The sequence below is a fragment of the Cocleimonas sp. KMM 6892 genome, assembly GCF_035798195.1.
GTDB lineage: Bacteria > Pseudomonadota > Gammaproteobacteria > Thiotrichales > Thiotrichaceae > Cocleimonas > Cocleimonas flava.
On the sequence record NZ_JAPFBV010000001.1, the window covers coordinates 1,038,086 to 1,095,322 of the forward strand.

At 40.6% G+C, this 57,237-nt stretch carries 60 protein-coding genes and 1 riboswitch (2 of these 61 only partly in view); of the genes, 24 read left to right on the forward strand and 36 right to left on the reverse strand.

Annotated elements, in window-relative coordinates:
* Together OO007_RS04670 and OO007_RS04675 are read right to left on the reverse strand one after the other, a co-directional pair.
* Positions 1-336, reverse strand: the 5' portion of a protein-coding gene (locus OO007_RS04670) for a DUF294 nucleotidyltransferase-like domain-containing protein (protein ID WP_131904837.1). 1,515 nt of this gene lie to the left of the window's left edge; 336 of the gene's 1,851 nt are visible here — the first part of the coding sequence; it begins with the start codon at positions 334-336; its stop codon lies beyond the left edge, outside the window.
* A gap of 22 nt (positions 337-358) precedes the next feature.
* Positions 359-811 (reverse strand): hypothetical protein, encoded by a 453-nt coding sequence (locus tag OO007_RS04675; RefSeq protein ID WP_131904838.1) that lies wholly within the window; start codon positions 809-811, stop codon positions 359-361.
* Positions 812-1,403: 592 nt separating this feature from the next.
* Between OO007_RS04675 and rnd the strand changes: the two genes are divergently transcribed.
* The 4 genes from rnd to OO007_RS04695 all read left to right on the forward strand — a co-directional run bounded on the left by rnd (position 1,404) and on the right by OO007_RS04695 (position 6,491).
* Complete coding sequence (gene rnd, locus OO007_RS04680; RefSeq protein ID WP_325807915.1) at positions 1,404-2,543, forward strand: ribonuclease D; 1,140 nt, start codon at positions 1,404-1,406, stop codon at positions 2,541-2,543.
* A gap of 105 nt (positions 2,544-2,648) precedes the next feature.
* Positions 2,649-4,685, forward strand: a complete 2,037-nt coding sequence (locus tag OO007_RS04685) for a M3 family metallopeptidase (RefSeq protein WP_325807916.1) — start codon at positions 2,649-2,651, stop codon at positions 4,683-4,685.
* A complete protein-coding gene (gene xth / locus OO007_RS04690) occupies positions 4,682-5,515 on the forward strand; it encodes an exodeoxyribonuclease III (protein ID WP_325807917.1) in 834 nt (277 codons plus the stop codon). The genes OO007_RS04685 and xth overlap by 4 nt, the downstream gene beginning before the upstream one ends.
* An 88-nt stretch (positions 5,516-5,603) precedes the next feature.
* On the forward strand, positions 5,604-6,491 hold the full coding sequence (locus OO007_RS04695; protein ID WP_325807918.1) for a DMT family transporter: 888 nt from the start codon (positions 5,604-5,606) through the stop codon (positions 6,489-6,491).
* Positions 6,492-6,568: 77 nt separating this feature from the next.
* Here the strand turns inward: OO007_RS04695 and OO007_RS04700 are convergent, their stop codons facing one another.
* The 3 genes from OO007_RS04700 to OO007_RS04710 all read right to left on the reverse strand — a co-directional run bounded on the left by OO007_RS04700 (position 6,569) and on the right by OO007_RS04710 (position 9,984).
* Positions 6,569-7,783: an N-acetylmuramoyl-L-alanine amidase gene (locus OO007_RS04700; protein ID WP_131904843.1), complete on the reverse strand. Its 1,215-nt coding sequence runs from the start codon at positions 7,781-7,783 to the stop codon at positions 6,569-6,571.
* Positions 7,784-7,950: 167 nt separating this feature from the next.
* Entirely contained in the window at positions 7,951-8,394 is a 444-nt protein-coding gene (gene tsaE, locus OO007_RS04705; RefSeq protein ID WP_325807919.1) for a tRNA (adenosine(37)-N6)-threonylcarbamoyltransferase complex ATPase subunit type 1 TsaE, read from the reverse strand.
* A 75-nt stretch (positions 8,395-8,469) separates the two neighbouring features.
* Complete coding sequence (locus OO007_RS04710) at positions 8,470-9,984, reverse strand: NAD(P)H-hydrate dehydratase (RefSeq protein WP_325807920.1); 1,515 nt, start codon at positions 9,982-9,984, stop codon at positions 8,470-8,472.
* 30 nt (positions 9,985-10,014) lie between these two features.
* On the opposite strand from OO007_RS04710, the gene queG reads away from it, so the two are divergent.
* The 3 genes from queG (at position 10,015) to OO007_RS04725 (ending at position 13,524) form a co-directional block, all read left to right on the forward strand.
* Positions 10,015-11,070, forward strand: coding sequence for a tRNA epoxyqueuosine(34) reductase QueG (gene queG / locus OO007_RS04715; protein ID WP_325807921.1), 1,056 nt, complete (start codon positions 10,015-10,017; stop codon positions 11,068-11,070).
* 256 nt (positions 11,071-11,326) lie between these two features.
* Positions 11,327-12,550 (forward strand): S1 family peptidase, encoded by a 1,224-nt coding sequence (locus OO007_RS04720; RefSeq protein WP_325807922.1) that lies wholly within the window; start codon positions 11,327-11,329, stop codon positions 12,548-12,550.
* Positions 12,538-13,524, forward strand: coding sequence for an FHA domain-containing protein (locus OO007_RS04725; protein ID WP_131904848.1), 987 nt, complete (start codon positions 12,538-12,540; stop codon positions 13,522-13,524). Before OO007_RS04720 ends, OO007_RS04725 begins: the two co-directional genes overlap by 13 nt.
* Before the next feature lie 43 nt (positions 13,525-13,567).
* Here the strand turns inward: OO007_RS04725 and rarD are convergent, their stop codons facing one another.
* Together rarD and OO007_RS04735 are read right to left on the reverse strand one after the other, a co-directional pair.
* Positions 13,568-14,461 (reverse strand): EamA family transporter RarD, encoded by an 894-nt coding sequence (gene rarD / locus OO007_RS04730; RefSeq protein ID WP_325807923.1) that lies wholly within the window; start codon positions 14,459-14,461, stop codon positions 13,568-13,570.
* Positions 14,462-14,939: 478 nt separating this feature from the next.
* Positions 14,940-16,145 carry an ankyrin repeat domain-containing protein gene (locus OO007_RS04735; protein ID WP_325807924.1) on the reverse strand — a complete coding sequence of 402 codons (1,206 nt, stop codon included), beginning with the start codon at positions 16,143-16,145 and terminating at the stop codon, positions 14,940-14,942.
* Between the two features lie 253 nt (positions 16,146-16,398).
* Between OO007_RS04735 and OO007_RS04740 the strand changes: the two genes are divergently transcribed.
* Positions 16,399-16,911, forward strand: a complete 513-nt coding sequence (locus OO007_RS04740; protein ID WP_325807925.1) for a rhodanese-like domain-containing protein — start codon at positions 16,399-16,401, stop codon at positions 16,909-16,911.
* Positions 16,912-17,027: 116 nt separating this feature from the next.
* Here the strand turns inward: OO007_RS04740 and OO007_RS04745 are convergent, their stop codons facing one another.
* From OO007_RS04745 to pip, 11 genes are all read right to left on the reverse strand, one after another.
* The gene (locus OO007_RS04745) at positions 17,028-18,212 is read right to left on the reverse strand and encodes a hypothetical protein (protein WP_325807926.1); all 1,185 of its coding nucleotides are present in this window, start codon (positions 18,210-18,212) and stop codon (positions 17,028-17,030) included.
* A gap of 67 nt (positions 18,213-18,279) precedes the next feature.
* Entirely contained in the window at positions 18,280-19,422 is a 1,143-nt protein-coding gene (locus OO007_RS04750) for a cation diffusion facilitator family transporter (RefSeq protein ID WP_325807927.1), read from the reverse strand.
* A 9-nt stretch (positions 19,423-19,431) separates the two neighbouring features.
* Positions 19,432-19,695: a sulfurtransferase TusA family protein gene (locus OO007_RS04755; protein ID WP_131904853.1), complete on the reverse strand. Its 264-nt coding sequence runs from the start codon at positions 19,693-19,695 to the stop codon at positions 19,432-19,434.
* Between the two features lie 9 nt (positions 19,696-19,704).
* Positions 19,705-19,938, reverse strand: a complete 234-nt coding sequence (locus OO007_RS04760; RefSeq protein ID WP_131904854.1) for a BolA family protein — start codon at positions 19,936-19,938, stop codon at positions 19,705-19,707.
* A gap of 239 nt (positions 19,939-20,177) precedes the next feature.
* Positions 20,178-20,669, reverse strand: a complete 492-nt coding sequence (locus OO007_RS04765) for a hypothetical protein (protein ID WP_325807928.1) — start codon at positions 20,667-20,669, stop codon at positions 20,178-20,180.
* Positions 20,666-21,325 carry a hypothetical protein gene (locus OO007_RS04770; RefSeq protein ID WP_325807929.1) on the reverse strand — a complete coding sequence of 220 codons (660 nt, stop codon included), beginning with the start codon at positions 21,323-21,325 and terminating at the stop codon, positions 20,666-20,668. Before OO007_RS04770 ends, OO007_RS04765 begins: the two co-directional genes overlap by 4 nt.
* Before the next feature lie 3 nt (positions 21,326-21,328).
* A complete protein-coding gene (locus OO007_RS04775; RefSeq protein WP_131904857.1) occupies positions 21,329-21,976 on the reverse strand; it encodes a MotA/TolQ/ExbB proton channel family protein in 648 nt (215 codons plus the stop codon).
* 195 nt (positions 21,977-22,171) lie between these two features.
* On the reverse strand, positions 22,172-22,885 hold the full coding sequence (locus tag OO007_RS04780; protein ID WP_325807930.1) for a rhodanese-like domain-containing protein: 714 nt from the start codon (positions 22,883-22,885) through the stop codon (positions 22,172-22,174).
* 111 nt (positions 22,886-22,996) lie between these two features.
* A complete protein-coding gene (locus OO007_RS04785) occupies positions 22,997-23,209 on the reverse strand; it encodes a hypothetical protein (protein WP_325807931.1) in 213 nt (70 codons plus the stop codon).
* A gap of 290 nt (positions 23,210-23,499) precedes the next feature.
* The gene (gene dtd, locus OO007_RS04790) at positions 23,500-23,937 is read right to left on the reverse strand and encodes a D-aminoacyl-tRNA deacylase (protein ID WP_325807932.1); all 438 of its coding nucleotides are present in this window, start codon (positions 23,935-23,937) and stop codon (positions 23,500-23,502) included.
* The gene (gene pip, locus OO007_RS04795; RefSeq protein ID WP_325807933.1) at positions 23,934-24,887 is read right to left on the reverse strand and encodes a prolyl aminopeptidase; all 954 of its coding nucleotides are present in this window, start codon (positions 24,885-24,887) and stop codon (positions 23,934-23,936) included. Before pip ends, dtd begins: the two co-directional genes overlap by 4 nt.
* A 36-nt stretch (positions 24,888-24,923) precedes the next feature.
* Between pip and OO007_RS04800 the strand changes: the two genes are divergently transcribed.
* Complete coding sequence (locus OO007_RS04800) at positions 24,924-25,697, forward strand: ATP-binding protein (protein ID WP_325807934.1); 774 nt, start codon at positions 24,924-24,926, stop codon at positions 25,695-25,697.
* Between the two features lie 40 nt (positions 25,698-25,737).
* Here the strand turns inward: OO007_RS04800 and OO007_RS04805 are convergent, their stop codons facing one another.
* Positions 25,738-26,346, reverse strand: a complete 609-nt coding sequence (locus OO007_RS04805) for a hypothetical protein (RefSeq protein WP_131904862.1) — start codon at positions 26,344-26,346, stop codon at positions 25,738-25,740.
* Between the two features lie 194 nt (positions 26,347-26,540).
* Here OO007_RS04805 and OO007_RS04810 point away from each other — a divergent pair, with 194 nt between their 5' ends.
* The 3 genes from OO007_RS04810 (at position 26,541) to OO007_RS04820 (ending at position 28,539) form a co-directional block, all read left to right on the forward strand.
* Complete coding sequence (locus OO007_RS04810; protein ID WP_325807935.1) at positions 26,541-27,446, forward strand: 5'-3' exonuclease; 906 nt, start codon at positions 26,541-26,543, stop codon at positions 27,444-27,446.
* 155 nt (positions 27,447-27,601) lie between these two features.
* Positions 27,602-27,925 (forward strand): BON domain-containing protein, encoded by a 324-nt coding sequence (locus OO007_RS04815; protein ID WP_131904863.1) that lies wholly within the window; start codon positions 27,602-27,604, stop codon positions 27,923-27,925.
* A gap of 293 nt (positions 27,926-28,218) precedes the next feature.
* On the forward strand, positions 28,219-28,539 hold the full coding sequence (locus OO007_RS04820) for a hypothetical protein (protein WP_131904864.1): 321 nt from the start codon (positions 28,219-28,221) through the stop codon (positions 28,537-28,539).
* An 88-nt stretch (positions 28,540-28,627) separates the two neighbouring features.
* Here the strand turns inward: OO007_RS04820 and OO007_RS04825 are convergent, their stop codons facing one another.
* Entirely contained in the window at positions 28,628-29,890 is a 1,263-nt protein-coding gene (locus tag OO007_RS04825) for a 6-phosphofructokinase (RefSeq protein ID WP_325807936.1), read from the reverse strand.
* 365 nt (positions 29,891-30,255) lie between these two features.
* A complete protein-coding gene (locus OO007_RS04830; RefSeq protein ID WP_325807937.1) occupies positions 30,256-30,666 on the reverse strand; it encodes a rhodanese-like domain-containing protein in 411 nt (136 codons plus the stop codon).
* Positions 30,667-30,787: 121 nt separating this feature from the next.
* On the opposite strand from OO007_RS04830, the gene OO007_RS04835 reads away from it, so the two are divergent.
* Together OO007_RS04835 and OO007_RS04840 are read left to right on the forward strand one after the other, a co-directional pair.
* The gene (locus tag OO007_RS04835; RefSeq protein ID WP_325807938.1) at positions 30,788-32,215 is read left to right on the forward strand and encodes a M48 family metalloprotease; all 1,428 of its coding nucleotides are present in this window, start codon (positions 30,788-30,790) and stop codon (positions 32,213-32,215) included.
* A 171-nt stretch (positions 32,216-32,386) separates the two neighbouring features.
* Positions 32,387-33,037: a protein-L-isoaspartate O-methyltransferase family protein gene (locus tag OO007_RS04840; RefSeq protein ID WP_325807939.1), complete on the forward strand. Its 651-nt coding sequence runs from the start codon at positions 32,387-32,389 to the stop codon at positions 33,035-33,037.
* A 23-nt stretch (positions 33,038-33,060) separates the two neighbouring features.
* Here OO007_RS04840 and OO007_RS04845 read toward each other — a convergent pair whose 3' ends face one another.
* The 4 genes from OO007_RS04845 to hemC are packed head-to-tail and all read right to left on the reverse strand — an operon-like array spanning position 33,061 to position 37,267.
* On the reverse strand, positions 33,061-34,374 hold the full coding sequence (locus OO007_RS04845; RefSeq protein WP_131904868.1) for a heme biosynthesis HemY N-terminal domain-containing protein: 1,314 nt from the start codon (positions 34,372-34,374) through the stop codon (positions 33,061-33,063).
* On the reverse strand, positions 34,374-35,522 hold the full coding sequence (locus OO007_RS04850; RefSeq protein ID WP_325807940.1) for a uroporphyrinogen-III C-methyltransferase: 1,149 nt from the start codon (positions 35,520-35,522) through the stop codon (positions 34,374-34,376). The genes OO007_RS04845 and OO007_RS04850 overlap by 1 nt, the downstream gene beginning before the upstream one ends.
* Positions 35,519-36,331 carry a uroporphyrinogen-III synthase gene (locus OO007_RS04855; RefSeq protein WP_325807941.1) on the reverse strand — a complete coding sequence of 271 codons (813 nt, stop codon included), beginning with the start codon at positions 36,329-36,331 and terminating at the stop codon, positions 35,519-35,521. Before OO007_RS04855 ends, OO007_RS04850 begins: the two co-directional genes overlap by 4 nt.
* Positions 36,332-36,337: 6 nt before the next feature.
* A complete protein-coding gene (gene hemC, locus OO007_RS04860) occupies positions 36,338-37,267 on the reverse strand; it encodes a hydroxymethylbilane synthase (protein ID WP_325807942.1) in 930 nt (309 codons plus the stop codon).
* A 189-nt stretch (positions 37,268-37,456) separates the two neighbouring features.
* On the opposite strand from hemC, the gene OO007_RS04865 reads away from it, so the two are divergent.
* Positions 37,457-37,927, forward strand: a complete 471-nt coding sequence (locus tag OO007_RS04865) for a thioredoxin family protein (protein ID WP_325807943.1) — start codon at positions 37,457-37,459, stop codon at positions 37,925-37,927.
* 144 nt (positions 37,928-38,071) lie between these two features.
* Here OO007_RS04865 and OO007_RS04870 read toward each other — a convergent pair whose 3' ends face one another.
* Positions 38,072-38,815, reverse strand: coding sequence for a LytR/AlgR family response regulator transcription factor (locus OO007_RS04870; protein ID WP_207906952.1), 744 nt, complete (start codon positions 38,813-38,815; stop codon positions 38,072-38,074).
* A 2-nt stretch (positions 38,816-38,817) separates the two neighbouring features.
* Positions 38,818-39,870 carry a sensor histidine kinase gene (locus OO007_RS04875; protein ID WP_131904873.1) on the reverse strand — a complete coding sequence of 351 codons (1,053 nt, stop codon included), beginning with the start codon at positions 39,868-39,870 and terminating at the stop codon, positions 38,818-38,820.
* A gap of 201 nt (positions 39,871-40,071) precedes the next feature.
* On the opposite strand from OO007_RS04875, the gene argH reads away from it, so the two are divergent.
* Positions 40,072-41,508 carry an argininosuccinate lyase gene (argH, locus tag OO007_RS04880; protein ID WP_325807944.1) on the forward strand — a complete coding sequence of 479 codons (1,437 nt, stop codon included), beginning with the start codon at positions 40,072-40,074 and terminating at the stop codon, positions 41,506-41,508.
* A gap of 204 nt (positions 41,509-41,712) precedes the next feature.
* On the opposite strand, the gene OO007_RS04885 is transcribed toward argH, so the two are convergent.
* The gene (locus tag OO007_RS04885) at positions 41,713-42,783 is read right to left on the reverse strand and encodes a DMT family transporter (protein ID WP_325807945.1); all 1,071 of its coding nucleotides are present in this window, start codon (positions 42,781-42,783) and stop codon (positions 41,713-41,715) included.
* A gap of 148 nt (positions 42,784-42,931) precedes the next feature.
* A riboswitch (FMN riboswitch) is annotated at positions 42,932-43,090 on the forward strand.
* 112 nt (positions 43,091-43,202) lie between these two features.
* On the opposite strand from OO007_RS04885, the gene OO007_RS04890 reads away from it, so the two are divergent.
* The 6 genes from OO007_RS04890 (at position 43,203) to OO007_RS04915 (ending at position 48,109) form a co-directional block, all read left to right on the forward strand.
* Entirely contained in the window at positions 43,203-43,688 is a 486-nt protein-coding gene (locus OO007_RS04890) for a 6,7-dimethyl-8-ribityllumazine synthase (RefSeq protein WP_325807946.1), read from the forward strand.
* 200 nt (positions 43,689-43,888) lie between these two features.
* Positions 43,889-44,620, forward strand: a complete 732-nt coding sequence (locus tag OO007_RS04895; RefSeq protein ID WP_325807947.1) for an SDR family NAD(P)-dependent oxidoreductase — start codon at positions 43,889-43,891, stop codon at positions 44,618-44,620.
* A 756-nt stretch (positions 44,621-45,376) separates the two neighbouring features.
* Positions 45,377-45,730: a BufA1 family periplasmic bufferin-type metallophore gene (locus OO007_RS04900; protein WP_131904877.1), complete on the forward strand. Its 354-nt coding sequence runs from the start codon at positions 45,377-45,379 to the stop codon at positions 45,728-45,730.
* Positions 45,731-45,819: 89 nt separating this feature from the next.
* A complete protein-coding gene (locus OO007_RS04905; protein WP_325807948.1) occupies positions 45,820-46,710 on the forward strand; it encodes a DUF692 domain-containing protein in 891 nt (296 codons plus the stop codon).
* Positions 46,700-47,554, forward strand: a complete 855-nt coding sequence (locus OO007_RS04910; RefSeq protein ID WP_325807949.1) for a DNA-binding domain-containing protein — start codon at positions 46,700-46,702, stop codon at positions 47,552-47,554. Before OO007_RS04905 ends, OO007_RS04910 begins: the two co-directional genes overlap by 11 nt.
* A 21-nt stretch (positions 47,555-47,575) precedes the next feature.
* Positions 47,576-48,109: a DoxX family protein gene (locus OO007_RS04915; RefSeq protein WP_131904880.1), complete on the forward strand. Its 534-nt coding sequence runs from the start codon at positions 47,576-47,578 to the stop codon at positions 48,107-48,109.
* A gap of 82 nt (positions 48,110-48,191) precedes the next feature.
* On the opposite strand, the gene znuB is transcribed toward OO007_RS04915, so the two are convergent.
* The gene (gene znuB / locus OO007_RS04920) at positions 48,192-48,977 is read right to left on the reverse strand and encodes a zinc ABC transporter permease subunit ZnuB (protein WP_131904881.1); all 786 of its coding nucleotides are present in this window, start codon (positions 48,975-48,977) and stop codon (positions 48,192-48,194) included.
* Complete coding sequence (gene znuC, locus OO007_RS04925; RefSeq protein ID WP_325807950.1) at positions 48,970-49,839, reverse strand: zinc ABC transporter ATP-binding protein ZnuC; 870 nt, start codon at positions 49,837-49,839, stop codon at positions 48,970-48,972. Before znuC ends, znuB begins: the two co-directional genes overlap by 8 nt.
* Here znuC and OO007_RS04930 point away from each other — a divergent pair.
* Positions 49,838-51,058: a zinc ABC transporter substrate-binding protein gene (locus OO007_RS04930; protein WP_325807951.1), complete on the forward strand. Its 1,221-nt coding sequence runs from the start codon at positions 49,838-49,840 to the stop codon at positions 51,056-51,058. The two genes, znuC and OO007_RS04930, sit on opposite strands and share 2 nt — an antisense overlap.
* 60 nt (positions 51,059-51,118) lie before the next feature.
* On the opposite strand, the gene OO007_RS04935 is transcribed toward OO007_RS04930, so the two are convergent.
* Positions 51,119-52,087 (reverse strand): YbgA family protein, encoded by a 969-nt coding sequence (locus OO007_RS04935; protein ID WP_131904884.1) that lies wholly within the window; start codon positions 52,085-52,087, stop codon positions 51,119-51,121.
* A 149-nt stretch (positions 52,088-52,236) separates the two neighbouring features.
* Between OO007_RS04935 and OO007_RS04940 the strand changes: the two genes are divergently transcribed.
* Positions 52,237-53,658: a cryptochrome/photolyase family protein gene (locus OO007_RS04940; protein WP_325807952.1), complete on the forward strand. Its 1,422-nt coding sequence runs from the start codon at positions 52,237-52,239 to the stop codon at positions 53,656-53,658.
* A 137-nt stretch (positions 53,659-53,795) separates the two neighbouring features.
* Here OO007_RS04940 and OO007_RS04945 read toward each other — a convergent pair whose 3' ends face one another.
* From OO007_RS04945 to OO007_RS04965, 5 genes are all read right to left on the reverse strand, one after another.
* A complete protein-coding gene (locus OO007_RS04945) occupies positions 53,796-54,827 on the reverse strand; it encodes a MerR family transcriptional regulator (protein WP_325807953.1) in 1,032 nt (343 codons plus the stop codon).
* 89 nt (positions 54,828-54,916) lie between these two features.
* Positions 54,917-55,546, reverse strand: coding sequence for a glutathione peroxidase (locus tag OO007_RS04950; protein ID WP_325807954.1), 630 nt, complete (start codon positions 55,544-55,546; stop codon positions 54,917-54,919).
* A gap of 24 nt (positions 55,547-55,570) precedes the next feature.
* Positions 55,571-56,062 carry a nuclear transport factor 2 family protein gene (locus OO007_RS04955; protein ID WP_131904888.1) on the reverse strand — a complete coding sequence of 164 codons (492 nt, stop codon included), beginning with the start codon at positions 56,060-56,062 and terminating at the stop codon, positions 55,571-55,573.
* A 1-nt stretch (position 56,063) separates the two neighbouring features.
* Positions 56,064-56,831, reverse strand: coding sequence for an SDR family NAD(P)-dependent oxidoreductase (locus OO007_RS04960; protein ID WP_325807955.1), 768 nt, complete (start codon positions 56,829-56,831; stop codon positions 56,064-56,066).
* Between the two features lie 45 nt (positions 56,832-56,876).
* On the reverse strand, positions 56,877-57,237 hold the 3' portion of the coding sequence (locus tag OO007_RS04965; protein WP_325807956.1) for a PAS domain S-box protein. 107 nt of this gene lie beyond the right edge of the window; only the last 361 of its 468 coding nucleotides appear in the window; the start codon falls outside the window, past its right edge — the gene reads right to left on this strand; it ends in the stop codon at positions 56,877-56,879.

Below are 57,237 nucleotides of genomic sequence, written 5' to 3' on the forward strand. Positions count from 1 at the left end.
GAAAACAGGAGCGGCAATGATATATAGCAACGAGTCTTCAATTGCCATCACTTTGCGAGTAACAATACCACTGAGCATGGTGGAGCGATGTCCGGCCCAATCCCCTTCAGAAAGTTGAGCCGCTATATTCCCTTCCGTATCGTAAAGTTCTAATGCACCCGTACGTATCAGGTACAACGATTGATTTTCATCACCAGGAGTCAATAAAGGTTTCCCCCTGCGTAAATAAGTAACTTCGAGTGTTTTGACTATTTCATCAAGGGTCTTAGCTGAAAGTTTATCTAATGGAGAACAGGTCTCCAGATATTCGCGAATTTCTAGTTGCTCTATTTCCATGATTATTTTTGTACAGTTAAAGTTAGTATTTGATAGGGAACTCAGCTAAATGAAGTGCGGCTTTATAGGATACGGCAAGTCGTATTTTCATGTTGTCGGGAGTTACCGTACCTGTAGGCATTAATTCTATGGTCCAGCGTTTTTTATCACCTGAGTCTACCATTTTTACGGGTTGGGCTTCCTCCCCATCAATGATTATTGACATCGCGACATCATCGAGTGATGTTTTTGAGAGTAATTCAATAGGCAATAAGCGTTGATAACTTGGTGGTGCTTGAAACTTGAGGTGCATTTCCATGCCTACACCAAGAATTTCACAACGGTCTTCGACAGGAAGGCAACTATCATCGGTGACCACTAGCATTTTATCTAGATCTTCTGCTTTTTCTTCATCGGAATAGATGCCCGCAAGGAAATAACCTCCTAGCGCTAGAAAAGGTGACATTAGGATGGCGATTAACAAGTGTTTATTCATAAAGTATTCTTTTCTCGGAAGTTTATCAGTTGGCCATTCATCAGAAAGTGGTGAAGTTGGTCGTTTTCACGATGAAGATAATAGTTAATTATGCGATATTACCGTTACACATCAGGAGTTACTATATTTTTAATTCAATGTTTTGCTTAGCTAATAACAATAACAAAGCCCCCGATTTTATCTATGTTGTTAGCCCGGAGTCCTTTGGACTCTCCACTCTTAAATAAGCCACCCCTTGCTTATTTAAGAGTTTTTACCAGACTTCGGTCTGGTTTTTATTCAACTGTGAAATCGATAACTATATTTATGAATATTAGAATTCACAGATAAAAAAAAGCCTATTCATTGAATAGGCTTTTTAGTGTGTCGGTAAGGGGGAGCATCCTCCGTTTCCGACGTTACCCCTCCTAGCGGTTGGAGGAATTCTTCTACACCTCAAGAATGCGCTTTGTTAGCAATACTGTCAATAAACAGAAAAATATTCCAATATTATTAATTACTTATAAAGATTCTACAATCTTGGATAAATAAGTATCAAATTTAAAAACAGTGCTTTATGCTCAAGTATTGATTTTAATACTTTGGTGCAACAGTGTTTGACCTGATTGAGACAACAGAACAACTAGAAAACTTTGTAAATAAAATTAGTAACGCAAGCTGGGTTGCAATTGATACCGAATTCCTCCGCGAAAAAACTTACTACGCAAAACTCTGTCTGGTGCAGGTGGAAGCAGAGGGTTTAAGAGCGTGTATCGACCCATTATCTATTGACGATATTTCGTCATTTTCCTCAATCTTGCACAACCCTAATATCGTCAAAGTACTACATGCTGCGCATCAGGATTTAGAAATATTACTCCAATTAACAGGGAAAGTACCCGCGCCAATCTTTGATACACAGGTTGCGGCATCTGTTTTAGGTATCGGCGATCAAATGGGTTATGCCAGATTGGTAGAGGATATGCTGGGTGTTAGTCTGGCAAAAACCCAATCGAGAACCGACTGGTCTAAGCGCCCACTTAAGCCAGCGCAATTAGAATATGCGATTGATGATGTGCGTTATCTTGCGCAAATTTATCCAAAGATGATTGATAAATTAAAAGAGCAGGATCGATTAAGCTGGCTTGATAAGGATTTTACGCGAGCGACAGACCCAGAAGTCTATGCCAGTAACGCACGTGAACGATGGAAAAAAGTCCGAGGCAACCAAGTATTAAAACGACCTCAACTGGCTATTTTAAGAGAGCTGGCAGCATGGCGAGAAGACAAAGCAGAAAAATCTGACAGACCCAGAAAGTGGATAGTGAGTGATGATATTTTGCTGGATTTGTCCAGACAACAGCCGTCAAATCTAACTGAGATTGGAGAAATCAGAGGTATTAATGCGGATAGAAGCAGTAATACTCACCAAATCTGGTTAGATTTGATTAAAAAAGGTCAAAATACGCCAGAAGAAGAATGGCCCGAACTACCGAGAAGCAAAAAGCCATCACCCAATCAAAATGCGCTTATAGATTTATTGATGATAGTGGTACAAATTCAGGCTAAAAAGCACAATATTACAGCAGCTGTGATTGCGACAAGAAAGCAATTGGCGACGTTGGTTCAATCTGGTGAATCAAGACTTTCTGATGATTGGCGTGGTGAATTAGTGAATGAACAAATTCACAAAGTAATGTCTGGTGAAATGACGATAGGCGTAGAAAATTCCATCGTGAGTTTAATAGAATAATTTAACTGGCTAATCGACTCTTGATAAACGTTTCAAAATCGCCATCTTTAAACAATATCCATATTCAAAAGTCATCATAAAAACTAAATGAGCATAGAAAAACAAATGAATTCTCCATTATTAGATATTAAAGATCTTCCAGAATTTTCAAAAATACAAGCAGAACAAATTGAGCCAGCGCTTGATGAGTTAATAAAAGAAGCGCGAGAGCTTACCCAAACGTTGCTAGATGAAAACACAGAATACACCTGGGCGAACTTAATTGAGCCGCTAGAAACAGTTGATAACAAATTAAGTCGCATGTGGTCACCAATTAGCCATATGAACGGGGTTGTGAATTCTCCTGAACTTCGTGATGCATACAACGCCTGTTTGCCAAAACTAAGCGAATACAGCACCGAAATGGGACAGAACAAAGCGCTATTTAAAGCAATCGAACAGATTCAAACGAATGCTGATGCATTAGGTCTTGATGATGCACAACGCAAGTCACTGGAAGATTCAATTAAAGGTTTCCGCTTGTCTGGCGTCGATCTCGAAAGCGATAAGAAAAAGCGTTATGGTGAAATCAGCAAAGAGCTTTCAACACTGACTTCTAAGTACTCAGATAATGTTTTAGACGCGAGCAATGCCTGGACGAAATTGCTGACTGATAAATCAGCTTTGAGAGGTTTGCCAGATACTGCAATAGAGCAAGCAGCAGAAGCCGCTAAGCAAAGAGATGCCGAAGGCTGGATGTTGACGCTGGAATTTCCATCTTACTATGCAGTAATGACCTATGCGGATGATCGCGAATTACGCGCTGAAATGTATCGTGCCTATAGTACTCGCGCTTCAGATCAAGGTGACAATGAAGCCTTTGATAATAGCCAGAACATGGAAAAGATCTTGCAGCTTCGTCAGGAAAAAGCGCAGTTATTAGGTTTTGATAGCTATGCAAATTTGTCGCTAGATACGAAGATGGCAGAATCACCGGAACAAGTTCTGAAGTTTCTCTCTGAATTAGCTGAAAAATCTTTGCCGTTTGCGAAAAAAGAATACGAAGAGCTAAAGCAATTTGCCGAAGAAGAAGTGGGTATTGCCGATCTTCAGGCTTGGGACGTGGGCTATGTTAGCGAAAAACTAAAACAGCAACGTTACAGCATTAGTGATGAAGATTTAAAGCCATACTTCCCTGTTGATAATGTATTGGATGGTTTGTTCGAGTTAGTTGAGAAGCTTTATAACGTTAAGATTACACAAAATAAAGAGCAGGAAAGCTGGTACCCTGATGTACGTTTCTTCCATATCAATGATGCACAAGGTAACTTGAAAGCTCGTTTCTATTTGGATTTATATGCACGCCAGAACAAACGTGGCGGCGCATGGATGGCTGATTTCTGTAGCCGTTTTAAAATGGTGGATAAGCTGCAAACCCCCGTCGCATTTATGACGTGTAATTCAGCACCACCTGCTGGCGGTAAACCGGCGTTATTCACGCATGATGAAGTGATCACTTTATTCCACGAGTTTGGTCATGGTCTGCACCACATGATGACTCAGGTAGATTATCTGGATATTTCTGGTATTAGCGGTGTTGAGTGGGATGCAGTAGAACTTCCTAGTCAGTTTATGGAAAACTGGTGTTGGCAGCGTGAAGCGCTGGATATGTTTGCAGCACATTACGAAACGGGTGAAAAAATACCTGATGAGTTATTCGATAAAATGCAGGCGGCAAGACATTTCCAGAGTGCCATGGGTATGGTGCGTCAATTAGAATTTTCGATGTTCGATATGCGTCTCCACATGGATACTTCAATTAAAACATCGCAGCAAGTTCAGGATGTGTTAAATAAAACACGTGATGAAGTTGCGGTTATACACCCCCCCACTTTCAACCGTTTTCAGCATGGTTTCTCACACATCTTTGCGGGTGGTTATGCAGCGGGTTACTACAGCTATAAATGGGCTGAAGTACTTTCTGCTGATGCTTTTGCGAGGTTCGAAGAAGAAGGTTTATTCAATGAAAATGTGGGTAAAGCCTTTCTTACAGAAATTCTTGAAGTGGGTGGTTCGCGTCCGGCAATCGATTCTTTCAAAGCGTTTAGAGGCAGAGAGCCAAAAGTCGACGCCTTACTCAAGCATTCTGGATTGGCAGCATGAGTGACAGTAGTCCCAGCATCTCTAAAGAAACCAGTATCTATGGCGATAAGTTCAAAATTGCGAGTTGGAATGTAAACTCGCTGAAGGTTCGTTTGCCTCATGTGGAACAGTGGTTGAAAAAAGCAGAGCCAGATATTTTGGTACTGCAAGAAACGAAAACGATCGATGAAAATTTCCCTGCTGAAGACATTCAGAATATGGGCTATCAGGTCGTATTCTCAGGGCAAAAAACCTATAACGGTGTGGCAATACTCTGCAAAGATGAGTATTTGATTGAAGATGTGGTGATGGATCTTCCTGATCTGGATGATCCACAGCGTCGCATTTTAGCGGCAACTATCAATGGTATTCGCGTTCTTGATTTGTATGTGGTGAATGGTTCGGAAGTGGGCTCGGAGAAATTTGAATACAAACTCCATTGGCTTGAAAAAGTAACCAACTGGATTGAAGAACAATCTAAGCAATACAAGAAATTTGTCATTTTGGGTGATTTTAATATCGCCCCTAAAGATCGAGATGTGCATAACCCTAAATCCTGGCATGAGAAGATTCTCTGTTCTACACCTGAACGCAATGCCTTACAGAAAATTCTTGATCTCGGTTTTGCAGATTCTTTCCGTTTGTTTGAGCAAGAAGACGAAACCTATAGCTGGTGGGATTATCGCAGCGGTGGCTTTGACAAAAACATGGGCTTGCGTATTGATCTGGTTTTATCCAGCAAGCTTCTGGCTGAGCAATGCACAGCGAGTTATGTGGATCCTGAACCACGTGGCTGGGAAAGACCATCGGATCACGCACCAGTAGTGAGTGAGTATCGAAATCTCAAATGAATCTAGGCATTAAAAAAGTGCCTCAAAGTAGGGGGGTGGCTTTAATATTTACAGTTAAACACTCTCTTGTGTTTTAAGTATTTAGCTAGTGAGCAGTAAGTTTAAAGGAACCCTGTTTGTTTTAATTTGCGTGGCTCTTTGGGCGTTAATTCCGGTGGTTGCTAAGCTGGGTCAGGCAAGCTTGGATAATCACCAGTTTTTGTTTTGGTCGAGTCTGGTTTCTTTGATTGTTCTAAGCATTACCGCTGTTATAAAAGGCGATATGTCTGAGCTGGGTAGTTATTCCCTGAAAGAATGGCTCTACTATGCTTTTTTAGGTTTGCTCGGCACGTATATTTACTATCTATTTCTTTATCTTGGTTATGCTAAAGCAGTAGGGATGGAAGTGTTGGTGATTCAATACACCTGGCCAATTTTCATCCTTGTACTTTCCTTATTTATTTTAAAAGAACAGCTTACCATCAGAAAAACAATTGCTATCGCCTTGGGTTTTATCGGCGTTATGCTGGTATTAACCAAGGGTGAGTTCGAAAACGTTCAGCTGAATAATCTTACGGTAATTTCATTAGTTGCTGCTGGGTCATTTTGTTTTGCACTGTTTTCTGTGCTTAGTAAAAATATCAAGCGACGAGCGCCGTTAGTAGTGATTAGCATTTATTTTCTGTCGGCAACATTGGCATCACTAATTTCGATGCTGTATTTCTCAGAGTTTGCTGTTCCATCTTCGGCTGAAATTATGCCAATTCTGTTAAATGGCATTCTTGTAAATGGATTTTCTTATTTATTCTGGTTGATGGCATTGAGATCAGCTGAAGCATCGTATCTTGCGCCTTTCACTTTCATTACACCGGTGTTATCTGCAATCTACCTGATAGTCTTTTTTGACGAGCCGATGCTGGGAATCTATCTGGTCGGTTTAGCTTGTGTAATTGTGGGAGGTTTGGTGAATAGCCTTGGTGCTTCAAAGAAAGCTTAAAAGCATTTCTTGCAGGCAAAAAAAAGCCGCTTAAAGCGGCTAAATTCACATCGAAGGAAATCATTATTATTAGAAGTTTAGCTATATTGAGAATCAATATCCTGTAAAGCCACCTGATAGCGACGTATTCCTTTAAAGATCGCTTTGGCTAATTTTTCTTGGTGTCGTGCAGTTTTCAGGCGTTTTTCTTCCTGAGGGTTGCTGATAAATGCTGTTTCAATTAAAACGGAAGGAATATCAGGAGACTTCAAAACGACAAAACCTGCGCTTTCAACACGGCTTCTGAGTAAATTGTTTACGCTGCCTAATTCTTTAAGCACTCCGTTCGCAATCTCCAGACTTTTAGTGGTGGTTGCCTCTTGTGCCAGACCCACAACTATTGAGTTTAGTGTTTTATTTTTGTGTAAGCGTGCGCCTGCAATTTTTGTCTCGTATGAGTTTTCACTCTTAGCAAGTAATCTAGCCGCTTCACTGGTAGCCCCTTTGTCCGACAATATGTAGACAGACGAGCCTGTTAATTTGCGACTAGGGTTAGCATCTGCATGTATCGATATAAAAAGATCTGCTCTGTTCTTTCTCGCTTTTTCGATACGTTTACGCAATGTAACGTAATAATCACCATCGCGAATCAAGACACCGCGCATACCCGGCTGTCGATCGATTTGTTTTTTCAGGCGTTTAGCAATTTGGAGCGCTACATTTTTTTCTTTTGTGCCGCGTTTGCCTACAGCGCCAGGGTCTCTACCGCCATGGCCAGCATCAATTGCTATTACGATTGGCTTTCTAATCACCCCCCCACTTACAGCGCTTATCGCCTGGCGGGTTTTTTGTTCGACTGATTTAGGTGCCTGTTTAGGGCTCAGTGCGACTTCAAGGAAAAAGCTTTTGTTATTCGCACTCATTCTGGATGATGGGTGCGCCTGTTGAGCCATGTCTAAAACAACACGATAGTCATTCTTGTTGCGTCTGGCATCTCTCAGTTTATTGATGAGTTGCTTAGAAGCCGCAGTGTTGCGATTTAATTTGAGTTTAGTGAGCGACGTTGTATCAAGAAAATCTATAACGACTCGATCTGGATTTTTTAACGTCGAAACTTTGTGGCGCACGGATTTATCAAGCTCAAATATAAGCTTTTGGCTTCCTTTAGCACCTTGCTTAAGAGAGACTGATTTGATATTCGCGCTGCGACCTTTAGCGAAAGTATGAGGTGCCACGCTAGTTGCTCCAGCGACACCTAATATTTTGCCTAATCTCAGTACGAAGTCTCTACGCTTCTGACTGGTAGTATCCATATTCCCCAATGATTTGTGAGTATCTAAGCCCTATCCGATATTCACATTCAAATGTTATAAGTATGTAGTTTGTAAAACACGAGCTGAAAATTATTTTTATTACTCGCGGTTTGTTTATATAGTAAAACTCAGTAGAGACTTAAATTCAAGTGATTTTTACTATAATTTCATAAGTCTTTGTTTTTAATAGTTATAGATGGTTTTGTAATTATCTCTCTCTGCGTATCTCGATAGAGAATATCGATAATTAAATCAGGCTCAGGAAGGAATCCTTGTGCTTTTTCAGGCCATTCTACAAGGCATAAAGCATCACTATTCCAGTATTCTCTACCGCCGATATATTCGAGTTCTTCAGGGTCAGCTAATCGATAAAGATCAAAATGATAAATCATCCGATCTTTGATTTGATAAGGTTCGACGAGCGTGTAAGTGGGACTTTTTACAGTGCCTTGAAAGCCAAGGCTTCTGAGTAAGCCTCGTACTAAGGTTGTTTTGCCCGCACCGAGATCTCCATTGAGAAAAACCATGCCGCCTTTAGGGAATTTTTCTGCAATTTCTCCACCGAAACTCATCATTTCGTTTTCATCGTGGATGATTTGTTTATCTGTCATCTTTATCTTTCATAATTAATTGTCATCTTATCTGTCACTTATATTTTATCTTCACTGTTTTATCTTAATTTAGCTTCAGTGTATGGCTGATAATTTGTTGTTCAAGAGTGCTCTCAAGTGAGGGAATAAATCACTGGCTAACATACCTATTTCACCATTTTCGGCCGCTAAATCAGCGGCATGTGCATGGGTCTCAACCCCAACCGTTGCTGCATCAGAGATATCTAACCCCTGAGCAACTAATGCTCCGATAATACCGCTTAAAACATCTCCCATACCACCACTAGACATGCCAGGGTTTCCACGGGTACACACGAATGTTTCACTACCATCACTGATTAAAGTACCTGCGCCTTTAAGAATAATGGCACCCCCGTACTTACAGTGCATTTTTTTACTGCTTGAAAACCTGTCGGATTCAATTTCTTTGGTAGTTGTCTGCAATAGGCGCGAAGCTTCTTTGGGGTGCGGAGTTAGTATCCAGTTGTCTTTTTTGATGGGTTGTTCAGACAGTAAATTTAACGCATCAGCATCCATAATTATCGGTTGACTGGCGTTGATAGCATGTGAAAATAATTGTCGGGCCCATGGTGTTTTTCCTAATCCGGGTCCTAGTACGATGGTAGTTGCTTTCGTTAAAAGCTCATCAAGCTCTTGTGGATCTTCAACGCCTTTTACCATCATTTCAGGTCTTGTCGCGTTTATATAATTCGCATGAGAAGGGTGTGTAGCGACATGCACTAAACCAGCACCAGAGCGCAAGCAGGCTTCTGCAGCAAGTCGAATCGCTCCTGGCATACCTTCGCCGCCACCAATTAACAAGACACTGCCGAAATTGCCTTTATGGCTGCAGCGAGGACGGGGTGTAATGGTATTGGTAATAATGTTTTCAGGAATGAGGTATGTATTTGATTTTGTGCTTAATTGTTCATACACAGAAGCGGGCACTCCCAGATCATCAAAGATGAGTTGACCTACTTGATCCCTTGCTTGTCCGGTAAATAAGCCATGTTTCAGGCCGATATACGTTACTGTTAAATCTGCTTTAATACATGCTCCAAGAATCTGACCCGTATCAGAACTCAAACCAGACGGAATATCGACAGCGACTTTTTTCGCTGAACTTTGATTAACGGCATCAAAAAAGCCTATCCAATCATCTTTTACATTGCGAGTGAGTCCCGTACCTAAAATAGCATCTACAATCACATCAGCATTCAAAAGTATTTCTTCAAATTCAGCAGAAATCCCCCCAGCTTGGGTGAATGCATCTTTGGCAAGCAGTGCGTCGCCTTGTATGGCGTTGACATCTCCCAATTGAATAAGGGTAGTTTTTAATCCTGCCTTTATGGCAAGCGTAGCAATTACATAACCATCGCCACCATTATTACCAGCACCACATAAAACACATACTGATTTAGAATCTGGGTATGAATTTAGTATCGCGTCAAATGTTGCTTGAGCGGCTCTTTGCATTAAAGTAAACCCTGGAATGCCGAAGTCCTGTATCGCTATTCGATCTAGTTCTCTGGTTTGATCGGCACAATATAAGGTCGATAAAGTAGATAAATTACGTGGTTTAGATATCACAATGCTATTATTACTGCTGGGTTAAAAGGAATGACATTGAATAATATCACGCAAATAAAACTTAAGCAGTGGGCGCAACAACTGGGATTTCAGGGGTTGGGCGTGAGTGGTATTGATTTATCCACTCAAGAGAGGTATCTGAAGCGCTGGTTAGCAAACGGTTCTCACGGTGATATGGAGTGGATGGAGCGACATGGCAATAAGCGAACACGCCCCGAAGAGCTCGAAGAAGGAACCATGAGTGTCATCAGCGTGCGTATGGATTATTTGCCGCCACAAACCGTCGACCCAATCATGGTGCTGAATCACCCAGAGCGCGCTTATGTTTCCCGTTATGCTTTAGGCAGGGATTATCACAAGATCATGCGCAAGAAGCTGGAAAAGCTCGCGAAGAAAATCAATGAAGAACTCAGTGACTCCGAGCAAATGCAGTACCGTGTGTTTGTTGATAGCGCGCCCGTCATGGAAAAACCAATCGCGGTGAAAGCAGGTCTAGGCTGGATGGGTAAGCACACCAATATTTTGAGCCAGAATGTTGGGTCATGGTTTTTTCTTGGTGAAATATATACCAATTTGCCCTTAACCGAATCCCAGGCAGTTGATAATCATTGCGGAGATTGTACGGCGTGTATTGATGTTTGTCCGACCAAAGCAATTATCAAACCCTATGAATTAGACGCCAGACGCTGTATTTCTTATTTAACCATCGAGCATAAAGGCGTTATTCCTGTGGAATTTAGAGAGCCCATGGGAAATAGAATTTATGGTTGCGATGACTGTCAATTGATCTGTCCGTGGAATCGTTTTGCTGTAGATACCAAAGAATCAGACTTTTCAACGCGAAATAACCTTGATTCTGCAAGCTTATTAAGCCTCTTTGCGTGGAGCGAAGAAGACTTTTTAAAGAATCTGGAAGGGTCTGCAATTAGACGAATTGGCTATGAGCGATGGCAAAGGAATATCGCCATTGCGCTAGGAAACGCGCCCTCATCAGAGAAAATTATCACTGCCTTAAACGCCAAATATGAGGTCTCATCCGAGATGGTTCGAGAACATATCTCTTGGGCACTTCAGCGCTTAAAATGATCCATCTGGCGAAATATTGATCAGTAAAGCTGGTATGTATTAGAATGTTGGCATATCTTACGCTGAACTTCTATCTATTGTGATGTTCTTAATAGCTGCGACATAATTATCAATTCTGTTATGCAAATATAACGATTTTGATTGTTGCTACTCTTTAAACAGTTGCAACGCTATAAGTCCTTCAAAAACCATCGATAAAACGAGAAACCAGGGAATGCTAAAAAAATCTTTGCTGATCTTGCTTCTGAGCTTTTTAATGAGCGCTCAAGCACAAGTAAATGCTGAATTGAATACTGCAAACATCTACACCAACGTTGAAAAATCAGTCTATCAAATACGTGTAATAAATAAAGAAACGGGGAAAAAATCAAGCATAGGTTCTGGTTTTGTTGTCACTAAAGATAATATCCTGGCGACTAACTATCATGTAGTTAGCGAATACATTAACGATCCTGATGTTTTCTCTTTAGAGTTTCTATCAACGACTGGTGCAACAGGTCCTTTAGAGTTAGTTGATTTCGATATCGTTCATGATCTTGCTGTCGTCAAAGCGAATCAACCAATGGGTGTTCCGTTAAGAATTTCTTACCTACCTGAAAAAGGCGCTAGCTTATATTCATTAGGAAACCCAATGGATTTGGGTTTCACCATCATCAAAGGCACCAATAACGGTATTTTAACCAAAGACGAAGACGGTAATATTCTGTTTTCTGGAAGCTTGAACCCAGGCATGAGTGGCGGTCCAACCCTTGATGAAACAGGCAATATCATTGGTATCAATGTTGCAACATCGGGTAATGATATTAGTTTTCTGGTTCCTGCAGAGTATTTAACGGTCGTGTTGGATCGTTTGAAAGAAACTAGCTTTGAAGCCGTAAGCGATCGTTTTGCGCATAGTTCTGGTCAATTACTGGCTAATTCACAAAAAATCGTGAACAAGATGCTGAATAATAAATGGAGTGGTACCAAAATCGGTTCATTCGTGGTGCCGGCAGAAGTCGATAAATCGATCCGTTGTTGGGATGCGAGTAGAACTCCAAAGAAAGATGATCTATTCCGCACGTATTTCACGCGTTGTTCTAATGAAGACAATATCTTTATTTCTAGCCGATTGAATGTTGGCAGTATCAATTATGAATATATGTGGCTAGAAACGGAAAAACTCTCGCCGACACGTTTCTACCGTCGTTATGAAAAAGTGAATAGCAGTGTTATTGGGGGGCATGCTGGTAAGCGTGATGTGACTAACTTCTCTTGTCATACTGATTTCACTAAGATTGGTGATCATGATTTTAAAACGTCTGTTTGTCGAAGAGATTACCTTAAATATACAGGTTTGAGCGATATGCTCTTTACCACCGCACTGGTTGGTCAAAAAGATAAGGGTTTTCTTTTCAATCTAGATTTAACCGGTACAGATCCTAAAGCCGCATTAGCATTATTTCAAAGCATGCTGGAGAAATTCAAATGGCAAAACTAATTCTTGAAACGATTCAGCGTGGCGTTCATCACTATCATAAAGTTGACTCATTTCCGGTAACGGTTGGTCGTGCTTTTGATAACGACGTTATCATTCAGGATGTTACGATCTCTCCTCATCATGTGGTGATTGATCAGGAAGGTGATGATCTCTACATACAAAACCTATCAACGGAGAATGGCACAAAACTTCGTAAAAAAGCGATGGGTGATGAGCGCGTAAAAATTGAAGCGCCGACTAGTTTTCAAATGAGTGGTGTCAAAGCTAGATTGCTACCGATAGATATGCCGGTTGAAAGTACGCATGTTAAAGATTGTAGCGGTTTTTTCTGTATCTTCAGTAATCCACTTTGGGCGATTGGGCTTTTACTGGCAACGATTGCCATGTTCTTCTACGAGCGTTATGTAACTACGCCCGTTCCCAAAGAAATATTCTTTTATCTAAATACCGTATTGCCATCGATATGGATAATTCTGGGTATTACCGTTGTTATTTCTGGCATTAGCCGTATTTCGACGCATCGCTGGGAAATTATCCCTGCGATTAGTATTTCCGCATTGATATTTTTATTGCCCCAAGTCTTTGAATACATTGGTCATTACGCAGCTTATCTGCTTACAGAGGATTCTGTGGGCTTGTGGTTAAAATATGCGGCTAAATTTATTGTGATCCCAGCGCTTATTGCAGTATTCATTGTGAAGACTATACATGCTAAGTGGTTGCCTGCTGCAGGGATTGCAGTACTCGTATACTCGCCATTCCTTGCTTATCAGGTATTGATTCTTGTTGATGAGTTATCACTGAAATCTGGTTTTTCTGAAGTGCCTTCATACAGTCAGACACTGTTACCTAGTGATACCCGTTTAAATGCAACAATCTCTTTGGATCAGTTCATCAAAGAAGCAGATAGAGAAACAACACGAGATGTTGAGCAGATGTTAACGGAGGCTAAGAAGAAGGAACAAGAGTCTTAGTTGCTGTAAAAAAAAACGGCCCAAAGTAGGGGGGTGGCTTTATCTAAGCACTTTCCCTGCTTGGTTCTATTTTCGCTTGTCGGCTCAATAGCGAGAACGTATAAAGTGCCAAGCCAATCCAGATTCCACTGAACCCTATTAATTGATCTGTATTAACCGTTTCTTTAAAGATAAATGCGCCGATCAGGAATTGCATCGTTGGCGTAATATAAAAAAGAATACCTGAAGTCGTCATTGGTAATAAACGCGCACCAGCCGTGAATAAAACCAATGGAACAACCGTCACTATACCGGCTAAGCCCAGAAATATATCAGTATTCAAATCCAGGTTTAGAAAAACTGCTTCACCACTGATTTCGATATAAACCAGATAACCCAAAGAAAGCGGGACTAACAGTAAGGTCTCCACTAAAAGCCCGGGTACTGCAGAGGTTTTAATGAATTTTCTTAAGATGCCATAGGCGGCGAAACTAAAGCCAACCACAAGCCCAATCCAGGGAAATACTTCCACGCTAAAAATGTAATAAAGCACGCCTAAGGTAGCGAAGGTTACCGCCAGCTTGCGCAGAGGACCTAGTTGTTCTTTAAAGATGACTAAGCCGCCGAGGACATGAAGCAAAGGGCTTAAAAAATATCCCATGCTCGCTTCAACCACCCGATCGTTATTTACAGCGTATACGTAAACACCCCAATTGATAGTAATCAGGGTAGAGGTCAGTAATAGCCAGCCGAGCTCGCGTTTATTTTTTAAGGTGGAGAAAAAGTCCGATCGCCAGCTTGTGATGAGAACAACAAAAAGAATAAGTACAGGAACAGACCACAGCATGCGGTGTGATAAAACTTCAAAGGCTGGCACATGTTTCACAAGTGCCCAGTAAAGTGGGAATAAGCCCCAGCCAACGTACCCCAATAATATTAGTATTATGCCTTTATTCATAGGCAAGCATTATAGGACACTAATGTCATATTAACTGCTTTGTAAGCGGCTTAATTAGGTGGTAGATGCCTGAATAAGAGCAACTCCACGATACACTTTATAGATATCAATATGTTACGTTTCCAAACAACACTGTAAGTACAAGAACTTTGCGTGTTTTGAAAGACTTTATTTTACATGGCAGCATAATTGCCAATACCAGAAACGCTCGTTTGAACGATAACTAGCTTTCGCCAAGAGATTAGATTAATTCCTTGGCGCAGTATTTTGATGTGCCGTTGATATTAAATAAATGTACTAAAAAACATCACCCAGCTGAAGATGATTAAACCAACGATAAGAATTGAAGGAAATGTGAAATCCCACATAATAAACTCCGATAACTAACTATTTAACGAAGTTTAAATTTACACCTATGCGATTTTTAGAATAATGACTTGGGTCAATACTTTGATTTTTTTATTATTTAAGTCAGTTTTTACTTGAATACTTTGATCACTTCATCATGTTTGAGGTGACGAGCCAGCCCTTTAGGGGTAATGCCGTCACTATTAGATGAGTTTCTGCTTAAACCTCTACCAATCAAGTATGCCGCGGTTTCTGGGTGTCCAAAACGAGCAGCTTCATGTAATGCTGTCCATTTCTTTTTTGTTTTGGCGTTAAGTTTTGCCCCTTTTGATAGCAGAAGCTTTACGACATCTAAACGACCTTTAGCTGCAGCTTCGTGCAAAGGTGTTTCATCGTATTGATCTCGCGCATTTACGTTGGCGCCATTTTCGATAATGACGCGTGCAAAGCCAAGTTGTCCATTAGCAGCTGCTTTGTGCAATAAAGATTCGCCGATACTATCGGTGATGTTTACATCTGCGCCATTGCTGGCTAATAGATTAGCGATGCTCACATTGCCGTTTCTTAAAACCACTTGAAGAGGTGTGCCTTTCTGGCTGCCAGTGTTTGCATTGGCACCAAACTTTAATAGTTTTTCTACAACGTCTACTTGTGCCTTCGCGATTGCAAGGTGAAGTGGGTTTCCGCCTCTGCCGGTTTTATTAGGGTCGGCTCTGTAATAAAGCAGTTTGTTGATAATGCCTGTCTGGTTTCTCTCAATGGCATTTAGTAGGGGTGTTTCTCCCGCGTTACTTGATTTGTCCGGATCAGCGCCATTTTCTAAAAGCAGTTGAACATTACTATCACTGCCTTGGTCTACGGCTACTAGTAATGGCGTGCGTCCTCCACGGTTCGTCGCGTTAACGTCTGCGCCGTAAAGTACAAGTTTGTCCGCAATGTCATACATTCGTAGTCGAAGTGCGGTGTATAGAACAGGTTCGCCGTTCGCCGCAATTGTATTTGCATCAGCGCCTTGTTTAAGGAAACGTTCTGCTTCTTTTTTTCTCGCAGCCATTAAGTTGTCTGCGAACGCTTTGTTAGAAACGGGATTAGCATTAGGACGACCAGGTATTTTACGTTTTCGTAAACTGCCGTATTTTGATTCAACTTTCTTTTCTGGCTTGGCCTCGGCGCCTTCCTCAGAACTTTTACTGTCCGAAGACGAGGTTGAATCTGCAGATGATTCCGCAGTTGCATCTTCCGAACTTGTAGATTTAATACCAGCTCCCCCGCAACCTGCGAGAAAAGTGATTGTAAAAAATACACTGAAAATAATTCGTAATGAATTAGCTGACATTACTCCACCCTTATTAGATTACCGCTTGATTAGCGGTCTGTTTTTGCCCCTTAGTGGTCGACATAATAGCCAAAATAGTGAATTCTGTCATTTAGAATTCATCTCAATTTGTAATATCGAGTGATACAAAAAAGTATTTTTATCAATATATTGGAAAATATTGGGTAATTTTAACCCTTAAATCCTTATTAGATTTATATATGCCTTTTATAAGACGATATACTTCAGCGCATTAATATATCTGGAGTTCAGAATGAATAACATCAAACCAATAGTTTTAGGTGGTTTTTTATTAAGTTTTTTAACCGCGTGTAATGCCAATACCAATGCTGATAAAAGCGTTGAAATACAATCAACCAAAGCAGCCAATGTAGAAAAGGTAAACACAAAGGGGGCCGATCCTATTCCTCAGCCTGGTGGTTATAGCAATATAGATAATGCTAAATTGAAAGAGCTTGCTCAGCAAGGCGTCCTATTAGTGGATATTCGTCGTAAAGAAGAGTGGCAACAAACGGGAATTATTGAAGGCAGTAAGACTATTACCTTTTTCGATAGAACCGGTAATATCAATCCGAATTTTGTACCAGAATTCACCGCGCTAGCTAAGCCGAATCAGCCAGTGATGCTCATTTGTCGCACAGGTAATCGTACTCAGGCAGCGAGCCGAGCGATTGCAGAACAGCTTGGTTATCAAAATGTGATGAATGTAACGAATGGCATTACTGGATGGATGGCTGAAAGACGTCCGGTTTCGTCTTATAACTAATCTTTAGTGTTAATTAGCCACCCCCCTACTTACAGGCACTTTTTTAGAAAGTGAAATCAATAAGTCACATCAACAGGTCACATCAACAGGTCACATCAATAGGGGGTGGCTTTGTTTTATCTGCAAGCTACAAATTTACCATTAGGCCAACATGGCGCAGAAATGGCTTCACCCAGATTAGCCGCAATCAATCTTTCTCTGGCTTCTAATAATCTTTCTACCAGTGCTGCTTCTTTTTTCGAATAAGCATCGGTGTCTTCAACGCGATTGATGACCAATCCTAATAATTCTGTAATCGCATTGCCGACAGAATTTTGAGAAATAGTTACAATCAAGCGGCCTTTATCGTCCCGGTAAAGAATTTGCTTATAAGCAGGGCGCCAACGAATATCATTGGCAAATTGTGGGTCCTGTATAACTTGCTCGCGAAGGTCTCTGGCAACCCGTAAAAAACGATTACTGCTAAGAAGCACATCCGATATTTGAGCAGGGAAATTTGCATTGGGTGGAATCTGTTCTTCACCGGTTGCAACTAAAGTAAAAAATGTTTGATAGAAATCCAGAAAGCCTCTTAAAACCTGTTCGAACTCATACCAAAAGTACTGGTCGTTGAGTTTCTCGGCGCCTCCTGTTAACTCCCAGCTTGGTAGACCTTGAGGGTAACCGGTGAGTGATAATGCACAATCTTCTGAAGGCAAGAATGATAGCAGTTGTAAATCAAGAACTTCGAGAAATTCGTGGTAAACGTCGCTTAAATGCCTCAAAAAGAGGGTGTTGTGTCCACTATCGGTTAAGTTGGGGTTGTTTGCATCCGTTAGTTTTGCCGCTTTGATATCAGCAATGGGGAATACCATAAAATGATTGTGTATCATTCTAATGCTTGGAACACCGGGTTTATTTAACGGCCAGGTTGAGTCCAGGCTGGCTTCACCGCAAAGGATTAAATGTTGTTCTGGGTCGGGGTATTTTTCCAGCATATATTCGATCAATATGGTGGTCATTTTTGCCCAGACTTTCTTCTGTTGACGGCTCATTTGATCACGGCGCACAGGACGGCCAAGCGGGTCGAGTATTCGTCTGGATGTGTCTAAAATAATTGAAGTATCGAACTCGGTACTGTGACCGATTAATTTGCGATACATCAGTAAATCTTCAGGGGTTCTGAATAAACCGTTTTCTTCGGCGAGGTTTTTTAAGTTGGCGGCGCTATTGAAAAATTCTGCGCGCGACATGCCATCGGGTATCTTGAGCGACATTGATGGCCTGGGTGTGACTATTTCTCTAGGTTGTAGCGCAATCATGGCTTTTCCCTGCTTCTTTATAGTTTCACTTTGTTTTGGTATTCGTCTTTAAATATTGCTGCTGTTTTTAATCCATCCGATAGAGCATGGTTAATGACCTAATTTCATCAAAACTTTCACAAGTTTCTTTAAGTGCTTGAATGGTTTCACCAGAGAGCTGTGCATTTACTATGATTTCAAGTTCGATTTTACCCTTGATGTAGTGCAAATTAATATTATGTACAGCCTGATCAATATTCAGCGTTTGCAACACTGGGTAGACCTTCACCATGAGCTCGTGGCGATTCGGTAATGTTTTGGATAACGAAGAAACCTCGTCATCTTCCGGGTCTATATGAACAGTAATATCATTCATTTCAGGAAAGTTACGGCGTAATTTAGTGATGACGCTATCCGCAATATGGTGCCCTTCCGAAACGCTTAAATAAGGATTTACCTGCACGTGAATATCACCTAAAACCGAATCTCCCATTTTTCGAGTTCGTAGCATGTGCATTTCTTCTACACCCTCTATCTCCCCGATAAATGATTTGATTTCGTCGGTTTTCTCGGGCTCCCATGCCGTATCCACCAGTTCCATGGTGCTATCCATAATGAGCTTTAAGCCCATGTAGAAAATCATCATGGCGACAACGATTGCGGCTGCGGCATCAAGCCAGGGGATTTTTAAAAATACACTGCCCGCAACACCGATCGCAACCAGGATAGAAGAGATCGCATCCGACCTGTGATGCCATGCATTCGCTTTTAACAGTTTAGAGTCGACTCGCTTGGCGACACTCATGGTGTAGTGGTAAAGACCTTCTTTGCTGATAATCGCAAGTGCTACAAAGAGTAACGCTAAAGGCTTCGGTTGCAATAATGTTTCGGGTTGCATTAAGCGGTTAATGGCATTCATCGCGATACCAATTGCAACAGAACCGAGAGCAATGCCGAGAATGACGGTTGCCACCGTTTCAAAGCGGCCGTGCCCATAAGGATGGTCTTCATCTGCATCTTTAGAGGCTGCTTTTGCCGCAAACAATACAACAAAGTCACTCGCTAAATCAGACAGTGTGTGAACACCATCTGCAATTAATGCTTGAGATTGTGCAAAAAAACCACCAAGCAATTGTGCGATAGATAATAACGCATTAACCGCCACCCCTATGAGCGTTACATTACGGGTGGCTGTATAGCGAGCTTGTTTTTTTTCTTGAGTTTCCGCCATTGGACGTTTTTAGCTGTCGAGGCAGATCTGGACCAGGATGTGATATTCATCATCTTTTTCGTATTTTTCGATGACTTTATGGCCGTGGACTTTGGACCAGGCAGGGATATCATATAACGTGCCAGGGTCCGTACATTTTACCGCTAGATAGTCACCGTCTGCTTCTGGTCCTAATTCAACGATTTTTTTTTGTACTTTAATCACCGGCATTGGGCAAAGTAAATGCCGCGCATCCAGATCATGTGTCGTTATATTTTCGTTATTCGAGGTCATTTTTATTTACTACGCTTCGTCTGGTGTTTTTGCCGTAATTGTAAGCGCATGTAATTCACCCGATGTAATTGCTGAATTGACTGCCGCGTATACCGCTTGGTGGCGTTTTAAAGTATTTAGCCCTTCAAACGTATCACTAATTACTGTCGTTTCGTATTTGTAGCCATCACCATCCACGGTTACAGTTGCACCTGGAATGCCTGTTTCGATGAGTTTGGTTACATCTTCGTTGCTAATACTCATTTTTATCCTTAATACTGAAAGTTCTAAAAAAATCTAAAAAACAATGCGCTAGATTATAAGTTACCTAAGTCTAGATTTATAGCTGTACCTAAGTTATCGATCGTTTGAGGTATTTCTCTAAATATTATTAAGACAATAAAGTATTGAAAACACACCCCCCTACTTTAAGCGACTTTTTATTTTGCTGATTAAAATGAGCGAAGGAATTTATACTGACAGGCCTTAGACTCTTTTTTACGCTATTTTTTAGGAGGGAGTCGCTTTCGGGGAGCATTACGGAAACCCAATTTCATATTACCCCCAATACTGACACCGCTTTGCCCTGAACTTTGATCGTACAAAAGCCCGATTTGTCTTCTGCCTTGGGAAATTCTGCGTTTGGTATCAAATAGTTTTTTATGTAACTCCCGTGAATAAGCTAATACATAGGCCCGTGGAGGTCCATTGTCTTCTGGTCTAACCCATAAATGTATATTGCCTTCGATATCTTTTAATGGGTTAGGTTCCTGAATATCTGCACTGATGAGTTCAAATTGTGTTGGTAAGGTTTGATCTGAAGGCCAGCCTTTGCTTTCCTGAAGTCCTGTCCAATGTAAAAAGTAAACAAGCGGCAGCAACATAGCCAAAATAATTTTACTTAACACCGAGAGTCGCTTGCCAAAGCCCAACCATGCAACAAAAACAATAAGACTGATATAACTGATGCTGATAAGAATGAGGTAGCTATTCATTCTGGCTTGCCTAACATTGCATCAGGTATCAGAGATGGCATGTGATCCAGAGAATAGGGCGTTAATTCAATCGGTAGTTTACTAATATTGTGTACGCTGCCATCTTCTTTAATGGTGAATCTTACGGCGGTCTTTTCCTGATTCACTTTATCCAGGTTTATGGTTTGTCGGTAGACAGTTTCGTACTTGGGGTTAATTCGATCGACGCGAATATCCACCGGAACTGGTTTACGGGATTTCTTCGTGTAGTAAAAAAGGTTGACGATGTATTCGCCTGCATTGCGTTTGCGGATGGTGATGATTTCCTGATTGATGGGATGGATTTCCTCTTTACCATCTATCATCAAGGTGTCATTGAGTTCACCCCTATCATCACGTTCTAAATGTAACCAGCCTGTTTCTTTTTCCAGATATGAAACGGTATGACCGGTAGGTGCTCGCATCCATAAATCGATGTCATCTTCGAGATCTTGTGGCCAGGTGGCAGAAATAATGTACTCGGCTTGTTTTTCGACTTTAGCTTGATCCGCTTTCGGGTTGATAAACAATAGACTGACTAAAAATAAAAAGCTGAAGCCCATTAAGGTATTAAAAAGCAGGTCTATGAAAGGATCTACTTTGGGTGTATTTCGGCTTTGCTTATAGAGGCTTGGCATGGTCTATTGCTTAGGTGTTTGCATCCCCAGTTCTATAATTTTACTCACTAGGGTATCTGCACAACGGTCTAACCATTGGCACTGAAGACTCACCAACAAGCCGCAGCCTAAGCCAGAAAGCGTGGTATAAAGGGCGACCTGCATGCCACTCCCCATCGTACCCAGAAGCTGTTGTAAGGCTTGAATATCATTGTCCTTAAGTTGGTAAACGGTACTTAGCATTAGGACGAAACCGATGACTGTGCCGATTAATCCTAGCCGCATTAACACATCAGAAAAGAACCAGCCATTGACATGCCCCCGATGAATTTTCTCGATAAGTCTCGCAAGTAACGGTTCTGATTCGTTGTGAGCTTGTTGCCGCTGGAAATGTAATAACGAGAGATGCTCCGACGCCCAACTCTTGTCAATCTTGCCATCATCTGAGTAATTTTGGGTGAACTGTAGTTGCCTGGAAAGTTGCCAGGAGGCAAATCCTAAGTAGAGAGTAATGATGATGAATAAAAGTAAAATGATAGAAGAAAGATAGGTGATATCGTTTTCTACCAGTTGTTGAAATAGACCGAAGTCCCAGAGTAAATAACTACTGAATAGAATTACGCCGGTCATTAGTAACCAGCCATAGAAAGGGTAGTAGCTATCACGTGTCATAACAGAGCCTTTGGTTTTAAAATGTAAAAATCAAGCTTGTATTGCCATTAAGACTAGCAAATGGTCGTTCGCTTCTCCTATTTATTATTATGAATATAACGATAGATTTTTTAGAAGATGTTTCATAGGTGTGGTTAAAAAGGACCATAAAAAAAGGCTGACAAACGCCAGCCTTTTTTGTGAATATAACGTCTATTACTTAGCCGTTGATAATCCAAGAATTTCCCAGTCTTGCATACCACCACGGTAGTATTTGATTCTGTCAGCTGGGTAACCGAATTTTCTTAATGCAGCGATACTTGCAGGAGACTGTCCACACCACATGCCGTTACAGAACATGACCAGTGTTTTGGCGTCGGTGAAGTCGAATACTTCAGAGGTGTCGCCGTTTGCGATGGCTTCATCAACATCAACGTCGTCTTTACCGTCTGCTAATTTAACACCAAACTGCTCAGTCATAACCTTCATAATGCCTTCGGTTGTTGCACCTTTGCTTGGTGTTAATTCAACCCAGGATACGTTTATTGCACCAGGGATAGTTCCTTTTGCAACCCAATCCGGTGTACGTGAATCAACAAGCATGATGTTCTTGTCACCTTTACTCATCTTATCTGCGTAATCGATAACTTCTACTTCACCGATAGTCTGGATGCCTTTACCCAGACTCATTGGCTGGATACAAAAAGGAGGACAAGGACGTGAAGTCTTAGCAAAAGCAGGATTAACAGTATTTGCATTATCCTGAACGCGCATAATTTTCGTTTCTTTGCCTTTATGCATCACAGTAACGCTTTCTAATTTTGGCGTAATGTTTACTGGTTTACCATGTGATGCTGCTTGAGCAGATGTTACCGCTACAGTTAAACCGGCAGTTACGATTAATGCAGTTAGGGTTTTTGATAATTTCATAAAGTTTCTCCTCCTAGGGATATCTTAAGGGCACACTATATCTAAATCGTGTTTTTATTTTAATACGTAATTATACTAAGAAAAGCATGGGTTGCTGTTCAGGGTATTGGGTTAGTCGCAGTCAGGCTCTTCGTCTTCTTCGACTTCAGTTTCTTCCTCATTATCATCTTCTTCTTTCTTGGTTTCCTCTGCAGCATCACCAGTTGCTTCAGAGGTAGCTTCAGCTTTTTTTTCTTTATCTGAGTGGCTAGCAGCGTAAGCGGGGGTAAAGACTAGTAGCATCGATAATATAAGAAGAGATATAAGGTTTATAGTTTTAGTCATAAAAATTCTCTATGGAAAATATTTATCCAACCAATAAAAAATATCATGCCTATCGCTCAAATTCAAGCAACCCTTGGCATACTGTAAAAATAATAAACATTAAGTATGAAAAATTATCATGATAATTGGAGGTGAAGTACAGGAGAAATTAGCCTGACATCGCTCTCTTAAAGCTTTTTTGTTGGTTATTGGATAACGCTTCTATTTGCGGTTTTATAAAAAACGCCTCAAAGTAGGGGGGTGGCTTAAAGATTAAGCGTCGAAGTGTTTAGGCCGTTTTGATAGTTTACTTATTTCTTAAGCCAAAAAGTAACGGGGCCGTCATTACACAAGCTGACTTTCATGTCTGCGCCAAATTGTCCCGTTTGTAGTTTGGACACTTTATTGGAAGCGATTGAAACGAAATAATCGAATAATTCATTTCCAAGTTGTGGAGGGGCAGCCGAAGCAAAGCTTGGCCTTGTGCCCTTTTGAGTGTTGGCGGGTAGCGTAAATTGTGGAACCACCAACAGACTGCCAGTAATGTCTAAAAGGGAAAGATTCATCTTCCCGATTTCGTCTTCGAAAATTCTAAAATTCAGAATTTTATCTAACAGGTTTTTAGCGTTCTCTTCAGTATCCTCTTTCTCTACACCTAAGAGAAGAAGAATACCTTGATCGATCTTGGCTATTTCTTTATCTGCAACGACAACATTTGCATGAGTAACGCGCTGGATTAAACCAATCAATTTTGAAGCAACTTTATCATGTCGTTGCCGGCTTTAATTAAGGCTGCGGTGATACCTTGTTCGCCTGCAGAATGACCAGCACTCTGAACCACAAAAAATTCAGATTTAGGCCAGGCTTTGTGTAAATCGTAACCCTGCTTGATAGGACAAATCATGTCGTATCTACCGTGTACAATGAAACCCGGTATATCCTGAAGGCGATCCATATTGTTCAGGATCTGGTTTTCTTCTAAAAATCCATTATTCATAAAGTAATGCGTTTCAATACGGGAGATGCCCATCGCATTTTTAGGGTCGTGGTATTTTTTGATTCCAGATGGGCTAGGTTGCAAGGTTGCTGCTCTGGCTTCCCAAAGCGACCATGCTTTGGCTGCTCCCATTTTGGCTATTTCATTATCGCCATTCAAGCGCTTGTGATATGCAAGTAAGAAGTTGTCTCTTTCTTCTTCTGGAATAGGCTCGACAAAGTCTTCCCAATAATCAGGGAAAATCTGGCTGGCACCTTCTTGATAAAACCAACTAATTTCTTTTGGTGTACTAAAGAAAATACCACGAAGAATCAGACCTAGAACATTTTCTGTGTGCGTTTGAGCATAAACCAAAGATAGAGTACTTCCCCACGACCCACCAGAAACGACCCACTTATCTATATTTAATTCATTACGAATTTTTTCGATATCAGAGACCAGGTCTTGAGTGGTGTTGTTATCAATCGATGCATGCGGAGTTGATCTGCCACAACCTCGCTGATCAAAAAGAATGATCCAGTATTTTTCAGGGTCAAAGAATTGGCGGTGTACCTCACCACATCCTGCACCTGGGCCACCATGCAAGAAGATGACTGGAATGCCGTCAGGATTTCCGCACTCCTCTACATAGATTTTATGTTGATCTCCAACATCTAGATAAAAATGGCGGTTTTCATGGATAGGTGGGAATAGTTCACTCATTACTTAGAGATGTCCTTAACATTTAGGTGAAGTTTTATGCATAATACCGTTATGACAAAGAATCGTAAATCTATACCGAGCATTGACTTGCCTAAAAAGCTTCGAAAGAACGCGGGAAAGGCGATAGTTGACTTTGAGATGATCAAAGAAGGTGACAAAGTATTATTAGGCCTGTCTGGCGGCAAAGACTCATTGAGCTTATTGCATTTGTTACTGCATTTTCAACGACATGCGCCCATTAAATTTGATGTAGGGGCAATGACTGTTGACCCTCAATCTGGCGAGTATGACCCCTCTCCTTTGATTCCTTATTTGGAAGAAGTCGGAGTTGAATATTTCTTTAAGCAAGAGCCCATTCTGGAAATGGCAGATGATCACATGAATGGTGATTCATATTGTTCATTTTGTTCTCGAATCAAGCGTGGAGTGATGTATAGCACCGCCAGAGAAAACGGATATAACGTTATTGCTTTAGGGCAACATCTGGATGATTTGGCTGAAAGCTTTTTAATGTCTGCATTTCATGGCGGTAAACTCAAAACAATGAAGGCGCATTATGTGAATGATGACGGTGACCTTAGAATCATTCGTCCTTTGGTTTATGTGCGTGAAAAAGAATTAGCGAGTTTTGCGAAAGAGCAAGAGTTACCCGTGATTATGGAAAATTGTCCGGCGTGTTTTTCTATGCCTACTCAACGCGAAAGCATGAAGCAGCTATTGGCTCAACAAGAGCAGCAAGTGGATAATTTATTTGGGACTTTATTAACGACAATGAAACCGTTAATGAGTGTGGGATTACCAAAGGTATAACTACCTTTGGTAATCCAGTATTGAATTTCTTATAAATTGCTTATTTTGATGCCATTTTAAGAGATTGAATAATTCTCTCTTTTGTTTCTCTTTTTGCTTCTGAGAACTTCTCTGCAAATAACGTCATGTAATATTTATCTTTCTTCTCTAGAGGGAAATCTAAAGTAGTGATCTCACCTTTAGGAGAAATATATTTCTTCTCAATGATGGTAAGTTCAGACTGATCTGTACCCAGGTCTTTACGAGAAACAGGCTCGCCTGTTTCTACATAACCGACTGATAACAGGGCTTTGTTTATATCTTCAAAAGAAAATAGTTCTTTATTATCACTGGTTTGAACCATTACATCAGTGGTACAGCCATCTTCTTCAGGAGACACAGCAAAACTAATACCATTTACATGGACTTCATAAACACCATTGAAATCTTTTGCGGGGGCAAGTTCGGGTGCTTTATCAAGAGAGCTTTGTAATGATTCAGGAGTATCGTATTTCTTTTCACAGTATTGGTTATGAAGAGATAAAAACGTAGAAAGATGTGGCTGTGGAGCTTGTACATTTGCAGACGCAGTCTTATCACAACCATTCAATAGAATTGTTGTTAGAATTGCTGCGCTACAAAGAGCAACTATAGGTAACATTTTATTCATTGGGTTTGCCTTTTTTATTTTTATTATTTTATTTTTATTGGGTTTTAAGTAAATATATCCAATCTTATTTGTTATCACAAGATTTCCCAGACTAGCGGATTATACCGTTTGTAACTTAATTAAATGTTAACCAAAACTTTTTAATAGCCGAGCTGTAGGATTTATATGATTTTTTTAATACCCAATTGTTTGCTATGAATAAAAAGGCATGGTTAATTGATTCCAGTATCTATGTTTTTAAAGCCTGGTTCACTCGTGAAGACATTTATGATGTTAACGGTAATCCAATAAATGCCGTCATGGGTTTTATGGATTTTGTTTACAAACTATTGTCGGTTGAAAAACCACAATTAATTGGTTTCGCTTTTGATGAAAGTCTGGAAACCTCCCATCGTCGTGATATTTATCCAGAATACAAAGCAAATAGAGCAACGGCTCCGGAGTCACTCAGGTTACAGTTTCGTTTGTGTAGAGAGTTTTTACGTCATCTCGGCATTCTAGAAAAGGCTAGTCCGTTTTATGAAGCAGATGATCTGCTCGGCACATGGGGTCAGCAGTTCTATACCGATTTAATTCCCGTAAATTTTATCACCGCAGATAAGGATTTAGCGCAACTAGTAAAAGAGGATGATCACTGGTGGGAGTATTTGAGAGGTGAGATGCTCGACACTAAAAAAATCACCAAACGATTTGGTGCAAAGCCGAGTCAAATTGCCGACCAATTAGCGATAGCGGGTGATAAATCGGATAACATTCCTGGGGTGCCAGGTGTTGGCATGTCGACGGCAGGTAAATTACTAAGAAAGTTTGAAACGCTGGAAAACCTTTTGGCCAATATCAGTGAAATTTCAACCATGCAAATTCGTGGAGCCAGTCGTATCCAGCAATTAATTTCAGATCATCAGGATACGATACTACTTGCGCGTCGATTGACCGGAATTGTGTGTGATATTGAAGCAGTGAAATCCAAAGATTTCGAAATATCAGCTATGAATAACGATGCTTTTGGGGCGTTTTGTGATCAGTTAAATGTCTCCGAAGAAAATCAGCATAGATGGTTAAAACTACACCATGATCTTTTGCAAAATGCAGATAAATAACCCGTTTTTAATTGGGTTGCTTGAAAAGTATCCGGTATTTGCCTGACTTATTTCCGCTAATCCCTATTCTCCCCCCTGTTATCTTATCCCTTCGAACTTTTTCTTTAGTTGTTGTTAAATTTCCAGCTTCTAGATAAAACAAACGGTTACTTGAAATGCTGGCAGAGGGTGAAACATCAAAGAGTCCATTAACTCTGCTTCTATTAATAGGAATATTGGTTATTGCTACGCTAGTGGTTATATCCAACTATTTTTTGCGCCCCGGATTGGAATTAAGCATCAAAGATGAGGTTCATGGTGGCCTTATTGATAGTGGTATAAAAACGGTCAAAGTAAGTGTTGAAGGCAGAAATGTATTACTGGAAGGGTTTATTCCAACCCATGAAGATAGAAAGAGAGCCGAAAATATCGTGAATAACATCAGCGGTATTAGTCAGGTAAAGAGCCAGCTTGTGGTTAAAAACCAAACAAACGACTAAAAACTATACAGATTCTCTGATAAACAAGCAGCTAGTACTGATGAACAGAGACACATATTTTACGTTTCGTTGCTAAACTAATAGTGATGGAAATATAAATAAAGATTTATGCAGGAAACATTATTACAAAAAAAGATAAGACTAATTTAACGTTTGTTACGTTGGTCGAAGAGCAAACAATCAAGCAAGGATTGCTGGTTGTTTATAACTGAGAGACATGCGCAGTACTGCGTAAGGTAAATTAACGATGAATCAAGGGTTAGGTGCATCGTTATTAATCAAGGATGATATTTATGACATACTTTTTATTTCAGATAGCACTTATTAGTACGGTTGCTATTGTTACTGGTTCATTAATAGGTTGGTGGTTGCATCATTTCTACGGACAGAACAGACAACAAGAGTCAGATAAAGATTTAACATTGGTAAAAGACTACTTAGGGGAATCTATTAAAGAAAACGCACGGTTAAAATTACAGTTAAAACAAATGGAAGAGAAGCTGGAAAAATTATCCTACGAAGAAGTGCCTAAAATTAGTGGTGTAGATTTCGAAGCTTATAAAGCGTTTGAAAACACAGTAAAAGAAGCTAATTTACAAAAGTATTTAAATTAAAAAAACATCAATTAATAAACAACAAATAATATATTTCAAATAAAAAAGCCCTGCATTGCAGGGCTTTTTTATTGTCAGAAACGAAATATTATTTCATCTTAAATTCAGGTAATTTCTTTTCAACCAGTTCTTTTTTTAATGTGACATAGTTCGGCATACCATTTTTATAAGGTGGGTAAGATTCACCTTCAATCAATGGCAGTAAATATTCACGACAAGCCGCTGTGATACCGAAACCATCTTCACTGATGTAATCCATTGGCATCATTTTTTCTACATTTGCAATATCAGCTAAATTTCCTGAACCAATTTCCCATTTATAAGGATTGTTAGAAGTGCGAATAATTGCAGGCATCACAGAATTTTTTCCTGCTACTGCCATTTCAACAGCAGCTTCGCCTAATGCATACGCTTGTTCAACATCAGACTGTGATGCTAAATGACGTGCTGCACGTTGCAAGTAATCGGCTACAGCCCAATGGAATTTGTATCCAAGTGCTTCTTTGATCATATTCGCCACGACCGGTGCCGCGCCACCCAGTTGGGCATGGCCAAAATCATCTCGCGTTCCTTGTTCTGCTAAAAATCTTCCATCAGGCCAAGCGGTTCCTTCGGAAACGACAATGCTGCAATAGCCATGACTTTTTACTTTTGAATCAACTAACGCCAGGAATTTTTCTTGATTAAATTTGATTTCGGGGAATAACACGATCACAGGAATATCGTTATCTTCATCAGCCGCTAATGCGCCAGCAGCAGCGATCCAGCCAGCATGTCTGCCCATGACTTCAAGAACAAAAACTTTCGTAGAGGTTTCGGCCATAGAAGCTACATCGTAACTGGCTTCACGTGTTGAAACGGCAATGTATTTAGCTACAGAACCAAACCCAGGGCAGTTGTCTGTCACTGGTAAGTCATTATCTACTGTTTTAGGCACATGAATCGCCTGAATTGGGTAACCCATTTTTTCTGACAATTGAGAAACCTTTAGACAGGTGTCTGCTGAATCTCCACCACCGTTGTAAAAGAAATAGCCAATATTGTGCGCTTTAAAAACTTCGATCAGACGATCGTATTCCACTTTGTTTTCTTCTAGGCTTTTCATTTTATAGCGACAAGAGCCAAATGCGCCAGAAGGCGTGTGCAGTAGTCCTGCGATATCTTCGTCGGATTCTTTGCTTGTATCAATCAGGTTTTCGGTGAGAGCGCCTATGATGCCGTTTTTGCCAGCGTAGACAGTACCAATTTTATCACTGTGTTTTTTTGCAGTTTGAATGACGCCACAAGCCGAGGCGTTAATGACTGAGGTGACTCCACCCGATTGTGCATAAAAGGCATTTTTTACCGACATACTCTCTCCTGACGATTATTTATGTTTAGGTTATTAATTAGTTATTCCTGTTCTGCGCGATATTTAATTAGAGTCAGGATTTTATTATTATTGTTCACAAGATACATTAAAGTATTACTCTCTTAATTAGAATATATCTCAATATTTGAGGTACTTGCGGTTTTAAAAGCACAGGATAATACGTGACTCCAGTGAATAAATCATTAATTGCGCGCGAATTAGTATTATAAGTAGATGACAGGAATGTCTTTTTGTCTAAAAATGTGAAGAACGACTAGCCAGTTATTATCACAAATGACTGGCTATTAATTTTTGAGATAATAGAAAAAAGTGCCCCAAAGTAGGGGGGTGACTTTTAAATATAATTAACCGTTTGCCTGCATTTCATCGGGCTTAATGACTTCGTTCCCTGATTGATACCAAGAGATAATCCCACCGCGAAGGTTTAATGCTTCAATGCCTGTATTTTCAGCAACATATAGACATGCCTGAGCAGATCTCGCGCCACTGCGGCAATAAAAAACGATCGTTTTATCTTTTGGCAAATCGTGCATTTTTACCGGTATCGTATGCAGTGGAGCAAACTCTCCTCCCCTGATGATGCCTTGTGCAAACTCAGCTTGTGAACGGACGTCATAAAGACAAATGTCTTCACCATTATCCATCATCTCTTTTAGGGCAGTTGCATTAATTTCTTTTACAGACATCATTATCGGAACACCAATATAAGCTAATACTAATTTACTTATATTACATTTGCCCTGTTTATTAGTCAAGATCATTGTCTTGGATGGCTAAGCTTTTATGACAGTTATTCCGCAGATATAGAAGATATTGATAGCGCTTTTTAATCAAATCCTTAACGGAACTATCTAACTACGCTACTATCATAAAAGTATGAATAAACTAAATACATTGCTGCTTTCTGTGTTGTTGTCCACGCCTTTATTACTGAGCTCATCTGTAAAGGCCGATTTGAATTTGGAATTGCCTGATTTCAACTTGCCACAACTTGGTGGTCATACAGGCAGTATTGCAGCATCAATTAAGGAGAGAGAAACGGGACTGGATGTACTGCGTAGCTTAAGAGCGCGTGGACTTCTCATCGAAGATCCTGAAGTGAATTTATGGATTCGCTCACTGGGTAATCGTTTAACAGCGCGTGCGCCAAGCTCTCCAAACCCATTCTATTTTGTTGTCGCCAGAGATACTGCTATTAATGCATTTGCTACTCTGGGTGGTGTCATTGTAATAAATTCAGGTTTAATTCTGAATACCAGCTCAGAAAGCGAATTAGCAGCAGTGTTATCTCATGAAATTGCGCATGTTACGCAACGACATATTCCGCGAATGATTGAAAAAGCTAAAAATAATAAATTTGCTACCGGAGCCGCTTTATTGGCAGGTGTGATTGCCGCGACTAAAGATAGTCAGGCAGGTGGTGCAATCATCAATGCAACTCTTGCAACTACAGCACATCAACAATTGGCATTCGGTCGTGAAGCAGAGGCTGAAGCTGATCGTGTGGGATTAAGAATACTGGCAAGTGCGGGCTTAAACCCACAAGGGATGCCTAAATTTTTGCAAAAATTAGAGGAATATGGCGACAGTAAAACCGCGGAGATCAGAGAGTTTTTACAGAATCATCCGCTTACCATAAAACGCGTGAGCGATACTTCCGTTAGAGCGAGCCAGTTTGGTGTGTTTAAAGGTAAAGAAAATATAAGTTATCAATATATGCGAGAGAAAGTGAGATCGCTTGCTAATACTACCTCGCGTGCGCCAGTTTCTGTTTCTGCGCAGATTAAAAACTATTCGAATATTCTGCTTCTCAGAAAACAGGGTGCTTTCCAGCAAGCCTATAATCTCGCGGAAAACCAACTCTCAACGAAAAATATTTCTGAAGCTGCTTTATATGCTGAGTTAGCGATAAAACAAAGACAATACAATAAAGCTATTTCTATACTTTTGCCGCTATCTAAAATCTATCCTGGTAATGAAGTCATCGCCATTCCGCTATCACAGGCATATATTTCTTTAGGTCAGATAGAACCAGCGTGGAAAATTATTCGAGAAATACATACCACCGAACAAACGAGTCTTGAATTTTTTGAAGTACTGCAAGAATTGTCGAGACTGCGTGGTAATAGCTCTTATGCCTATCGTGCAGTGGCTGAACGCAATATACGCACGGGTCATTATCAGTCTGCCAGAATTCAGCTGACCAAGGCGATGAGACTGCCTGGTTCTAACGTCAATGAATTGCAGGAAATGCGCCAAATGCTTGATCAGATTAAGCATAAAAAAGTTAAAAAAGGTAACTGAAAAAAACGGCTATAAGTAGGGGGGTGTATTTCATTGAATATACTCTAATAACAACCTCTAGATTTCATGAACGGCTGCCTTTTCGGCTCAACCTTTTAATTACTTGCAATTAATCAGCCGTACCTTAAGATAAATCTAGGTCTTTTATTTCTATAAATTCAGGGTTATCGCATGGATATGGAACAAGCACGTTTCAATATGATCGAGCAGCAAATACGTACATGGGAAGTTTTAGACGATACGGTGTTGCAGACGATGGGTAGTGTGCCTCGTGAAATTTTTGTCCCTGAGTCTTTAAAATCCTTGGCTTATGCCGATATCGAAGTGCCTCTGGGGAATGACGAAGCGATGATGTTTCCGCGTGTAGAAGGTCGCATGCTTCAGGAACTAGAAATTAACATTGATGATAACTGTTTAGAAATAGGGACAGGCAGTGGTTATGTAACGGCATGTATGGCGAATATGTCGAATCATGTACACAGCATTGATATATACGAAGAGTTTCTGCTTTCGGCTGAGAAGAATTTGGCTGAAGTGAATGTGGCTAATGTCGAATTAGAGCAGAAGGATGCGTTTTCTGATTGGGAGGCTGGTAGAAAGTACGACGTTATCGCGATAACAGGCTCAATTCCTGAGTATCTGCCAATGTTTGAAAATTTATTAGAGCCAGAAGGGCGTTTATTCGTTGTTGTAGGAAGTAAGCAGGTAGCGCATGCAATGAAAATTGTAAAAATGGATGATGATTTCATCCGCTCTAGCTTATTCGAAACCGAACTCAAGCCTCTTGTGGGTAAAGAGGCTAAACCTACGTTTCATTTTTAAACAGACTTCTCTCGATACAAAAACTACAAAGGATAAGTATCGTTTTCGTCAGTCTCCGGGACAATAGAAAGCTTAGGATTATCAGTTATGCGTTGTCGGGGATGTTTATGATTTGCGTGCTGTTTTAGGGTCAAAATCTCCCCTTTCTTGTGAATGCTGTAATTAAGGCCCATTTTGTAACAGGTCTGTGCATTGTCATCTTCATTAAGCTCTTCTAATAGTCCTGCAAGTTCTAGATACACCGCTGCAGATGGCGAGAAATTAAGACTGGTATTGTAGAACGTCTTGCTCTTACCCCAGAGTTGGTATTTTCTATTGAGGCGAGCCAAGGCAAGTAGCAACATAGGGCTTCTTTCATTGCCCTCTAACCACTTTTCGGCCTGTTTGATAGCATCACCTAAAACGGGGTGATCAATTAATCCGTATCGTTCTACGAGCTTTTCATCAAACGTTTTATTGAGTTGTGAAATTAATAACTTATTACTGGTATTTTCATCGCCAGCATCTGTTAACGCCTCGCAGTATAATAAAACTGCTTGCGGGTTTTCTCTTAGATTAGCAGGCAACTTTTTCCATAATGCGTTAAGACTTGTAATATCCTTTTTGTGTGAAAGAGTATGAAAAATACCCGACAACGCTGTCGTTTGGTATTTCTTATGATCTTTCTCTTTAATCAAAGACAGTTTTTCAAGGTCTGGTAATAACTCAAACAAGTTGGCCCAATCTTCCTGTTGATAGTAGACCTTGGCTAATAACTTAATCGCATAAGGGTGCTTTGGAGAAACTTCCAGCAAATGGATCAACGTCGCTCTGGATTGCTCGAGTTGATCACTATTAAATTGCATTTCTGCCTGCGAAACTGATACCGCAATCTGGGCGTCATCGCCTTGTTCGCTGGCTACTTTCAAATAACGATCTCTTCTGTCATAAGCACCTTGCATGTGCGCCGCTCTTGCGGCAGCAAGATAGTTCAGTAATGGTGCTTCAGAATGATCAACATTATTCAATAAAGTATCTTCAGACTCAGACCAGTGCCCTTCAGTGAAAGATACAAGACCTTTAGTGAGTTCCTGATTTGCTTTGGCGGCTAACTTTGCTGCTTTTCTTTGCTTTAGGCGCTTACTTAATCCGAATAGAAATTTGGATATTGAAAACAGAAAATATAAACCAATCAGCCCGATAATACTTGCGATGAGTAGCGTCGTACTCGTCAAACTTACGCTGATAGGATTTTTGTCCCACTGATAATTGATAGTGACATCAGATGAATGTTGGACTGCAAATATACCCAACCAAAATGCAGCAACAATTAAAAAGAAGAACAGTATATATTTCATTATTCAGTGCCTTTTTTAGCAGTTTCGGTTGGCTCACTGTCTTTCGTTGATTGTGTTTCAACCATCAGTTTTTCGAGTAGCTTTAATGAAGATGAAATGTCAGGGACGATCGGTGCTAAATTAACAGTCGATAGTGTATCGAGTTGTTTATTGAATGCAATGGCGTCTGCCTCGGAATAGTATTTTTCTAATAAGGTTTTGATTCTGGCAATTTGCTTATGGAAATTTTCATCATCGCCTTGAAGTAACATAATGCGCAGTGTTTCAAGTCGTAAAGAGAATAACTGAAACAGATTTTCTTTGGCATCTGCATTCATCTCTTCTTGCAGAGGTTTATCAAACTTCTTGATGATTACGGCGTTGTTAATAGTGTTTTTAACTCTGGAAACAATTGACGGTTTTTCTTTCTTTTTTGTGGTGTTTGTCGCCGTGTCTTCATTATCGTCATTTGACAGCAACTCAACTTTTTCACCAGTCTCGATCGCTTTATTTTCAGCCGGTTTCAGTTGAAGCATTAAGGCATCAATTTTTTGTGAAAGCGCGCTAATGTCTGCTATTTCGAATTGATTCACCGTCGCAATGTCGTTACTGATTTGTTTACGCACTGGCAACAAATCAATTGAGCCACGTTCTAATAACAAATTATCTGCAAGTTTGAGTGCGGCTATTGCCCCAGACTTATCCTTTTTCAGTTCAAAGTTCTGTACAGCGGTTTGTAGCAGAAAATGTACTTCGCCTAATGACCAGTCATTTATCGTCGGCGTTTGTACTTTTAAGGGTGCTTGTTGTTTAGTAAGTTGTTCAACTTGAACATAAACAGTTTCGGCGATGTGTTGTGTACTATCTTGAATACTACGAAGCTCGTGCATCGCTTCGTTTAGATGTGTTTTATTCTCTTTGATGTTTTCGTTGATTTCTTGTTGCAACAATTCCACTTTGGATTTTTGGGCAAAATCAGGCATATCTCCACGAATTTCTTCAATCTGTTTTAAGCTTAGTTTTGCTTTATCGTGAATTCGTAGCCAGTTTTTATAACCTGCAGCAATTCCCACCGCAGTAAAAAAGAGGGCTAGCCATGCTAAAAACTGAGTAAACCGAGTTCGTCGATTGATTTTTTTTAGTAGTTTTATTTGGTCTTCGTTGTTCATAATTTATTATCAATCGTTAACTCTTTTAAGAGTGTGTCATCATTCGGGTCTTCGGCAAAAATCACTTTGCCTTTAAAACTATCGGGTATATGTGATTTCAATCTTTCACTACCAAGCAGTAATGTCACTGAATTCATCAAGTTGTTTTCGTTACTTTTGTTGTTACTGTTTGTTACAGCAGTCTCAGAATGTTTATCGGCCAGCTCAAAGAAATGATCAATACTGAAACCGCTCGTGAGAATGATTATATCAAGCTCTTGGCGTTGTTGGTGATTTTTCAGAAGCGCTAAATTATGCTGTGGACACGTTCTGCGATAAACATTAATACTATCAACGTCACCCCCCCACTTTAGAAGGCTTTTTTGAAGTAAGTCTCTGCCACCTTCTCCTTTAATCAGCGCTATATTTTTACCCGGTATGAATTGTTGGAAAGCATCTAGTGCGAGTAATGCTTCGCTGTTAAAAAAACGCTCGGGGCAAAAGTCACTATCAAGACCATGTTTCTTTAGAGCTAACCCAGTTTTTTTACCGACACATGCAAGCTTCAGCTTTTTTAAAGTGCTTACATCAACCTTATCCAAGGTGCGCTCAACAGCATTGGTGCTAATAAATATAGCCAGATCATACTGTTCCAGTGCTGATAGTTGCTGCTCGACATCTTCATAATTTTCAGGAGCTTCTATTTCGAGTAATGGAAAGTTGATAACAGTAGCGCCGGCATCTCTTAATTTTTCAGTTAGTGGCTGAGCTTGATGCGCAGCTCTGGTATTGACTATCCATTTGTTTTTTAACGGCAGAGAAGCTTCCATTTTCGACTAGGTATCTATACCAAGCTGTTTCAATATCTCATCACCGCCTTGAGCGAGTAAGTCTTCTGCGACTGCAATACCGAGACTTTCTGGATCAGCTTGAGGTCCCGTTTTTTCACAACGGTATATTTTTGACCCATCCGGGAACCCGATCAATCCACTTAAGTGAATATCGTTACCTTGTAAAGTAGCAAAGCCGCCAATCGGTGCCTGGCAGCCACCGTTTAAGCGTGTATTTAGCGCTCGCTCTGCATAGACGCGAGTAGCAGTTTCGTCGTCATGTAGGGGTGCGAGCAGGGCATTCACTTCTTCGTCATCACTGCGACATTCTATGCCTACAGCTCCTTGTCCCGCTGCTGGTAAGCTTTGCTCTACAGAAATTCCGTGTTTGATTCGGTCTTCAAAGCCTAAACGAATCAGTCCGGCAGAAGCGAGGATGATTGCATCGTAGTCGCCGTTATCCAGCTTAGCCAAACGCGAATTCACATTACCACGTAAGTTAAGAATTTTGATGTCGGATCTTTTTTCGACGAGTTGCGTCTGGCGCCTTAGACTGCAAGTACCCACTTTTGCGTATTGTGGTAACTCATCTAAAGACGATACAGTATTAGAGACGAAAGCATCAGTTGGGTCTTCACGTTGCATAATGACGGAGAGATGTAAGCCATCAGGTAATTGCATGGGAACATCTTTCATTGAATGTACGGCGATATCTGCGCGACCTTCAAGCATGCCGGTTTCAAGTTCTTTTACGAACAGGCCTTTGCCACCAATTTTGGCCAAGGGTGTGTCTAAGATGATATCTCCCTGAGTGGTCATGGTGACTAACTCAACCTCTAATTCAGGGTGATGGAGTTTTAATTGTCGTGCAACTTCCTCTGCTTGCCATAAGGCGAGTGGGCTTTTTCTGGTTGCTATGCGTATCGTTTTCGTCATAAGTTTATTCTGTCGTGTGCACTAAAAACGTAAATAATACGTAATGAATGTGCAATAAAACCGTTAGATAAGAGTCGAATGAGACTGTGTGTTATAAAGCTTGCATCTGGCTCAAACAGGATAACGTAAAAAAGTTGCGTTATCCCTCCGAACTTTACGTGAATTAGTCTTTAGAGGCAAAAACCCTCCATGAAATTCTTTACATATTTTCTACTTTTATTGATCTCCGTTAACAGTAGTGCATCAAATGACAGCGTTGTCATCGAAGAAAATGATTTCCAGCAACTTGCTCAACAAATGAAGCAAGAAAATCGTGGTCTGGTTTTAATGCTACATGCAGAGTACTGTAGTTATTGTAAACAAATGGACGAAGAGATTTTATCGCCGATGGTACTCAGCGGCGAATACGATAAACGTATTTTTATCAGGAAGTTACAGATTGACGATGTCAGAGATGTGGTTGATTTTTCAGGTAAGACAGTGGAGCCTGCCGATATCTCGGGTGAATATCATGCGATGTTAACGCCTACCCTGGTGTTTTTAGACTATCAAGGTAAAGAAGTCGTTAAGCAAATGGTGGGAATTAATACCATCGAATTATTCGGTGCCTATCTGGATAGAGAGATAGACAATATGATGGATAAATTGAATAAATATTGAGAAGATCAAGCTAGTCTAAAACAGATCAAAATAAATACCAAAAAGAAACGGCCCAATAAATTGAGCCGTTAGCGGATAAACGTTTTTGTTAAAAAGTCATTAACTAAAGATAATTATTTACTAACAAAAATCCGTTTAATCGTATTAACGATTTCGTACAAAGCGACGAATTTCCGCCACGTGACGACGACTTACTTCTAGTTGATCGTCAATCTTCTCAATTTTCACTTGTACTCGACCGATATTATTCTTAGCTAAGCCAGTAATACGACTTTTAGCTACTAATGCATTTCTGTGAATGCGAATAAACTTATCCGCTAAATCCGTTTCCAAAGATTTAAGTGATTCTTCAATGATCACTTCTCCCTGCTTGTGTCTTACCGTTACATATTTTTGATCAGCCTGGAAATAATAAACATCTTCTATGGGAATCAGTTCCAGATTACCGCGCATTCTTGCGCAAATGTGTTTGCGTCCTGCACCTGTTACTTCGTTGTCATCCAGTACTTTAGATCGCTGTGCACGGTTAAGTGAGCGGGCCTGTTGTAGACTTTTTAATAGTTGTTCTTGTCTTATTGGTTTCATGAGGTACCCTGTTGCTTTGGTTGAAAAGGCTTCTAATGCATACTCCCCATATGCAGTAGTAAAGATTACGGCTGGTGGATTTGGCATGCCTGATAAGTGTTTTGCTACTTCTAACCCATCCATCACAGGCATAGAAATATCGAGTAATATCAAATCGGGCTGATGGCGCTCAACCATCATTAATGCTTCGGCTCCGTTTTCTGCCTCTGCACAAATTTTGTATTCAGAATTTTCCTGAAGTAAGCTTTGTATTCTTTGTCGAGCTAGTTCTTCATCGTCAACGACTAGGATATTCATTGTCATTATTATGTCTCCTTCGGTATAGAAAATGAGACGCGGTATTGGTGTTCGCTTTTTGTTATTTTTAGATTAGCGCGATCACCGTATGCGAGTCTCAGACGATTCTTTAGGTTTTCTTGGGCGATGTGGTTGCCCTTTTGGTGTGAATTGGTTCCTACTGGTGGCACAGGATTCGTTACAACAACATCTAAACGAGGTCCTGCATCATATAAACTGATTCCTAAAGTGCCGCCGTCTTTACAAGGTTGAATGCCATGGTAGATAGCGTTTTCAACTAAAGGTTGTAATAACAGAGGCGGAATTTCCATATTAAAAGGAAGCGTTTGACGATCCATATCCCAAACGATGTTTAATCTGCGTTTTCCTAATCGTAAACCTTCCATACGTAAATAACGTAAAGTCACATCAAGCTCTTCGCCTAGTGAAATACGGTTTCGGGTATCGAGGGTCGATCGGAAAATATCAGCGAGGTCTAACAAAGCATCTTCAGCCTTGTTTTGGTCAACTTGAATCAGTTGAGCAATGCTGTTTAAACTATTAAAGAGAAAGTGAGGACGCATTCTAGATTGAAGTGCATCGTATTTAGCGCCTGAATCAGCACTCAAAAGCTCAGCTCTTTGGCTATGCACATAAAAATAATGCAACGTCATAAGACTAATAACCAGTGCTACAAATACATTTCTAAGAATAAAAGGCGTATCCCAAAAGTACATCACGCCAACTTTCTGGTAACTATCCATCATAATGGCAAGAACAGAAGCTCCAATGGTAAATGCAACTACGATTCCACTTACTGCTGCCGCAAATTTAATAACAGGTAATCGTTTGATTTTATTGGATAAAAGACAGATCGTTAATGTCGAGCTTAAAGCAACCCATTGCACAAACAAAGAAGTTAAACCTAAACGTAAAATCGATGCCTGATAAGTCGCAGAAGAACTGGTTAACGCTAACACCAAAGCCAACACTTCAGCACCAACCATAACGCGAAGCACTGCCTGTGGCGTGCAAAGCTCTGGTAGGAAACCGATAGAGTTTTCAGTGGTGGTTATATTCATTTATTATTATTAACTTATTTATTGGATCTAAGGTTTACAGGCTTTGCTATAATGCGTAGCTTGATATAAATACCTTAAATCTTATTTTTATTTAAAGTAGCGTAAACGCTACGACTATCATTTTTTTTATTATATTCGTCGCTTTTTTTGTAGCGTTCGTCATATTGTATGTAAACCTTACTGACTGGAAACTGAACAACCATGCCTGATAGCAAAAATTCTTCAAATGATAACCAAAATAGCCTTAATCCCGAAAAGAGCGGTACTGCGGACAAGCTTTGGGGCGGACGTTTTACTGAATCTACCGATGCGTTTGTAGAAGCATTTACCGCATCAATTAATTTTGATCAACGTTTATACAAGCACGATATCGCAGGTTCAAAAGCACATTCGCAAATGCTGAATAAAGTAGGCATCCTGACTGATGAAGAAATGAATGATATCCATCAAGGTCTGGCTGAGATTCAGGCAGATATTGAATCAGGCAATCTGGAATGGTCAATACAGTTAGAAGATATTCACATGAATATCGAAGCACGTCTGACTGACAAGATTGGCATTACGGGTAAAAAATTACACACTGGACGTTCAAGAAACGACCAAATCGCTACAGACATTCGTCTTTGGTTACGTGAAGAAATCGATGCAATTTCAGCTGAATTAAAACGCTTACAAAGTGGTTTATTAAAAGTAGCCGAGCAAGAGGCAGAAACGATTCTACCTGGCTTCACTCATTTACAAGTCGCACAACCGATTACCTTTGGCCACCACATGCTTGCATGGTACGAAATGCTGGTTAGAGATTTCGAACGTCTGCAAGATTGCCGCAAGCGCGTAAATATCATGCCATTAGGTTCTGCAGCATTGGCAGGTACCACTTACCCAATCGACAGAGTTTACACTGCCGAGCTATTAGGTTTTGATAGACCTTGTAACAACTCGCTAGATGGCGTGAGCGATCGTGACTTCGCCATTGAGTTTGTCTCAGCCGCGTCTTTAATCATGATGCACCTATCACGTTTCTCAGAAGAATTAGTGCTGTGGACATCAGCGCAGTTTAACTTCATCAATCTGCCAGACCGTTTTTGTACCGGCTCATCCATCATGCCGCAAAAGAAAAATCCAGACGTGCCTGAGCTAGTACGTGGTAAAAGTGGCAGAGTATTCGGTAGCTTATTCTCACTGCTGACATTAATGAAAAGTCAGCCATTGGCTTACAATAAAGACAACCAGGAAGATAAAGAACCACTTTTTGATACGGTTGATACCTTATTGGGTAGCTTGCGTGCGTTTGCCGATATGGTGCCAAATATCACTACTAATAAAGACGCAATGCGTGCAGCAGCGATGCAAGGCTTCTCAACCGCGACTGACTTAGCTGATTACCTCGTAGGTAAAGATATGCCATTCCGTGATGCGCATGAAGTGGTAGGTAGTGCGGTTGCTTACGGTGTGGAAACAGGCAAAGACCTAAGTGAAATGAGTCTTGAAGAATTACAGAAATTCTCAACCATCATCGATCAGGATGTATTTGAAGTATTAACGCTAGAAGGTTCGGTAGCAGCGCGTAATCACTTAGGCGGAACTGCACCAGAGCAAGTTAAAGCGAGAGTAGCTGAAGCCAAGAAGAATGGATAAATTGAGCTATATCGTTGCAGCGGTATTATTGATAGCTACCTTTACGATTAGTTATCTTTGGCTTTTTGATTAGTCATTTGTGAGAAACAGGCGTGTGATTTTGTATTTGAAATCACACGCCTGCACTTTCTGACAGTAGTAAAACATTGAGGATTTGATTGATTTAGCCTGAGTTTTTCTACAACTCAGCAAAACTCTCAAGAATCATTTTCTATCAGCGACTCGTTTGCGCGTTAGCGCTATCCCCAAAATTATCAATAACATCGCCGCTAGGCTAGTCCATTCAATCGCTTCGCCCAAAATAAGCGCACCAGTGAAATACGCCACTGCAGGAATCACGTAATTAATATATGAAAGAAAGGTTGGGCCTGCCGAGCTGATAACGGCAAACAAAATAATGGTGGCAAATGCCGTTGGACCGACACCTAACCATAATAACGATAAGGTGGGTTTTAAAGAGTAGCTTTGTTGCCACGGTAAATCTTGCCACAACCACAATGGCACGATAACAATGCTGGAAATTATCATCACGCCAGCTGCCGTTACAATAGGGTTATATGAGGGTAATCGCCGCACTAAAATGGCATTTATCGCATAGCTAAAGGTGGCGAGTAAAATCAATAGACCACTCAGTAAGTTACTGTGAACGCCGACTATAGACGGCCAAAGCACAATTGCCACACCAGATATGCCCAATAGAAAACCGAGTATTTTAAAGCGGTTGAGACTTTCCCCTGCCACAAAATAATGCGCCAAAATCATCGTCGCCAGCGGCATAAACGCCATCAATAAACCCGCGATGCCCGAGCTAACATCCTTCTGACCTGTAGAGATCAGAAAAAACGGTAACAGGTTACCCATAATTCCCAATAGTAGAAACACCGCCCAGGCCAATGGGTCGGAAGGCAATCGCAAACCTTTAGTAAATAAGAAAAGCGTCAAAATAATCGCTGCAATCAACACCCTAAGAGAGACTATACCCACAGGGCTAAAACTTTGCAGTGAGACAGCGGTAAACATAAATGATGTTCCCCACAGCAGAATAAGCAACAGTAGAGAAAACCAGTCTTTAACAGTAGGTGTGTCGTTGAGAGTCAAGAGTATGAGGCGGTTAACATGATTAGTGGAGTGTAGACGACACCTTCTTATTTTGTTGATCTTTTTAAAGATTAAATGCCTTTTAACGACTTGCAAAAAGGGAGCTTTAATGAGTCCTGCCTGAGTATTTATTGCAGGCGCTTTTATAGCACCTTGTATGGTTAGTAAAGCTGGCATAAAGGTAAAGAGCCACAGAAGCTTTCGACTTATTTAATAAACAAAATATTTAGTAAAAGTGAGAGGCTAATAGGAACTCCCAAGAAAACGCTAAATTATTCTAAGAAAGATATTTATCTTTTAAGCCTATTGGATTAAGATTTTTTCCGTAAGTCTTCGGGGTTGGGTGTAATTCCCTACCGGCGGTAAAGTTTTTTATCATTGTTCATGAAAACAAGCCCGCGAGCGTCAAAGTGATAACTTTGAGTCAGCAGATTTGGTGTAATTCCAAAGCCGACGGTTAAAGTCCGGATGAGAGAAGTTTACAGGTGACAAGTCCAGTCTATGGTCTTAGCGTGTGCGTTCTAGAATTGCCTTCGCGTTTTCCTGCGTTATTTCTTCATGCCCATTAATGTTAATTGTAAAAATGGTAGTGAAAAATGAATAATCTTAATCAAGCAAAAATTTGTTATATCCAGTCTTCATGGCATAAAAACATTGTCAATGAGCTTAAAAATTCGTGTATAGATACTCTAATTGAGCAAGGAATTGTAAAAGAGAATATTAGCGAAGTTGATGTCCCTGGTGCTCTTGAAATACCTTTGCAAGCGAAATTGCGAGCAGAAACAGGTCAGTATTCTTTAATTATTGTTGCTGGATTAATCGTTGATGGCGGTATTTATCGTCACGAGTTTGTCGCTGATAGCATAATCAAATCAATTATGGACATACAGCTAGATACTCGAATACCAATTATTCACTCCATAATGACGCCAATTAATTTCCACGAAAGCGCTGAACACGAAGCGTTCTTTTTTAAACACTTTGCGACAAAAGGCAAAGAGGCCGCGGAAGCCTGTATCCAGACTTTAAATAACTGCGAAGATGTTAAGCAGTATTCCCATGAAAAATTGAAAATTGCCTAAAAGTAGAAATGCTTACCACAACACACTAAAGCCCATCGATGATTTCTTATGGAATCGTCGATGGGCAATGGTCAAACCAGCTTAAATATTATGTAAATAAGATTTAAGCCACCCCCCTACTTATAGAAGGTTTTTTGCTTAAGGTCGGTTAAAAACCTATAACAAAGACTGACATTGATCTATCTAACCGGATAAGCCTTTTGAAAGAACCCACAAATTTTCTTATCGCAGGTGCCACAGGTGGCATCGGCCATGCAATCTGCGAAGCATTAGCAATTCGTTATCCTGATGTAACCTTGATTCGAATGGCGCGCAATCTGGAAAAATTAACTGCCCTGAGTTGCAACACTATCGATATCCAGTTTGATCTGGCTTCGGAAAATTCTTTACTGCAAGCAATAGAACAAATCCCTGCGGATATTAATATCGACTGGGCCTTTATAGCCTCAGGTTGGTTGCACGATGAACATACGCAACCAGAGAAAACCTATCGAAGCCTGTCGGCTGAACAGTTAGCGCAATCGTTTAGTTTAAATGCCATTGGCCCGTCATTGCTGGTGAAGTATTTATTAGAAAAAAACGACAAGAAACATCCGCTTAAAATCGGCGTGCTATCCGCGCGAGTCGGGAGTATTAGCGATAACCGCCTTGGTGGCTGGCATTCGTATCGCGCCAGTAAAGCCGCTTTGAATATGCTGATAAAAAATTATGCGATTGAGCTTACTCGTATGAAAAGACCCGTGGTTATCGTTGGCTTGCAACCCGGAACAACCGACACCTTATTATCAGCGCCGTTTCAACAAGGCGTTCCAGAAGGGCATTTACAAATGCCAGAATTTACCGCCAGTAAATTGATTGATGTTGTGGATAATTTAAAGCCCGACGATAGTGGTTACCTATTCGATTTCTTAGGTGAGAAATTCGAGCCTTAAAGCGTGTTGTTAAGTGAATATCGCAGGCTTGGAATCTGTTGGCTGATTTAGCCACCCCCTTACTTTAGGGCACTTTTTTCTATACCTTTACAAAGCAACTGAATTATTAACGATGATATCAAAGCTCAAAAAGGTTCTTATCATGATCAGCCTGAGTATTCAGATAGGCGTTTACTCTGTTTTATAAACCCTATTGAATGCGGCCTTCTATCGTAAGTATTTGATTTTAGACATCGAGAAAAGTATATTTACCTTTCTAGCAAATAATTTTCGTCTGATGTTTTTAGGGCGAAAAATAGGCGCGGATAGTTTCATCTGAATCACGGAAGCAAGCAACTTTAACAGTTCTTCTTTATACGTTGTGCGTCGACTTGGTTTTGTATGAAATGATGTAATACCCCTCACGTTTAGTACTTTCCCATTGTAAGAAGTCATAATAATGGACAAGGTATGGTCTAGGTTCAGGTCTAAATATAAATTTCAAATCAAATTTCACAAGGACAGAAATTTGAAAACACGGCCTAAAGTAGGGGGGTGGGTAACAAACGGGTAATTAATGAACAATAAATAAAGAAAAAAGGAAATAAGGATAAATCCTTATGGTTTGTTAAGCCGGTAAATATGTACTTTTTAAACTAACACTTTGTCTTTTAACGTTAAATTAAATTAATTTGATCTAAATTTCAAAATGTGTCGTATAACACTACAGATATCAAATGATGTCTTAAACCATTATTAATTAAGAGATTTATTACTATGAAAAATTCTACGAATTCTGCACTAATCGCTGGCGCTGCTCTAGCTGTTCTAACTTCTGTTGCTACTGCAAAGCCTAACGACCAATTAACAATTTCTGCAGATGCTTCTGATAGCGCTAAAAAGAGTTTTAATTCTTGGGTTGCAGGTGCTGAGATTTCAGGACGTAAAGACAAATGTTTCGGTATTGCATTAACAGCTGAGAACGATTGTGCAGCAGGTCCAGGTACAAGTTGTCAGGGTACTTCAACAAGTGATTTCCAGGGTAATGCATGGACTTATGCACCAAAAGGCACTTGTGAATTCATCAAGACACCAGTAGGCATGGGTTCTAAGTCTGAAATTAAAGCGTAATATTTCTAAGCTTTAATACACTGAATATGCAAAGTCATTTGGCCCAATTTGATTCGAAGCAGTCAACGCTGACAGGCGCGGGGATAAATTTGAAACCCCAGCACTATGAAGCAGCGCTTTTATTAGCTGATGGACATTTTTCAGCTGACGCAGGCTCCCAGCCCAATGCTGTATCAGAACTTTGGTTTGAAGTTCATACCGAGAACTACTTCGTACAAGGCGGGCCAAGACTTCGTTATTTACAAGAAATCGCCGATCGCTTTCCGCTTAGCTTTCACGGCGTCGCAGGTTCTCTCGGATCCTTTAACGAGAAACCTGCCACTATTACTACCAGTCATTTGGCACAGGTATCCAGTTTAGTTAAACGTTTTAACCCTGTGTTAGTGTCTGAACATGCGACTTGGTCAACAAGTCAGCATGCTTATTTTTCTGACTTATTGCCTTTACCACGAACACAACAGGCTTTGAATTGCCTTTGTGATGGTATTGATCGCTATCAAGAGGCGATAGGTCGTACTATTCTGATTGAAAATCCAACCAATTATTTAGATTTTATCTCAGAAATGGATGAAGCAGACTTCTTGATGGAAGCTGCAAACCGAACCGGAGCAGGGTTACTGGTCGACGTAAATAATTTATACCTCAGCTACCGTAATACTGCTTTAAACCCTCAGCAATACCTGGAATCTTTAGATCCTGCCAAAGTCGGTGAGATTCACATAGCCGGTTTTGATGCCGACTCTAATTTTCCCGATGATTTATTAATCGACAGTCATGCAGCCCCAGTAGATGAAGCTGTTTGGGATTTATTAGAAACGACCATTTCAATTTTAGGACCTAAACCGGTGCTATTAGAACGTGATGATAATGTGCCCGAATTTAGTGAGTTAATGACCGAGCGTAATCGCGCTTATTCGATTTTGATGGACTCATCCAGAATGGCTCAACAGCCTCAGTTGGCGGTGACTAATGCCAGCTGATCATTCTTCACACAGTGAGTATTTGCGTGCATTTCAGCAATTCATGCAAACGGGAGAAAAAGCACAGTTAGCTTCTTTCCTCGAAGACAGTAGACCTGAAGCATTCTTAAGCGTTTACCGGAATGGTTTTATCCGAGCCAGTGTTTCTGCACTTGAAAGTAATTTCCCGACGTTGGTTAAACTTTGGGGAGACGACTACTTCGCACAAGTGGCAGGCGCTTATGTCAACGCTACACCGCCATCCAATGCAACGCTAATAGGCTATGGTTTTGAAAACCGTACCGAACAATCTGTGGATGATGAATTAGAGCCGTCAACCCTTAGCTTTGTCGAATTCCTTCAGCAACATCTCGCTGAGGTGCTAGTTCAATTCCCTTATGTGCCTGATATCTGTCGTTTAGATCAAGCCTGGTTAGAATCACTCAATGAGAATGGAGACTCGTTTCTAACACTTGAGGTTGTTCAGGATTTAATAGCACAAGGGGAAGATTTATCGGAATTAGCATTAACAGTGGTTGATTCAAGCCGAGTGGTTGATCTGGAGTTCGATATCTTCGAATTATGGGGGCAACTGCGGTTCGGAGAAATTTCAGAAGACCATAAAATAGAGTTAAATGCACGTCAGAACTCCGTGATTTTTTGGCAGATGGATTTACAGGTACAAGCTAAACCTTTGTCTGCCGTTGAAGCGGTATTCATGAAGTGTTTGAAACAGACTGCAGATATTGATGAAGCAACAAAGCAGGCGTTGGCAATGGATGAAAGTTTTGATATTTCAACCTTATTTGCTGAGCTACTAAACGCCCATCTATTACAACGCTTACAAAAACTTCCACAAAAATAAAATTTAATCGAGTAACACGCTATGAATTTAATCCGATCATTTTATATTGCCGTATTTGAATGGCTGAATATATTGTTTAAACCACTGGCTATGCTGGGCTTACGCTGGCAACTTTTCAGTGTGTTCTTTTATTCTGGTTTAGCCAAATGGAATGGTTTTTTGAAACCCGATCCCGGCGTCTATGATTTATTTCTGTATGAGTTTTTCTGTCCTGAAGAACCACGAGAAGGCGCGCTTTTGCTGTGTGATCCTAAAACTTTAGAGTATGTGGATGGCTCATCTACCGTTGCTTATATTAAGTACTTTGCTGTAGCTGCAGGCGTGGCAGAAATCGTATTGCCACTAATGATCATCGTTGGATTGTTTACGAGATTTGCCGCACTAGGCATCCTCGGTATGACTATCTTTATCCAGTTAGCAGTATTCCCGACATGGTCGCACTGGGTGAATCCTGCAATGTGGTGGGCCGGAGTTGCGGCCGCATTGATTGTTATCGGGCCAGGTAAGTTGTCGCTAGATTACTGGTTGGGTTTAGAGAAAAAGACCAGCAAATAACTCCAGCAAGAATACACGAATACGATTCCAATTGTAATCGACGGCTTGTGCTGTCGATTACCACAAGCTAAGCACCTTTTTCTTAAATACGTTTGCTAAAAACCTGGCTCAACAAAAATAAAGAAGAAGCAGCTACTACGATCGATGGGCCCGCAGGCGTGTCCCATAAGAAAGAAGCGCTTAATCCCAGAATCACAGAAATACAGCCCACGACGATAGCAAGCACTGCCATTTGTTCTGGTGTTTTAGAGAATTGTCTAGCCGTTGCCGCGGGTATAATTAAGAGTGATGTGATTAGCAAGGCGCCGATTATTTTCATCGCTATTGCCACCAAAACCGCAATCAGCAATGTATAGATCGCGCTGATTAGTGAGATATTAACGCCTTCTACCAAAGCCAGTTCTTCATGTACGGTTAATGATAATAATGGTTTCCAGATCACGGTGAGCACGGCTAAAACCACCCCCACACTTACAGCGATTAATCCTAAATCTGTCCACGTAACCGCGAGGATGTCACCGAATAACCATGCATTCAAATCAACCCGCATGCCATGCACAAAGCTGATTAAGACTAAGCCTAGCGACAATGCGCTGTGTGAAATAATGCCGAGTAGGGCATCGCTACCCAGTCGTTTTTGCCGCTGCGATAGTATCAGTAAGGCAGCGACCAATAATGTAGAAACCAGGATGCCAATATTCACATTGATCGACATGAGCATGCCGAGAGCCACACCTAATATCGCTGAGTGAGATAAGGTATCGCCAAAATATGCCATCCTACGCCAGAGTAGAAAAGCACCTAATGGGCCGGCAATTAATGCAATCGCGACGCCTGCCAGAATGGCGCGGACTAAAAAATCATCCATGCGTGTGTTTTTCCTGCTCTTTAGTTGTTACTTTTTCAATGGCGATATCAGTATGTTCATGGTGCGAATGATTGTGGTCTGCATGTTTACATTCGCCCACCACAACATCACCGTTTAACTCGTGACAATGATTATGGTGATGGGTGTAAACAGCTAAACCTTCGGTGGGTAAATTGCCAAACAGTCGCTGATATTCAGGGTGTTTGCTGACATCATCCGGTTGTCCGCTACAGCAGATATGCTGATTTAAGCACAGCACCTGATCTGTTTTTTGCATCACTAAATGTAAGTCATGAGAAACCATTAAAACACCGAAACCATAGGTGTTTTTTAAGGCGGCAATTTGTTCGTACAGCTCTGCCTGGCCGGTAACATCAACACCTTGTGCAGGTTCGTCGAGTATCAGTAATTCGGGTTTACGCAGCAATGCTCGTGCCAGTAAAACGCGCTGAAATTCGCCGCCAGATAATTGTTGAATCGCTTGTTTTGCAAGGTGCTTAACCCCGGTTTCTTCTAACGCGTCTTTTGCTTTTGCGGTATTGCTAAATGATCGGGAAGACAGCGACACAAACCGTTCTACAGTAAGCGGCAACAGTGAGTCGATTGCCATTTTTTGTGGGACATAACCAATGCGTAATTTGGGTTTTCGATACACCCCCCCACTTTGAGCCGTTTCTAATCCTAAAAGAATGCGAATCAGTGTCGATTTGCCTGCGCCATTAGGGCCAATTACCGTCAGGATTTTTCCTGCTTGCAATTGCAGGCTTACATCATGCAGAATCGTCTTCCCTTGCAGGCTAAGGTTGATATGATCTAGCGAAGCCAGTAACTCAACATTTTTATTTTGGATAGGATCAGACATGCGCGGTATTGTACTCTTTTTTTTGCTTTCTGGAATGCTCACTGCGTGTGGAAATAATGGTGGAGATAAAGAGTCGGCAGAAAACATAGCAGAAAACAAAACAGAAACTAAAACAGTAACCGAAAAAACCAAAGTATCCGAACCATTACATATTGTTACCACGATTAAGCCATTGCAATCGATTGTTTTGGCAATTTTGGGTGATCAGTTAGAAGACCATGTGAGTAGTTTTCAACTAATCCCCGACTATTCATCACCGCATAATGCCAGTTTTAAACCTTCTGATATTCGTAAAGTGTCGCAGGCGGATATCATTTTCCGTATCGATGAGCACATGGAAGTGATGCTAAACCCTTTGCTGGAAAAGCATAAAGATAAACTCATCTCATTAGCCGAAGTTGAAGGTATCGCGTTAATAGATTGGGATAGCATGCGCAAAGCAAAAAACAAAATATTAAAACAAGCGGCGCTGGAATTGGGACATGGCGAACATGATCACGATCATGAACCACACGAAGGTCATGTCGATGGTGACGAACATGAATCTCATGCGTCTGAAGTAAAACCTGATGATAATGTTGAAGTCAGCTCTGAGACCATTTCTGAGACTAGTCCCGAGACCAAAGCTGAAGAGGAAGCATTAACATCTAAAGAAGTCATTGCTGAAACGAAAATTTTCGATAGTCATAATCATGGGAAACAGGATATGCATATCTGGACATCCCCCAAAAATGCACTATTAATGGCACGTAAGATTACTCAGGAATTGTCTAGGCTAGACCCAGAGAATCAGAAAGTATACGAGAAAAATCTGGATACGTTCGACGCCAAGCTAGGTCAGGAATCAATGCAGATAACACAGCAATTAAACGGTAAAACAGCCATTCCGTATATTGTGTTTCATAATTCATGGCAGTATTTTGCACACGAATTTGGAATTGCAGATCCAATCGTTCTTAATACACATGAAGGTTTAACAAGTGGAGCGAAGAAACTAAGCGCAACCCGCCAGTTAATTTCTGATTTGAATATACGTTGTGTTTTTACAGGCCCAGATATCACAAAATCTCAGGTGGATAATTTGCTGCCTAAAAATGCCAGTAAGGAAATAAGAGTGGTAGAAATAGATGTACTTGCCAGAAAAATAGAGCCAAACCAAGATGCATATCTTGGTTGGCTCAACAATATGGGCAAAGCCATATCGAACTGCTTGCAATAGTATTAATTGGGAGATTTCACTATTGCCAGCGGTACCTTGAAAACCAGAAGCTGCTAGCAACTACCAACGCAGCTCAACTGGGAATGGAGAAAGATAACGCTGTTTAGCAATGTAGTCATTAGGGTGTCTCGAAAAATGATGCTTGAGCAATGTAAGCGGCATTATTAATGGCACTTCGCCTTTTTGAAAAGACATAATGCTATTTAACAATTCCTGACGGTCATCGCTATCAATCTTCTTTCGTAAGTAACCCATAATGTGCTGTAACGCATTAGTGTGACGTTTACGGTCTGGTTGTTTCTTTAGTACATTCATTGCCAGTGAGATGTACGACTCAGCTAACTCATCGATATCGGCACTGCCTGCTGTGGCGATCATTTGACCGAGTTCGCGAGCGATGTGTTGGTTGTGCGCCATAAACAAATATTTTTGTTGTGCATGGAAGTTTACCAGGCCACGTGGTGTGATACCTTCTTTCACCATACACTGCCAGTCGTTGTATAAGTAAACACGGGTGAGGAAGCTTTCACGCAGATTAACATCGTTCAAACGACCTTCTTCTTCCATTGGCATGTGTGGGAAGTGCTCTTTGATTACAGCCGCGTAAATGCCAACGCCATCTTTATGTACAAAATGTCCCTCAGGGCTGTACACCTTTACACGTTCCATGCCGCAACTAGGTGAGTCCTTCTTGAAAATATAACCACTGATATCAGATAGATAATTTTTTGCGATCATCTCTGAGTATTCATGTAGGTCATTGGTAAAATCTAATTCGTTATTTTTAACATCTACTGCGTACGCTTTTTTACCATCATCTTCTGACTTGCGTACTAAACGAATAGGTTTACGAGGGATGCCCATACCTATGGCAACTTCAGGACAAAATGTCTGGAAATCAAAAAAACGGGCTAATGTATTTTGAATATATTGACTGCGCTTGTGTCCGCCATCAAAGCGAACTTCATTGCCAAGAAGGCAACTGCTGATACCGAGTTTTAGTTTTGGGAAATTATTGTTACTTAGCATTTCAGTCTCCTGAAGTAGGTTATTTTCAATTAGTATACATGGCTATACATAAGTTGTACAATTATTTTAAATAGTTATACAATTATGATCAAAATAGAGTTGTACATTTAATAATTAAAGGCGTTTAAACGCGCTAAGGAAAAGCTTTTATGATTGGTATCGTCTGGTTTAGGCAAGATTTACGGTTAGCGGATAACGCTGCATTGCTACACGCGTGCAATGAGTGTGATGTCGTAATCCCCGTATTTATTGACGATGCTATGGAGGAAAGTATTAGTAGTATTGGTGGTGCAAGTAGCGCCTGGTTACATCGAAGCTTAGAAAGTTTGTCAGCAGATTTAAGCTCTCAGCAGTCAAAGTTAATTTTTAGGCAGGGCGAACCGTTAAAGGTTTTAAGCGAACTGATCAATGAAACTAAGGCTACACATCTGTACTGGAATCGTTGCTATGAGCCAAAAGTAAGAAAACGCGACGAAGAAATTAAAACGACCTTAAGTAAGCAAATCTTAAGCAAGCAAATAAAGGTAAAAAGTTTTAAAGGCAGTTTATTACTGGAACCATGGGAGGTATTAAAACAAGACGATACACCGTATCGCGTATTTACGCCTTATTGGAAAGCATTGGTACAAAAACTCATCCTTACATCGCCGTATGAAATGCCATCGGATTTTAAGCCGGCAGAAAAGTGGCCAGATTCTTTAGAGCTTAATCAACTTAAACTTCTCCCTCAGGAACCTATCCCAAGATGGGATGAAGCAATGATGAAGCACTGGAAAGTAGGCGAAGATGCTGCACATGATGCATTGCATGAGTTTTTAGAAGATGGCGTACAAAACTACAAAGAAAAGCGAGACTTCCCTGCAATTGGAGGCACTTCCTTACTTTCACCACATTTACACTTTGGTGAAATAAGCCCATTACAGGTATTTCACTACAGCAATATGCATAAAGCACAAAACCCGCATCACGATCACGGCGTTGGACATATTTTACGTCAAGTCGTGTGGCGTGAGTTTGCCTATGCATTGTTGTACCACTTTCCTGAAACGGTTACCGATCCTTTATTCGAAAAATACAAAGGATTTGAATGGCGTAACAATGAAGAAGAATTAAAACGCTGGCAGCAGGGTAATACTGGTTTTCCTATCATTGATGCGGGTATGCGAGAGCTTTGGCAAACAGGTTATATGCATAATCGTGTCAGGATGATCGCTGCGTCCTTTTTAACCAAAAATTTATTAATTCATTGGCACAAGGGAGAAGCATGGTTTCGCGATACTTTGGTTGATGCAGATATCGCCAATAACACAATGGGTTGGCAATGGGTTGCAGGAAGTGGTGCGGATGCTGCGCCGTACTACCGAATATTTAACCCTGTGTTACAAAGCAATAAATTTGATGGCAAGGCAGAATACATTCGTCGGTGGGTTCCAGAGCTAAGTAAACTGGATAATAAAGCGATTCATCAGCCTTCTGTAGAGCAAGCAAAGGAATGCAATTACCCAGAAGCGATGGTTGATCTGAAAGCTACGAGAGAGCGTGCGCTTGATAGATACTCCCAAATTAAATAGTGCCTTAGCTTATTTAATCAGAGAATAAGTAATAGCATATTAGTTAAAAGCCTCCCCCCTACTTATAGCCATTTTTTTAGTATAAAAAAACGCCTCAAAGTAGGGGGGTGGCTTAGGCTAGATTGAAAAGGTGTTGATTAAGCTAAAGTCGCATCAATCACTTTTAATTGCTCAATAGCATTATCTGCTAATAACACAAGCCCACTTTCAAGCAGGTTTTTCGTTTCAGCTTCGTTGTGTTGTCCCGCAATAAATACTGGAATCTTCTGGCTATCTGCAACCGCTTTAATAGATGTAATCATTTCGGTTGCGTGCGCAGGCTCATTTTCTTCCGGGGTTGATAATGCGTTTGTAGATGTTACGGCAGAATAAATAATCAGTGCATCGCAACTCGCACGAGATAAAGTCATCGGGATGGCATCGAATGGGATATCACTGCCAAGCACGACGACTCGGTAACCATGAGTTAGCAGTGGCAGCCCGAATAACATTAGCTCTACATTTGCTTGAGGGTCACCATAAGCCATTAACAGAATCTTTTTACCGCGATTCTGCAAGGTGCTTTTTAAGAATAAACCACCGATTCGTTGTTGCAGGAATTGCCAGTAAAAATGGTAATTGCCAGACAAAGATTGCAGTTGATCAGCCTGACTACGGAGTTCGTGCAGTAACGGTTTTAACAAACTGTGGTTAATAATTTCTATCGGATAGAGCGAAAAAATCTCATGATTGAGTCTTTCAAGTGTCTCTAAATCATAACTATTAACAGCCGCCATTAATTTATCTTTGTAGATTTTCCATTGATTTTCAGAAGGGGTTTCTGTCTTCTGTTGATCTGCAGCTAACAGATTATCCTCGGTCTTGACGATATCGTTTTGCAAGGTGATATCTTTAAGGTCTTCTAGCTTGGCTTCTTTGTTTAAAGCATTAGATACTCGCCCTATAGACACACCCTTTTCGAGCAATTGTAAAACTTGCTGAATGCGTAAAATATCTTGCTGGCTGTATAATCGATGCCCTTTCGGAGTTCGTTGTGGTTTAAATAATCCGTAGCGTCTTTCCCAGGCACGAAGCGTTATGGCGTTTACGCCTGTCACCTCGGAAACGGTTCTAATCGGGTAGAAACCTTCTTCCGATGCGGGTAATAAGCTATCAAGATCTTCGTTCATGCTGTTAACCAGTTAATTTGTCGTGTGTAAAAAATGGCGCTATATTAACATGCTGTACAGATATTGTATAAGCGCGTATTTAGACTGTTCTAAGGTAAGTGTTTTTCTATAAGGGAAACGATTTCTTTGCTCTCAGGAGTAATCTGACTTTTAAATGAGCCAATCAAATTCCCGTTAGTATCTAACACGTATTTATGAAAATTCCATTGCGGAAACTCACCTGCCATCTTCCCTAAGGTTTTATAGATCGGTGAGGCATTACTCTCGGCGGCATGGGTTTTCTGGAACATCGGAAATTTCACGCCGTAAGTGAGACGGCAAAATTTAGCGATATTTTTTTCATTCTCAGGATCTTGATTGGCAAAGTCATTGGAAGGAAAGCCTAAAACGACTAAACCTTTATCCTGGTATTTTTTGTACAAGGCTTCAAGCCCATCAAACTGGCCAGTGAAACCACATTTGCTTGCAGTATTGACGATCAAAACCACCTTGCCTTTATATTCTTCACATAAATTTACTTCATCAGATTTAGCTAATTTTCTAAGATCAAAATCCAGTGTCGCAGGACAACCATTTGAGTTAACTGGAGCTGAAATCGTTTTGGCGGTTGCTATGGAGAAGAAGGGTATTAATAGTGCGAAACCAAGCAATAGCGCTAACAAGGTCGAGACCTTGAATAGTTGGCTTACTGCTGGGTTATTGATGCTTTGTTCATTCATGTCTTTGTGCCTTATTAACCGATACTATTTGCTGTAATCGTTACTTGCTGTTAATCGTGATTTAAGAAAATTCATAAGTGGTCTAAGTAATCCCACTTTGCTGTAAATTTGTTCAGCAGGATCCCAGTAATCTATGTGCTCTTTTACTTGGTCGTTATTATCAAAGGTCACCATGCTGGAGCCATCTATTGCCCACATGGTTTTGTTTTTACCAAAACTGAATTGCCATTGGATAAAGAGTATTTGCTGATTAGATGCGTAATGATTGATCCTGAATTTTGGTCTTTCTGTCGTATCAAACATGTGAGTGAATACGGTTTTAATCGCATCTATTCCGTATACATCATTGAATGGATCTTTAAAGTGCGCATCAGGGGCAAATATCTCGTTAATCTGGATAAGATTCTCAGCGGTTAACTCCGTAAAAAAACGCATGAATGTTTTTTCACGGCTTTTTTCATTGTTATCTATAGCGCTATTTTCGATGTTAATTGTTTGATTTGCTTGTTGATTCATTTCAGGCTTCCTTCACTTGATCGGTTTGAAGTGAGGATTTTGTTAACGCAAAATAGAGTCGATAAGGAAGTATTCGGAACGTTTTCATAATGTAGGCAAAACGTTTTGGGAAAGTGATTTCAAAGTTACTTTTAGGTAACTCTTTATATATGTATTCAGCTGCTTTCTCGGGGCTAATCATAAAAGGCATCTTAAAGTTGTTCTTATCAGTCAGCGGAGATTTAACAAAACCAGGATTGATTAAACGCAAGGTAATTCCTTGCTGTTCAAGTTCTAATCGAAGTGATTCTGTCAGGCTGGTTACGGCCGCTTTACTGGCGTTGTAAGGAGCAGATTTCGGGAGGCCACGATAGCCTGCAAGACTAGCTGTTACATAAATTTCACCAGATTTCTCGCCTTGCATATAAGGCAGGATGGTATCCAGTCCGTTAACTACGCCAAGATAATTAATGGAGATTAACTGTTCAAATAAAGCAGGGTCGAATTCATCCAGTGGCATTGGGGTGTAATCCCCGGCGTTTAGAAATAGCGAATCGATAGAGCCGAGTTTATCAAGAATTAAATCTCTGGCCGTCGCCAAACTCTCTTTGTCTGTGATATCCAAAGACAAAGGATGGAGGTTTTCGTGGTTGCTGGCGATGTCTTCTAAGGCATTTTGGTTGCGGCTGCTAATGGCAACCTGCCAACCATTTTTAGCCATTAGCTCGGCAAGACATTTGCCTATGCCTGAGCTTGCTCCAATAATCCACGCTGTTTTCTGTTTATGCATATCCTATTTATACTAAAATTATACATAACTTGTACAGCTTTATTTTTATTCGTTTATTTTTGCCTTGGCAATTGCGAGTTCTTCTTCAAGCGCTTTGAGGCTACTGATGTCTTTTTGTACACCAATGTAATACATCACGCTTTCTACTTTGTCGAAATAAGGGGTGATAGTGAGATCGTTCCAGAATAGGGTGCCATCTTTGCGATAGTTTCTAAGGACTACTCTAACGGGCTCTTCATCTTGAATAGCTTTGTGAATTTTCTTGATTTCTTCTTGTTGCTTATCTTCGCCCTGTAGAAAACGGCAATCTTTATATAGGCATTCATCTGGCGTGTAGCCTGTCATTTTTTCAAACGCCTGATTCACATAAAGCAGAATTGTATCGTCACCTTCACGTTCTGCAATG

Bases quoted from the DNA above. Each gene is read 5' to 3' on its own strand.
- OO007_RS04900 (WP_131904877.1), top strand. From the start codon at position 45,377: ATGAAAAATTCTACGAATTCTGCACTAATCGCTGGCGCTGCTCTAGCT.
- OO007_RS04910 (WP_325807949.1), top strand. From the start codon at position 46,700: ATGCCAGCTGATCATTCTTCACACAGTGAGTATTTGCGTGCATTTCAG.
- OO007_RS04955 (WP_131904888.1), bottom strand. From the start codon at position 56,062: ATGAATCAACAAGCAAATCAAACAATTAACATCGAAAATAGCGCTATA.
- znuC (WP_325807950.1), bottom strand. From the start codon at position 49,839: ATGTCTGATCCTATCCAAAATAAAAATGTTGAGTTACTGGCTTCGCTA.
- xth (WP_325807917.1), top strand. From the start codon at position 4,682: ATGAGTGACAGTAGTCCCAGCATCTCTAAAGAAACCAGTATCTATGGC.
- OO007_RS04720 (WP_325807922.1), top strand. From the start codon at position 11,327: ATGAGCGCTCAAGCACAAGTAAATGCTGAATTGAATACTGCAAACATC.
- OO007_RS04810 (WP_325807935.1), top strand. From the start codon at position 26,541: ATGAATAAAAAGGCATGGTTAATTGATTCCAGTATCTATGTTTTTAAA.
- OO007_RS04740 (WP_325807925.1), top strand. From the start codon at position 16,399: ATGAATAACATCAAACCAATAGTTTTAGGTGGTTTTTTATTAAGTTTT.
- OO007_RS04840 (WP_325807939.1), top strand. From the start codon at position 32,387: ATGGATATGGAACAAGCACGTTTCAATATGATCGAGCAGCAAATACGT.
- OO007_RS04700 (WP_131904843.1), bottom strand. From the start codon at position 7,783: ATGGATACTACCAGTCAGAAGCGTAGAGACTTCGTACTGAGATTAGGC.
- hemC (WP_325807942.1), bottom strand. From the start codon at position 37,267: ATGACGAAAACGATACGCATAGCAACCAGAAAAAGCCCACTCGCCTTA.
- znuB (WP_131904881.1), bottom strand. From the start codon at position 48,977: ATGGATGATTTTTTAGTCCGCGCCATTCTGGCAGGCGTCGCGATTGCA.
- OO007_RS04940 (WP_325807952.1), top strand. From the start codon at position 52,237: ATGATTGGTATCGTCTGGTTTAGGCAAGATTTACGGTTAGCGGATAAC.
- OO007_RS04870 (WP_207906952.1), bottom strand. From the start codon at position 38,815: ATGACAATGAATATCCTAGTCGTTGACGATGAAGAACTAGCTCGACAA.
- OO007_RS04855 (WP_325807941.1), bottom strand. From the start codon at position 36,331: ATGGAAGCTTCTCTGCCGTTAAAAAACAAATGGATAGTCAATACCAGA.
- tsaE (WP_325807919.1), bottom strand. From the start codon at position 8,394: ATGACAGATAAACAAATCATCCACGATGAAAACGAAATGATGAGTTTC.
- OO007_RS04735 (WP_325807924.1), bottom strand. From the start codon at position 16,145: ATGTCAGCTAATTCATTACGAATTATTTTCAGTGTATTTTTTACAATC.
- OO007_RS04915 (WP_131904880.1), top strand. From the start codon at position 47,576: ATGAATTTAATCCGATCATTTTATATTGCCGTATTTGAATGGCTGAAT.
- OO007_RS04785 (WP_325807931.1), bottom strand. From the start codon at position 23,209: ATGACTAAAACTATAAACCTTATATCTCTTCTTATATTATCGATGCTA.
- OO007_RS04685 (WP_325807916.1), top strand. From the start codon at position 2,649: ATGAATTCTCCATTATTAGATATTAAAGATCTTCCAGAATTTTCAAAA.
- OO007_RS04760 (WP_131904854.1), bottom strand. From the start codon at position 19,938: ATGAGTATTAGCAACGAAGATGTAACCAAACTCATCGAAACAGGCATT.
- OO007_RS04775 (WP_131904857.1), bottom strand. From the start codon at position 21,976: ATGACACGTGATAGCTACTACCCTTTCTATGGCTGGTTACTAATGACC.
- OO007_RS04945 (WP_325807953.1), bottom strand. From the start codon at position 54,827: ATGAACGAAGATCTTGATAGCTTATTACCCGCATCGGAAGAAGGTTTC.
- OO007_RS04960 (WP_325807955.1), bottom strand. From the start codon at position 56,831: ATGCATAAACAGAAAACAGCGTGGATTATTGGAGCAAGCTCAGGCATA.
- OO007_RS04865 (WP_325807943.1), top strand. From the start codon at position 37,457: ATGAAATTCTTTACATATTTTCTACTTTTATTGATCTCCGTTAACAGT.
- OO007_RS04750 (WP_325807927.1), bottom strand. From the start codon at position 19,422: ATGGCGGAAACTCAAGAAAAAAAACAAGCTCGCTATACAGCCACCCGT.
- OO007_RS04845 (WP_131904868.1), bottom strand. From the start codon at position 34,374: ATGAAATATATACTGTTCTTCTTTTTAATTGTTGCTGCATTTTGGTTG.
- OO007_RS04825 (WP_325807936.1), bottom strand. From the start codon at position 29,890: ATGTCGGTAAAAAATGCCTTTTATGCACAATCGGGTGGAGTCACCTCA.
- OO007_RS04780 (WP_325807930.1), bottom strand. From the start codon at position 22,885: ATGAAATTATCAAAAACCCTAACTGCATTAATCGTAACTGCCGGTTTA.
- OO007_RS04875 (WP_131904873.1), bottom strand. From the start codon at position 39,870: ATGAATATAACCACCACTGAAAACTCTATCGGTTTCCTACCAGAGCTT.
- OO007_RS04805 (WP_131904862.1), bottom strand. From the start codon at position 26,346: ATGAATAAAATGTTACCTATAGTTGCTCTTTGTAGCGCAGCAATTCTA.
- OO007_RS04770 (WP_325807929.1), bottom strand. From the start codon at position 21,325: ATGCCAAGCCTCTATAAGCAAAGCCGAAATACACCCAAAGTAGATCCT.
- OO007_RS04725 (WP_131904848.1), top strand. From the start codon at position 12,538: ATGGCAAAACTAATTCTTGAAACGATTCAGCGTGGCGTTCATCACTAT.
- OO007_RS04835 (WP_325807938.1), top strand. From the start codon at position 30,788: ATGAATAAACTAAATACATTGCTGCTTTCTGTGTTGTTGTCCACGCCT.
- OO007_RS04675 (WP_131904838.1), bottom strand. From the start codon at position 811: ATGAATAAACACTTGTTAATCGCCATCCTAATGTCACCTTTTCTAGCG.
- OO007_RS04815 (WP_131904863.1), top strand. From the start codon at position 27,602: ATGCTGGCAGAGGGTGAAACATCAAAGAGTCCATTAACTCTGCTTCTA.
- OO007_RS04935 (WP_131904884.1), bottom strand. From the start codon at position 52,087: ATGCTAAGTAACAATAATTTCCCAAAACTAAAACTCGGTATCAGCAGT.
- argH (WP_325807944.1), top strand. From the start codon at position 40,072: ATGCCTGATAGCAAAAATTCTTCAAATGATAACCAAAATAGCCTTAAT.
- OO007_RS04765 (WP_325807928.1), bottom strand. From the start codon at position 20,669: ATGAATAGCTACCTCATTCTTATCAGCATCAGTTATATCAGTCTTATT.
- OO007_RS04890 (WP_325807946.1), top strand. From the start codon at position 43,203: ATGAATAATCTTAATCAAGCAAAAATTTGTTATATCCAGTCTTCATGG.
- OO007_RS04930 (WP_325807951.1), top strand. From the start codon at position 49,838: ATGCGCGGTATTGTACTCTTTTTTTTGCTTTCTGGAATGCTCACTGCG.
- OO007_RS04950 (WP_325807954.1), bottom strand. From the start codon at position 55,546: ATGAATGAACAAAGCATCAATAACCCAGCAGTAAGCCAACTATTCAAG.
- OO007_RS04745 (WP_325807926.1), bottom strand. From the start codon at position 18,212: ATGATTGCGCTACAACCTAGAGAAATAGTCACACCCAGGCCATCAATG.
- OO007_RS04755 (WP_131904853.1), bottom strand. From the start codon at position 19,695: ATGACCTCGAATAACGAAAATATAACGACACATGATCTGGATGCGCGG.
- OO007_RS04800 (WP_325807934.1), top strand. From the start codon at position 24,924: ATGCATAATACCGTTATGACAAAGAATCGTAAATCTATACCGAGCATT.
- OO007_RS04850 (WP_325807940.1), bottom strand. From the start codon at position 35,522: ATGAACAACGAAGACCAAATAAAACTACTAAAAAAAATCAATCGACGA.
- pip (WP_325807933.1), bottom strand. From the start codon at position 24,887: ATGAGTGAACTATTCCCACCTATCCATGAAAACCGCCATTTTTATCTA.
- OO007_RS04820 (WP_131904864.1), top strand. From the start codon at position 28,219: ATGACATACTTTTTATTTCAGATAGCACTTATTAGTACGGTTGCTATT.
- rarD (WP_325807923.1), bottom strand. From the start codon at position 14,461: ATGAATAAAGGCATAATACTAATATTATTGGGGTACGTTGGCTGGGGC.
- OO007_RS04885 (WP_325807945.1), bottom strand. From the start codon at position 42,783: ATGCCAGCTTTACTAACCATACAAGGTGCTATAAAAGCGCCTGCAATA.
- queG (WP_325807921.1), top strand. From the start codon at position 10,015: ATGACATTGAATAATATCACGCAAATAAAACTTAAGCAGTGGGCGCAA.